This is a genomic window from Burkholderia sp. BE17 (assembly GCF_009362305.1).
Taxonomy (GTDB): domain Bacteria; phylum Pseudomonadota; class Gammaproteobacteria; order Burkholderiales; family Burkholderiaceae; genus Burkholderia; species Burkholderia pyrrocinia_C.
Genome location: NZ_WHNU01000021.1, coordinates 56,287 through 112,565, shown reverse-complemented (window position 1 = coordinate 112,565; position 56,279 = coordinate 56,287). Strand labels below are relative to the sequence as shown.

The following is a 56,279-nucleotide window of genomic DNA, read 5'->3' as shown; positions in this document are numbered from 1 at the left end:
GGCGGCAACCAGTCGCTCGCCGCGGAGTACCTCGGCATCAATCGCAATACGCTGCGCAAGAAGCTGCAGCAGCACGGCCTGCTGTAGTCGGCCGCCCCGTCCCCGTTTCCCTGGCTATTGGTGGTTCCATCATGATCAAGCAAGCGCTCATTTCCGTTTCCGACAAGACCGGCATCGTCGACTTCGCGAAGTCGCTGTCCGACCTCGGCGTCAAGCTGCTGTCGACGGGCGGCACCGCGAAACTGCTCGCCGACGCGGGCCTGCCCGTTACCGAAGTGGCCGACTACACGGGCTTTCCGGAAATGCTCGATGGGCGCGTGAAGACGCTCCACCCGAAGGTCCACGGCGGCATCCTCGCGCGCCGCGACCTGCCCGAGCACATGCAGGCGCTGGAACAGCACGGCATCCCGACGATCGACCTGCTCGTCGTGAACCTGTATCCGTTCGTCGCGACGATCGCGAAGGACGACTGCACGCTCGCCGACGCGATCGAGAACATCGACATCGGCGGCCCGACGATGCTGCGCTCGGCCGCGAAGAACCACCGCGACGTGACGGTCGTCGTCGATCCGGCCGACTACGCGGTCGTGCTCGATGAAATGAAGGCGAACGGCAACACGGTCGGCTACCCGACCAACTTCCGCCTCGCGACGAAGGTGTTCGCGCACACCGCCCAATACGACGGCGCGATCACGAACTACCTGACGAGCCTGACCGACGAGCTGAAGCACGCATCGCGCAATGCGTACCCGGCGACGCTGAACATGGCGTTCGACAAGGTGCAGGACCTGCGCTACGGCGAGAACCCGCACCAGAGCGCGGCGTTCTACCGCGACATCGCGACGCCGGCCGGCGCGCTCGCGAACTACCGCCAGCTGCAGGGCAAGGAACTGTCGTACAACAACATCGCGGATTCGGACGCGGCGTGGGAATGCGTGAAGACGTTCGACGCGCCGGCCTGCGTGATCATCAAGCATGCGAACCCGTGCGGCGTCGCGGTCGGCAACGACTCGGCCGACGCGTACGCGAAGGCGTTCCAGACCGACCCGACCTCCGCGTTCGGCGGCATCATCGCGTTCAACCGCGAAGTCGACGAAGCGGCCGCGCAGGCTGTCGCGAAGCAGTTCGTCGAAGTGCTGATCGCACCGTCGTTCTCCGACGCCGCGAAGCAGGTGTTCGCCGCGAAGCAGAACGTGCGCCTGCTCGAAATCGCACTGGGCGACGGCCATAACGCATTCGACCTGAAGCGCGTGGGCGGCGGCCTGCTCGTGCAGTCGCTCGATTCGAAGAACGTGCAGCCGCACGAGCTGCGCGTCGTCACGAAGCGCCACCCGACGCCGAAGGAAATGGACGACCTGCTGTTCGCCTGGCGCGTCGCGAAGTACGTGAAGTCGAACGCGATCGTGTTCTGCGGCAACGGCATGACGCTCGGCGTCGGCGCGGGCCAGATGAGCCGTGTCGATTCCGCGCGCATCGCGAGCATCAAGGCGCAGAACGCGGGCCTGACGCTGGCTGGCTCGGCCGTCGCGTCGGATGCGTTCTTCCCGTTCCGCGACGGCCTCGACGTTGTCGTGGCGGCCGGCGCGACCTGCGTGATCCAGCCGGGCGGCTCGGTGCGCGACGACGAAGTGATCGCGGCAGCGGACGAGCACAACATCGCGATGATCCTGACGGGCGTGCGCCACTTCCGTCACTGATCGCACGCGGCCCGCGCGGCCGTTGCACGACAACCCGGCGGCGTCGCACCCGCCGGGTTTTTTATTGCGCGGCGCCGTCGCGCGCGACCTTGCGGCCGGCTCGCCGCACCATTCGTTGTAGTATCGCTGCATCACGCATCTCTCCTCACTCATGCGAATTCTCGGCATCGACCCCGGCCTGCGCGTCACCGGCTTCGGCGTCATCGACGTCAGCGGCCACCGGCTCGCCTATGTGACGAGCGGCGTGATCCGCACGCCGACGGCCGATCTGGCCACCCGGCTCGGCACGATCTTCCAGGGCGTGTCGACGATCGTGCGCGAACATGCGCCCGACCAGGCCGCGATCGAAAAGGTGTTCGTCAACGTGAACCCGCAGTCGACGCTGCTGCTCGGCCAGGCGCGTGGCGCCGCGATCTGCGGCCTCGTCGCGGGCGGCCTGCCGGTCGCCGAATACACGGCGCTGCAGCTCAAGCAGGCCGTGGTCGGCTACGGCCGCGCGACCAAGACGCAGATGCAGGAAATGGTCACGCGGCTGCTCAACCTCTCCGGACAACCGGGTTCCGACGCGGCCGACGCGCTCGGCATGGCGATCTGCCATGCGCACGGCGGCAACACGCTCAGCACGCTCGGCGGCCTCGCGCCGGCGCTCGCGAAGAAAGGGCTGCGCGTGCGGCGCGGGCGGCTGGTCGGCTGATGCCGGCGCGCGCCGTCGCCCGGCACATCGGACTGACTGTTTTGCCCGCGCGCGGCGCACACGCGACACGCACCGCATCGGCCTGACGGCCAAGCCCATCGGCATTGCGCCGCGCGTGCGCTACACTCGCGCTTTCTTCCTCGCATCCCGCCATCCATGATCGGTCGCATCGCCGGCATCCTGCTCGAAAAGAACCCGCCTCACCTGCTCGTCGACTGCAACGGCGTCGGCTACGAAATCGACGTGCCGATGAGCACCTTCTACAACCTGCCGCAGACGGGCGAGCGCGTCGTGCTGCTCACGCAGCAGATCGTCCGCGAGGACGCGCACCTGCTGTACGGCTTCCTGACGCCGCAGGAGCGCACGACCTTCCGCGAGCTGCTGAAGATCACCGGCATCGGCGCGCGCATGGCGCTCGCCGTGCTGTCCGGCATGAGCGTGCAGGAGCTCGCGCAGGCCGTGACGATGCAGGACGCCGCGCGCCTCACGCGCCTGCCCGGCATCGGCAAGAAGACGGCCGAGCGCCTGCTGCTCGAGCTGAAGGGCAAGCTCGGCGCCGACCTCGGCGCGCTCGCCGGCGCCGCGTCGGCGTCCGACCACGCGACCGACATCCTCAACGCGCTGCTCGCACTCGGCTACTCCGAAAAGGAAGGCCTGGCCGCGATCAAGAACGTGCCGGCCGGCACCGGCGTGTCCGAAGGCATCAAGCTCGCGCTGAAGGCGCTGTCGAAGGCGTAACGCCCGCCAGAACCGACTGTCGGACGCAGTGTCGCGCCGCCGCGCGGCGCGCGCCAGTCGGCCGTCCGGCCAGTTCGGACCGCGAGCGGCGCGCGGTACAATGGCCGCATGATTGAAACCGACAAACTCGCCACCGAGCAGCGGATCATCGCCGCCACGCCCACCTCGTCGCACGAGGAGGTGTTCGAACGCGCGCTGCGGCCTCGCCAGCTCGACGACTACGTCGGCCAGGAAAAGGTGCGCGGCCAGCTCGAGATCTTCATCGAAGCCGCGAAGCGCCGCTCCGAGCCGCTCGACCACGTGCTGCTGTTCGGGCCGCCGGGTCTCGGCAAGACGACGCTCGCACACATCATCGCGCGCGAGATGGGCGTGAACCTGCGCCAGACGTCGGGCCCCGTGCTCGAGCGCGCGGGCGATCTCGCCGCGCTGCTGACGAACCTCGAAGCGAACGACGTGCTGTTCATCGACGAGATCCACCGGCTGTCGCCGGTCGTCGAGGAAATCCTGTATCCGGCACTCGAGGATTACCAGATCGACATCATGATCGGCGAAGGTCCGGCCGCGCGCAGCGTGAAGCTCGACCTGCAGCCGTTCACGCTCGTCGGCGCGACCACCCGCGCGGGGATGCTGACCAACCCGCTGCGCGACCGTTTCGGGATCGTCTCGCGCCTCGAGTTCTACGACGCCGATCAACTGTCGCGTATCGTGCGGCGCTCGGCGTCGCTGCTGAACGCGCAGATCGATCCGAACGGCGCGCTGGAAATCGCGAAGCGCTCGCGCGGCACGCCGCGGATCGCGAACCGGCTGCTGCGCCGCGTACGCGACTTCGCGGAAGTGAAGGCCGACGGCCAGATCACCGCGGCGGTGGCCGATGCCGCGCTCGCGATGCTCGACGTCGATCCGGTCGGCTTCGACCTGATGGACCGCAAGCTGCTCGAGGCGATCCTGTACAAGTTCGACGGCGGCCCGGTCGGCATCGACAACCTGGCAGCCGCGATCGGCGAGGAGCGCGACACGATCGAGGACGTGCTCGAACCATACCTGATCCAGCAGGGCTTCCTGCAGCGCACGCCGCGCGGGCGCGTCGCGACGCTGCTCACGTACCGCCACTTCGGGCTCTCCGCGCCCGACGCCGGCAGCGCCGAACGCGGCATGTGGGATACGCCCGCCGGGAAGTAACCGGCCGCCCGAGCCACGCCAGCCATGATGACGCCGCCTAGCCGCCACCCCGCCGCACCCGCACCGGGCCCGCGCTGGGCCGAGCCGATCCGCAAGCGCCTCGTGGCCGGCATCACGCACCTGACCGCGGGCGGCGGCGGCCCGTCGCTCGATCTCTCTTCGCCGCCCGGCGATCCCGGGCTGTTCGGCCCCGATGCCGTCTGCTGGCGCGTGCATGCCGACTTCACGTCGATGATGACAGGCGGCATCGCCGCGCTGCTGCTGCAGGCGCTCCATCCGCTCGCGCTCGCCGGCGTCTGGGATCACTCGTCGTTTCGCACCGACATCCTCGGCCGCTTGCGGCGCACCGCCACGTTCATCACGGGCACGACGTTCGGCAGTCGCGCGGACGCGCTCGCGCTGATCGAGCGCGTGAAAACGATCCACTCGCGCGTATCGGGTACCGCGCCCGACGGGCGGCCGTACCGTGCCGACGATCCGGCGTTGCTGACCTGGGTGCATATCGCGGAAGTATCGAGCTTCCTCGCCGCGCATCTGTGCTACGTGAATCCGGCGCTGTCGGGCGAATTGCAGGACCGCTATTACGCCGAAACGGCGCTGATCGCCGAACTGCTAGGCGCACAAGAGGTGCCGCGTTCGCGCGCCGAGGTAGCCGCGTATCTCGCGCGCATGCAGCCGGAACTCGAAGCCGGGCCGCATACCTTCGACGTGATGGCCATCCTGCTGAATGTGCCGGTCGCGAAGCCTGCGCTGCGGCCGGCCGCGTCGCTGATGGTGCATGCCGGGATCGACCTGCTGCCGCCGTGGGCGCAGCGCATGCTCGGCGTGTCGACGTTCGCACCGCTGCGGCGCGCGGTGGTCCGGCCTGGCGTACGTGCCGTCGCACCCGTACTGCGCTGGGCGCTCGTCAACGGCGCGTCGAAGCGTGCGCGCCGTCGCGCGAGCGCGCCCCCACCCGACGGCGCCCCACCCGCCTGACGATCAGCCTCTTCCAATTATTTCAATTTCATTTCAAATACCCGTGACACGCTGACGGGCCTGCACCTGCGCACGGTCGCACGTGCTGCACGTGCCGCACACCCCGCCCTTCCGTGACCCGCGCGGTGTCCCGCCACCCTACCGACATCCGATGCCCGCGATGCCACGCGTGCCGATCCGCTTCGTCCTTGCCGCCAGCCTGTCCGCCTGCTGAGGCGACGATGTTGCCGCCGTCGCGCGTACGGACACCCCAACGCCGTCCGGCGGCACCACGACGACGCCTGCGCCGCCCGCCACCGTCACGCCGCAACCGGGCAAATGGAAAAGCGCGTGCGGAGCACCGCCCCCGATCCGGCGAAGGCCGACACGGGCTACCTGAACGCGGTCTGGAATGCATCGACGCGCGTGGTCGCGGCCACGGACCCCGTGATCGACGGCAAGACAGGCGCCGACCTCGGGCGCGCCGATGCGATCGACGGCGGGAAGAAATACAACAACGGGGATTCAACAGGCTGCGCCAGCCGATCACGGCCGACCAGCCCGGCAAGATCGCATACGCGCTCGACTACAAGGTGCGCCACGCGCTGCCGCAGTAGGCGTCACGCAGGAGGAAGGGGAATGCCGGGCGGCCCGCGTGCTCAGAGCACCTTGCGATAGCCGTCGTCGTCGCTCTCGGCGTCCAGGTGCGACACGTCGGCCCACTGCACGACCTGCGCGCGGCCATCCACGTAATCGACGACGTTGATGCTCGTATTGAGCAGCTGGTAATTGCGCGGCGCCGACAGATCGAGACCGTTCGCAAAACGGTACACGCAATCGAGCACGCCGCCATGCGCGACGCACGCGATCCGGCCGCCCGGATGCGCGGCGACGATCGGCTCGAGCGCATGCAGCACGCGGTGATAGAACGCACGCTGCGACTCGCCGCCTTCCGGCGCGAAGCCCGGATCGCGCGTCTGCCAGGCCGCGTATGCGTCCGGAAACAGCGCCTCGATCTCGGTACTGTCATGCCCCTGGAATGCGCCGTACGAGCGTTCGCGCAACCCGTCCCGCAACTGCAGCGGCAGCCCGAGCGAATCGGCGAAGGGTAACGCCGTCTGCTGCGCGCGCACCAGGTCGCTCGAATAGACCGCGTCGATCCGTGCGCCCTCGCGCGCCTCTCGTTCGAGCCGCGCGGCCAACCGCTGCGCCTGCGCGAGACCCGTGTCGGCCAGCGGGATGTCGATATGACCCTGGATGCGCTTGATGCGGTTCCAGGCCGTCTCGCCATGGCGGATGAAAAGAATCTGCGTGGTGGCCATCGCGGCGCGTCTCCGGGGAAGAATCAGGGCCGCACTTGCAGCCAGAACGTCACGGGGCCGTCGTTGACGAGCGATACCTGCATGTCGGCGCCGAACTCGCCCGTCTCGACGACGGGATGGCGCGCCCGCGCGGCCGCGACGAAATAGTCGAACAGCCGCGCGCCTTCGTCGGGCGGTGCGGCCGGCGTGAAGCTCGGTCGCAGCCCGCTGTTGGTGTCGGCCGCCAGCGTGAACTGCGACACTAGCAGCAGGCCGCCCGCGCGGCCCGCGCCGTCGATATTCGACACCGGTAGGTTCATCTTGCCGGCCGCGTCGCTGAACACGCGGTAGCCGAGCATCTTCGCCAGCAGCTTGTCGGCCGCAGCGTCGGTGTCGCCGCGCTCAGCACAGACCAGCGCGAGCAGGCCCGCGCCGATCTCGCCCGTCGTGCGGTCGCCGACGCGCACGTCGGCGCGCTTCACGCGCTGGATCAGCGCGATCATGCGGTCAGCGTGACGCGCGCGAAGCGGCGCTTGCCGACCTGCACGACGAACTCGCCGACCTCGACCTTCAGGCCCTTGTCCGACACGGTCGCGCCGTCGATCTTCACACCGCCCTGCTCGATGTTGCGCAGTGCTTCGCTCGTCGACGGCACGAGGCCGGCCTGCTTCAGCAACTGGCCGATCGCCAGCGGCGCGCCGGCGAGCGTAACCGACGGAATGTCGTCCGGCACGCCGCCTTTCGCGCGGTGGTTGAAGTCCTCGAGCGCGCGCTCGGCGTCGGTCTGCGAATGGAACCGCGCGACGATTTCCTGCGCGAGCAGCACCTTGAAGTCGCGCGGGTTGCGGCCGCCTTCGGCCTCGCGCTTGAAGCCGGCGATCTCGTCGAGGCTGCGGAACGACAGCAGTTCGAAGTAACGCCACATCAGCGTGTCCGAAATGCTCATCAGCTTGCCGAACATGTCGGTCGGCTTCTCGCTGATGCCGACATAGTTGCCCTTCGACTTCGACATCTTCTCGACGCCGTCGAGACCTTCGAGCAGCGGCATCGTCAGGATGCACTGCTGTTCCTGGCCGTACTGCTTCTGCAATTCGCGGCCGACCAGCAGGTTGAACTTCTGGTCGGTGCCGCCGAGTTCGAGATCGGCGTTCAGCGCCACCGAATCGTAGCCCTGCATCAGCGGGTACAGGAATTCGTGGATCGAGATCGGCACGCCACCCTGGAAGCGCTTCGTGAAGTCCTCGCGCTCGAGGATCCGCGCGACCGTGTAGCGCGACGCGAGCTTGATCATCCCGTCCGCGCCGAGCGGCATCGACCATTCGCTGTTGTAGCGGATCTCGGTCTTTTCGCGATCGAGCACGAGAGCGGCCTGCTCGAAGTAGGTCTTCGCGTTCGACTCGATCTGCTCGCGCGTGAGCGGCGGGCGCGTCGCGTTGCGGCCCGACGGATCGCCGATCAGCGACGTGAAATCGCCGATCAGGAAGATCACCGTGTGGCCGAGGTCCTGCAGCTGACGCATCTTGTTCAGCACGACCGTATGGCCGATGTGGATGTCGGGCGCGGTCGGGTCGAGGCCGAGCTTGATGCGAAGCGGCGTGCCGGTGGCCGCGCTGCGCGCGAGCTTCTGCGCGAACTCTTCCTCGATCAGCAGCTCGTCGACGCCGCGCTTCGTGACGGCGAGCGCATGCCGGACTTCGTCGGTAATCGGGAAAACAGGCTTGGAACTGGGTTCGGTGCTCATCGGTGCCAGGAAGAAATGTCGCAAAAACAGGGATTTTCCCATAACTTGCGCGCGCATCGCTTAACGGCGCGTCACGTTGCGCGGATAATCGGGCGCAAGGCGCGCGGCACCGGCCCGCGCCGCAAGATCCAGGAGAACCCAACGTGCCGCAACGACAGCCGCAAAACGCCCATCCGGCCGACGGCATCTACTTCGGGCTGATGTCGGGAACCAGCATGGACGGCGTCGACGGCGTCGCCGTGCGTTTCGAGACCGGCAAGGCGCCGGCCGTGCTCGCGGAAGCGTTCGTCGGTTTCGCGCAATCGCTGCGCGACGCGCTGTTCGCACTGCAGCAGCCCGGCGACAACGAGATCGACCGCGAATCGCTCGCGGCGAACGCGCTCGTCACGCGCTACGCGGTGTGCTGCCACGAATTGCAGCGCACCGCCGGGCTGTCGCGCGACGAGATTCGCGCGATCGGCGTACACGGCCAGACGGTACGCCATCGCCCCGAGCGCGGTTATACGCGGCAACTCAACAACCCGGCGCTGCTCGCCGAGCTGACCCATGTCGACGTGATCGCCGATTTCCGCAGCCGCGACGTGGCCGCCAGCGGCCACGGCGCGCCGCTCGCGCCGGCGTTCCATGCGACGGTGTTCGGTGCGCCCGGCGAGACGCGTGTCGTCTGCAATCTCGGCGGGATCAGCAACATCACGATCCTGCCCGGCGAAAGCGGCGAAGTGCGCGGCTTCGACTGCGGCCCCGCGAATGCGCTGATCGACGCGTGGGCGACCCGCCATCTCGGCAAGCCGTACGACGACGGCGGCAAGTTCGCCGCGCGCGGCACCGTGCACGCGCCGCTGCTCGACGCGCTGCTCGACGAACCGTATTTCGCCGCGCCGCCGCCGAAAAGCACCGGACGCGACCTGTTCAATCCCGCGTGGCTCGACGCGAAGCTCGCCGCGTTCTCGCAGATCGCGCCGGAGGACGTGCAGGCGACCCTCACGGCGCTCACCGCCGCCTCGGTCGCCCGCGAGGTCGCGCAGCACGCACCCGGCTGCAAGGCCGTCTTCGTGTGCGGCGGCGGCGCGCGCAATCCGGTGCTGCTCGACGCGCTCCGGCACGCGCTGCGCGAGGCCGGCATGCAGGCCACGGTCGATACGACGGCCGTGCTCGGCGTGCCGCCGCAACAGGTCGAGGCGCTCGCGTTCGCGTGGCTCGCGTACCGCTTCACCGCACGCCAGCCCGGCAATCTCGCTACGGTCACCGGTGCGGCCGGCAACCGCGTGCTCGGCGCGCTCTATCCGGGCTGACGCCAAGCCTGCCGCACGGCGGGCGCCGCAAACGGACATAAAAAACGGGGCATGAAGCCCCGTTTTTCATTCCGGCGAACCGGTGCGGATCTGTCGTGCGCTCAGACCGAGAACGACGAACCGCACCCGCACGTGGTGGTCGCATTCGGGTTCTTGATCACGAACTGGGCGCCGTTGATGTCGTCCTTGTAGTCGATCTCGGCGCCGACCAGGTACTGGTAGCTCATCGAGTCGATCAGGAGCTGGACGCCGTTCTTGTCCATCACGGTGTCGTCCTCGTTGACTTCCTCGTCGAACGTGAAGCCATACTGGAAGCCCGAGCAGCCGCCACCCTGCACGAACACGCGCAGCTTCAGGTCGGGATTGCCCTCTTCGTCGATCAGTTGCTTGACCTTGTCGGCCGCTGCGTCGGTGAAGACGAACGGAAGCGGCATTTCGGCCGTCGTTGCTGCGGATTCGGTAACAGCGTTCATTGCGAACTCTCCAAGAAGCTTTAGCCGCTATTGTAGGGCCGATCAGAAGATCGTGCTGAAGTCCATGAAATCAATAGGTTCTTGTCGATTTCATCAAACCTGCCCGTGCGAGCCGCCGCAGCACGGGCCTGGAAGCGGACATAAAAAAACCGCCAGCGCGAAAGCTGGCGGTTTTTCCGGCGGACGCCGCCCGGAAGCGGCGCGGCCATGAAGCGGAATTAACGCTTCGAGAACTGCTTGGCGCGGCGTGCCTTGCGCAGACCGACCTTCTTACGCTCGACTTCACGCGCATCGCGCGTCACGAAGCCTGCGCTCGACAGCGACGGCTTCAGCGTCGCATCGTAGTCGATCAGTGCACGGGTGATGCCGTGGCGCACTGCGCCTGCCTGACCCGTTTCGCCGCCACCATTCACGTTCACCTTGATGTCGAACGTCTGGCCGTGGTTCGTGAGTTCCAGCGGTTGACGCACGATCATCAGCGACGTTTCGCGCGAGAAGTAGTCAGCGATGGGCTTGCCGTTGACGACGATGTCGCCCTTGCCAGCCTTGATGAAGACACGAGCGACTGCGCTCTTGCGGCGGCCCGTACCGTAGTTCCAGTTACCGATCATGTGGGTCCCCTTAGATCTCGAGCGCCTTCGGCTGTTGAGCCGAATGCGGATGCGTCGCTTCTGCGTAGACCTTCAGCTTCTTGATCATCGCGTAGCCGAGCGGGCCCTTCGGCAGCATGCCCTTGACCGCCTTCTCGAGCGCACGGCCCGGGAAGCGTTCCTGCATCTTGCCGAACGTCGTTTCATAGATACCGCCCGGGTAGCCCGAGTGACGGTAGTACTTCTTGTCCAGCGTCTTGTTGCCCGTGACCTTCAACTTGCTCGCGTTGATGATGATGATGAAATCACCAGTGTCGACGTGCGGGGTGAACTCAGGCTTGTGCTTGCCGCGCAGACGGCGTGCCACTTCGCTGGCAACACGGCCGAGAACCTTATCCGTCGCGTCAATCACGTACCATTCGCGCGTCACCTCATGGGCTTTTGCGGAAAACGTCTTCATGATCGATCCAAAAAAAATGCTTTGCCCGATGTGTTCTTCCTGCTTGTCTGTGTGCGCTTCGAGGCGCGGTGCAGGCTCTCCCTGTTCTTTTTCCGTGGGCATGAATGCGGAAAAGCCCTGAATTATAAAGGAAATACGACAACGCGGTCAAAGGGAATCCACGTCCCGTGTCCGCGGCGCCCAAAATGGGCCAAAATTCGGTCGTGCCCCGACAAGCCAGGCGATCCGAGCGCCCGGGGAGGCACCCATCGACGCGCGGCACATGACCTTGCCGCGCCAGACCGGCCGAATACGGAAAACAACAAACAAGCATGATGAAACAACGACTTACGCCCTTCTTCGCGGCCGCGCTGCTGGCCGCCGCAGCGCCTGCCGTCGCCGCCCGCGCCGGCTGCGAAGCCAAGCTCGACGCGCTCGACGCGCGCATTGCCGAAGCGCGGACCGCCCATGCCGAGGATCGCGTCGTCCGCCTGCGGGCGGTGCGCGAACGCGTCCGCCACTTCTGCACACGCGACCACGGCCATGCTTCGGCCGTGCCCGCGCCGGCACCCGACGCACGCTTAAACGGCACGCTGCCCGACGCGACATCGCAGCCGGCCGCACGGCAGCCTGCCTAACGGATGCAACGGATGCCGGGGCACGCAAGCCGCGCGCCGATGTTTGCACGGGACGAAAAAAAGCCCGAACGGCTGGTTCGGGCTTAATCCACCTCAGGAGGAGGGTGGAGGAGACATTCGGAGGTTGCCGCAGCGCGACAACCAATGAAGCTCATTATACGAACGTGCCGCCGGCTTCACAAGAAAATTTGCATTACGAAATCTAACCCCATAATGCGAAATTTCGGACGATCAGCCGGGAAAATTTATTTCCCCTTTAAAATCAATCACCTGCTCTCAGCCAGAGCAAGCAAAGATGGCCCGCGACTAGAGCGAAACCCCTAAAATCAGCACGGAAATTGCTGTTCGGCGCGCCGCCCACGCGGCTCCGGCATTGCACGTCGTGCACCGCATCAGCCGACCGTTGTGCTGCGGGCTACAATGCCGGATCGAATCCGAATCAGGCAACGCTGGAGTGCAAGCATGGAATGCAAAGTAAGCTGGATGGGTCAGGACGGCATGGCGTTTTCCGCCCAGACCGGAAGCGGGCATCTCGTCACGATGGACGGCGCGCCCGAAGGCGGCGGCCACAACCTCGCGCCGCGCCCGATGGAAATGGTGCTGCTGGGCACCGGCGGCTGCACGGCCTATGACGTCGTGCTGATCCTGAAGAAGAGCCGCCAGGAAGTCACCGGCTGCTCGGTCACGCTGAAGGCCGAGCGCGCGAGCGAAGACCCGAAGGTGTTCACGAAGGTGCACTTCCACTTCACCGTCATCGGCCGCAACCTGAATCCGGCCACGGTCGAACGCGCGATCAACCTGTCGCACGACAAGTACTGCTCCGCGTCGATCATGATCGCGAAGACGGCCGAACTCACGCATTCGTTCGACATCGTCGCCGCCTGAACGCACGGCGCTCGCGCATGAAAAAAGGGCCGGCGCTCCGCAAGGAGACGCCGGCCCTTTCGCATTCGAACGGCAAAGCAGGCCGATAAGCCGGATTCTGTGCACGCTGCGCGCCGAAGCGCACAGCGCGTGGCAGCCATTCCTCTAGGCGCGCCATTGCTGACGCGCTCAAGCTTCCTACCCGCAGACGAGACGGGGGCCCCATCCTGCATCCGAAGATGCGCGCCTGCCTACTTGGAATTGCTCCGGGTGGAGGTTACCGTGCCGGCGAACGTCGCCGTCGCCGCGGTGCGCTCTTACCGCACCGTTTCACCCTTACCTGATCCCGGCTTGCGCCGGGCCATCGGCGGTTTGCTTTCTGTTGCCCTGTTCCGCGTGTCGCCACGGATGGCCGTTAGCCATCACCCTGCCCTGTGGAGTCCGGACTTTCCTCGCCCCCGCGCGCCCGAAGGCGGCGAGGCCGCGACTGCCTGGCCTGCTTTGCGACGCGCATTCTAACACTGCGCGCCGCCGCCGGCTGTGCGCGTGCGGCGGCCGCTGCGGAATACGGCCGGATCGTCGTAGAACGCGGCGTCGGCATTCGCGTCGCACCAGCCCGGCACGCCGAGCACCGGCAGCGGCGAGAAATCGCGGCTCGTCAGCGCGCGCGTCGCGAGTTCGGCGGCGACACGCGCGTCGACATGCGCGACGCGTTGCGCATCGGGCCACGAAAAATAGTCGGTGCTCACTTCGACGATCCACGTGTGCGCGGTACAGGACTTGTAAGGCGCGACGAGCTTCTCGAGCAGCGCATGGCCGACGAGCCGCGCTTCGCAGCGCGTGCCCCACGCCTCGCGCGCGGCGACCAGCAGCCGCGGCCAGTCGAAGCCGCGCAGCGCATCGGCGAGCGCGCGGTCGGCTGTCACGAACAGCGCGGCGTTCTCGTCGAACAGCGTGAGCGCATCGCGCAGCGTGCCGCGCACGGGCCCGACGCCGCCCGCAGCGTCGATCGCCGCGGCCTGGCGCGCGTTCAACGCGGCCTTGATGCGCGGATACGCGAACCAGACGAGCGCATTGAAAAAGTCGTGAAGGTTGTGGCGGGTCGGCACGCCGCCGGTGTCGGCGATATGGGTCTCGTACGCGACACCGGGCGGCAGCTCGGCCTGCGGCACGAACCGCAGCGGCCTGCCGCGACCGCTGACGCGCCCGCCGTCGCGGTTCGTGCCGTTTAGCGCGCCGTTCAGCGCGTCGAGCAGCGCGGCATCGCCCTTCCGTGCGGCCGCCTGCGCGACGCGGCCCGGCTCCGCGTACTGCGCGAGCCACGGCGCGGACCAGTCGATCCGCGCGAAATCCGCCGCCCCGCTGCCGGCCGCGTGGCCGGCTCCGCGCGGCGGCGCGCCGGTCACACGAGTTTCCAGCCGATCGTCTCGCCGCCGCGCAGCGGCACGACCGGCGTGTCGCCCGCGAAGATCTCGCGCGGCAGTTCCCACGCCTCGCGACGCAGCGTGACCGTCTCGGCGCTGCGCGGCAGACCGTAGAAATCGGCGCCGAAGAAGCTCGCAAAGCCTTCCAGCTTGTCGAGCGCGCCGGCGTGGTCGAACGCTTCCGCATACAGTTCGAGCGCGTGCAGCGCCGTGTAGCAGCCTGCGCAGCCGCACGCGGTTTCCTTCGCGCCGCGCGCATGCGGCGCGCTGTCGGTACCGAGGAAGAAGCGCGGGTTGCCCGACGTCGCGGCCTCGACCAGCGCGACGCGATGCGTCTCGCGCTTCAGCACGGGCAGGCAGTAGTAGTGCGGGCGAATCCCGCCGACGAACAGCGCGTTGCGGTTGTACAGCAGGTGATGCGCGGTGATCGTCGCGCCGAGCAGGCCTGGCGCCGCGTCGGCGTCGCGCACGTAGTCGGCCGCGTCCTTCGTCGTGATGTGCTCGAACACGACCTTCAGGCCCGGGAAATCGCGGCGCAGCGGCGCCATCACGCGGTCGATGAAGACCTTCTCGCGGTCGAACAGGTCGATCGACGCATCGGTCACCTCGCCGTGCACGAGCAGCGGCATGCCCGTTTCCTGCATCGCCTCGAGCGTCTTCGCGCATTTCGCGAGATCGGTGACGCCGTGGTCGGAGTTCGTCGTAGCGCCTGCCGGATACAGCTTCACGCCGTGCACGAAGCCGCTTTCGCGCGCGCGGCGGATCTCGTCGGGCGGCGTGTTGTCGGTCAGGTACAGCGTCATCAGCGGTTCGAACGTCATCCCGGCCGGCAGCGCGGCGAGGATGCGCTCGCGATAGGCCTGCGCCTGTGCGGTGGTCGTCACCGGCGGCTTCAGGTTCGGCATGACGATCGCGCGGCCGAACTGGCGCGCGGTGTGCGGCAGCACGGCGGCCAGCATGTCGCCGTCTCGCAGGTGCAGGTGCCAGTCGTCGGGACGGGCGAGCGAAAGCGTCGCCGGGGAGGAAGCGTTCGAGGCAGTCATAGGAGGCGTCGTGAGGTACGGACTGGCCATCAGCGGGGCCGGAACGCGCGTGCGCGGGCCGACTGACGGCAAACCGCAACACGAGGCCTTTGGCCAGCGGAATCCGCTTTTTACCGCTCAGGGCTCGGTGATATGCTAGAAGCCGCATTGTACCGGGGTTCGCCCGGTTCGTTACCCCCGCTTCCGCCTGCCGCCCCAAGTAAAATGTGCCAACTCCTAGGAATGAACTGCGCCGCGCCGACGGACGTCACATTCTCCTTCACAGGTTTCGCGGCCCGGGGCGGGCTCACCGATCACCATGCCGACGGCTGGGGCATCGCGTTCTTCGAAGACAAGGCCTGCCGCCTGTTCATCGATCACCAGGCATCGGCTACCTCGCCGATCGCCGAGATGGTGAAGCGCTACCCGATCAAGTCCAAGAACACGATCGCGCACATCCGCAAGGCGACGCAAGGGCACATCCTGCTCGAGAACAGCCATCCGTTCATGCGCGAGCTGTGGGGCCGGCACTGGATCTTCGCGCATAACGGCGACCTGCAGGACTACGCGCCGAACATGGACGGCAGCGTCTACCACCCGGTCGGCACGACCGACAGCGAACAGGCGTTCTGCGTGCTGATGCAGGGGCTGCGCGAGGCATTTCCCGGCGCGCAGCCGCCGCTGCCCGAACTGTTCGAACGCGTCGGCGAGCTGACGCGCAGCATCACCGACCACGGCGTGTTCAACTTCCTGATGTCGAACGGCCAGGCGCTCTTCGCGCACTGCTCGACGCGGCTGCACTACCTGGTGCGGCGCTGGCCGTTCTCGACCGCGCATCTCGTCGACGAAGACCTGTCGATCGACTTTGCGAAATACACGACGCCCGAGGATCGCGTCGCGGTGATCGCGACGCAGCCGCTCACCGACAACGAGGTCTGGACCGCGTTCGAGCCGGGCGAGCTGATCATGTTCCAGTGCGGCGACGTCGCCGCGCGGATGCAGATCCCGGTGCCCGAACGCGTGCTCGAAAAGCTGCGCAATCCGGCGCTCGACGCGTCGGCCTCGGCGCCGCGCGACGCACGCGAAGCGCTCGCAACCGCCGCCGACGGCGACTCCGACGACGCGATCGACTTCTGAACGCGGCGCACCGGCACCCTTCCCGCTTTCCATTTCCCGTACGGCAAGTACCGTCGCCCGCAACGTTCGTTCGATCGTGCGGGCGATTTCGCGTGCACGCGATGTGGCGATTTTCAGCGCTGGAAAAAATCGCTTGCCGTGCGCCGGTTCCGTTTCACCCGGACCATATTCCCGCACATCGAATCAACACCATACAACATTCGCTTGAATTTATTAATTTCCAGGGGAAAATAGTTAAAACCCTAAAAATAATCCATAAAATCCGAAGCATATATAATCCGGGAACCGCATTCTAACGCACCGCCCCGATGCGAACCGTGCGCCATCGCACCGACCCGACAATCACGCACCCACGCCCGCAAAAATCACTCAAACCCTTACTCACAAAGGCTTTCAGTTCGACTCATCACACAATCAAAAAATACCGAATGAAATCATCATTATCGCCACATTCGTTATTTTTTTGAGAATCAGTCACCCTTCCGATCAGTAGACTCCATCCATCCTCGGTGTAACGAATCACGATTGGCGCAGAAGCGGCCACGGTCGCCGCACGTCCATTCAGGCCATTGCTCCACCGCGGATTGCGATTTCACTGCAGCGCGGTGAATACCACTTCAAAAAAAGAGAGAGGGGCTTGTCGTGAATCACTCATTTCGATCGATATGGAGCGAAACCGCCGGCTGCTGGGTCGCGGTTGCGGAAACGGCACGGGCGCGCGGCAAGCGTTCGGGCGGCGAATCCGGCGCCAGCCGCGGCGCCGCGCACACGGCAGCGCGCCGGTCGCCGCTTCGCGTCGCCGCGCTCGGCGCCGCGCTGGCCGCATTGTCGGCCGGCCCGGCGTATGCATCGACCTGCGGCAGCGGCGCGGCCGTCGCGAACGGCGGCACCTGCGCGCTCGGCGGTTTCAGCCCGACCGTCAACGACAACCTGGCCGGCGCAACCACCGTGTCGGGCGGCGACACGGTCGGCCTGACGGGCGCATGGACCGGCGTCGGCGGCGACCCCGGCTACACACTCACGCCGATCGGCAGTGCGACCATCGTCTCGGGCAACCCGAACCAGCCGCTGCTGTCGCTCGGCGGCAAGACGCAGAGCGTCAGCACGCCCGACTCGATCACCGGCAGCCGTACCTCGATCGCCACCTACGATTCGGCCAGGTTCGCCGCGTCGAGCGCGGGTTCGACCAACGTGCCCGTCTATCACGACGTGAACGGCAACCAGTACGTGAACACGCGGATCGGCACGGTCGAAAGCTCCGGCGGCACGCTCGACGTGTCGATCGGCAATCCGGCGGGCTCGCCCACGGTAGCCGGCAACGCGATCACGATGGCACCGAAGCAGACCGACCTGTTCGTCGCGGACGGCACGGGCTCCGCGAAAAGCGTCGTCAACTGGAATTCGCGCAACCAGATCTGGCTCGGCACCGGCGACTATCTCGCGAGCGGCGGCCCGGTCGGCCATGTCCTGCTCGACGTGCCGGCCTATGCGGGCACCTTCACCGCCTTCGACGGCAGCGCATGGACCGTCACCGATGCCGCGTCGCTCGCCGCGTACAACAACTTTCTCGTGCGGTCGGTCCAGAACGGCGCGCTCGCTTCGCAGGCCGCCTACGACAACGCGCTCGGCCAGGCCGTCACGCTCTCCACGCAATCCTTCGAGTATGCGAACAACGTGTCGCCGGGCGACAAGAATGCGCTGCCGATGAACTATCTGTCGGTGATGCACGGCACGGGCGCGAACGCGACGCTGCACATCGGCAAGGACGGCCAGATCGACTTCCGCGGCACCAATACGATCGACTCGAGCTCGGCCGTCCTCGCGGAACGCGGCGCGCATTTCGTCAACGACGGCCGCCTGTCGGGCGACTTCACGCTCGTGCGCCTGCTGACCGGCGCGAGCGGCGTCAACAACGGCGCGATCTCGTCCGGTTACGTGTCCGGCGACAACTTCAATACGGGCGGCACCTCACTGCCCTACAACTTCAGCCTCAACGCGTACACCGAGGGCAACGGCGTATACGCAAACGGCGCCGGCACGACGTTCGTCAACAATGGCGTGATGAACGTCGGCGCATGGACCTTCAACGGGACGCGCCCCGACCTGCAGAACTACGCGGTGGCCGCGACGGACGGCGCGAGCGCGTCGAACGCCGGCACGATCAACGTCGGCGTCAACGCGACGACGCTCGACAGCCAGGTGATCGGCGGCCTCGTCGCCGGCGGCAGCTTCACGAACGAAGCCGGCGGCACGATCTACGTCGGCCGCGCGGCGCAGTACGATGCCGCGGCGCCGGAGGCCGCGAACGACATCGCGCTGTCCGCGCACGCGTACGGCATCCTGCTCGGCGCATCGGGCACCGCGAGCAACCACGGCACGATCGTGATCGGCTCGCAGACGCAGAACGGCGCCGCGCTGGCGAGCATCGGCTCGTCGTCCGGCGTGCTGACCAACGCGGGCTCGATCGTCGTCAACGGCGCGGCGCCCGGCACGCCGCTCGCGAACGTCGGCATGCTCGCGGCCGATACCGCCGCGACCGTGACCAACACGGGCACCATCACGCTGAATGGCGTGAACGGCATCGGCATCATGGTCGTCGGGACCGGCACGAACGCGACGGCCGCGACGTCGACCGGCACGATCAACGTGGCCGGCGGCCTCGATCCGGCATCGGGCACGCGCAATTACGGCGTCTGGGCCGAGGGGCCGCTCGCGAAGGCCACGCTCGACGGCGCGCTCAACCTGACGGGCACCGGCGCGATCGGCGTGCATGCGCGCTCGGGCGCGACGATCGACGTCGGCGCCAACGCGGTGCCGGCCTTCAGGTCGGGCACGAACCAGATCGGCTTCTACGCGTATGGCGCGGGCTCGAAGATCAACGTCGCCGCGCAGCACCTCGGCGTCGACACCGACGATTCGACGCTGTTTCGCGTCGCGGGCGGCGCGGCCTACACCGGCACGTCGGCGGCCGGCACGCTGACGACCGACGTCAACGGCCAGCGGGCGCGCGGCGTGCTCGCGACCGACGCCGGCACCACGCTGTCGACCGGCAACGCGATCTACAACGTCAACGGCGCGAACGGCATCGCGATCGCGGTCGAAGGCGGCGCGAAAGGCACGATCGATGCGGGCGCGACGATCAACCTGAACGCGGCCGGCGCAATCGCGGGCGTCGTCGACGGCCAGGCGCACGACCTCGCCGGCGCGAACGCCGGCGCGCCGGTTGCGACGACGCTGACCAACGACGCCGCCGTCACGTCGTCGACCGCCGGCGTGACGGGCTTCGTCGCGCAAAACCTCGGCACGCTCGAGAACCGCGACACGGTGCTGCTGACGGGCGCCGGCTCGACGGGCGTCGTGGCCGGCACGCTCGGCACGGTGAACAACGCATCGACGATCCGCGTATCCGACGGCACCGGCGCGCTCGTGCAGGGTGCGTCGGCGACGCTCGCCAACACGGGTTCGATCGAAGCCGACGGCGGCGTCGCGGGTGTGCGCCTGACGGGCGCCGGTGCGTCGGTCGCGCTGTCGGGCGCGGGCACCGTCATCGCGAACGGCAGCGCCGACGGCGTGCTGATCGACTCGACCGTATCGGGCGGCGGGCTCGCGGCCGGCGCGACGTCGATCGCGGTCGGCGGCTCCGGCAGCGGGATCCGCAACCTCGGCGCGAACGCAACGATCGCGTTGTCCGGCACGCAGGTCACGACCACCGGCAACGGCGCCGACGGCCTCGCATCGACGGGCGCGGGCGCGCGCATCGCGACCGATGCGGCAACGGTCGTCCGCACCGCCGGCGCCAACGCGCTCGGGCTGTTCGTATCGGGCGCGGATTCGACGCTCGCGGCCAACGGCACGACCGTCGCGACGACGGGCGACGGCGCGCACGCGCTCGTCGTCGACGGCGGCGCGACGGCCTTGCTGTCGGGCGCGAAAGTCACCGCATCGGGTGCCGCGGCCGACGGCGTCGTCGCGCGCAACGGCGGCCGCATCGGCGATACGGGTTCGTCGATCGCCAACGCGGCCGGCAACGGCGCGACCGCGGACGGCGGCGGCGTGCTCGCGTTGACCGGCACGACGCTCAAGGGTGCGACGGCCGGCGTGCTGACATCCGACACGCTCGCGAACGGCGCGACGAGCTCGGTGCTCGTCGACGGCGGCAGCGTGACGGCCGCCGCCGGGCCGGCATTCGCCGCGCGCGGCGGCACGGCCGACATCGCGGTGCGCAATGGAACGGTCGTGACGGCCGGCAACGGCACGCTGCTGAACCTCGCGAACGGCAGCAACGCGACGTTCAGCGCGTCGGCGGTGAACCTCGCAGGCGACATCGTCTCCGACGCGTCGAGCACCGGCAACGTGTTCCTCGCGAACGGCACGACGCTGACCGGCAGGATCGATCCGGTCTCGCTGACGATCGACGGCAGCAGCACGTGGCGCATGACGGGCAACTCGGTGCTGAGCAGCCTGAACAACGCGGGCCTCGTCGCGTTCTCCGCACCGGCCGGCTCGCCGACGCTCACGGGCAGCTACAAGACGCTGACGACCGGCAGCTACGTCGGCAACGGCGGCACGATCGCGCTCAACACGTATCTCGGCGCCGATGCTTCGCCGACCGACCGGCTGATCGTGAACGGCGGTGCCGCGAGCGGCACGACCGGCCTGAAGATCGCCAATACGGCCGGCACCGGCGCAAGGACGACCGGCGACGGGATTCCCGTGGTCGTCACGGCCAACGGCGGCACGACCACCGCGTCGGCGTTCCATCTCGCGGGCCCGGTACAGGCCGGCGCATACGAATACCGGCTCTATCGCGGCGGGCAAAGCGACGCGAACGGCTGGTACCTGCGTTCGCAGCTCGATCCGACGGACCCCGGCGACCCGACGATCCACCCGTCCGGCGGCGGCAACGGCAATGGCAGCGGCGGCACGCTCGCGTATCGTCCGGGCGTCGCCGGTTATGCACTGACGCCGCTGCTGAACGCCGACTACGGCTTCTCGACGCTCGGCAAGCTGCACGAACGCGTCGGCGACATCTACAACCTCGGCAAGCAGCAACCCGGCAACCGCGACGGCGTGTGGGGGCGCATCGGCGGCCAGAGCCTCGATGCGGACGCGGGCCGCTTCGCGGCGGACGAGCGCACGTTTTTCGCGCAGTTCGGCAAGGACTGGACGCTCGACCAGGCGCCCGGCGGCAGCAGCACGCATGCGGGCGTGACGGCCAGCATCGGCGTGTCGAACGCGAGCTTCAGCGACATGGCGCGCGCCGACTCGCAGAACCTGTCGACGTCGACGGGCTCGGTCGAGATGCACGCGCAGAGCATCGGCGGCTACTGGACGCGCTACCTGCCCGACGGCACGTACTTCGACAGCGTCGGGCAGGTCACGCACTACGGCAACCGCTATCGCGACAGCTACGGCAACGAGGCATCGCAGAACGGCTTCGGCTTCGCGCTGTCGCAGGAGATCGGCAAGCCGTTCGGCATCGGCGGCACGCCGATCGCGATCGAGCCGCAGGCGCAACTGATGTACCAGTACCTGAAGCTCAACGGGTTCAACGACAACGTGTCGGCCGTGTCGGGCACGACGGCGAACGCGCTGCGCGGCCGCGTCGGCGTGCGCATCTTCCGGCCGAACCTCGAAGCGGACTCGGGCAGCGGCGCCGCGACGCCGTACTTCACGGCCGACGTGCTGCACGACTTCCTGTCGCCGGGGCAGACCGTCGTCGGCGGCACACCGTTCGCGACGCATCTCGGCCGCACGTGGTACGAGCTCGGCGTCGGCGTCACCGCGGGCTTCGGCAAGTCGGGCGAGCTGTACGCGAACGCGAAGATCGCGCGCAACCTCGGCGGCGCGTACCGGCGCGGCATCGTCGGCCAGGTCGGCTACCGGTATAGCTGGTAACGGCAGACGAAAAAAAAACCGCCCGGCGCTCGGGCCGGGCGGTTTCGCATTGACGCGCACGAAGTGTGCGAACGCTCAGTGCAGGATCTTCGCGAGGAAGTCCTTCGCGCGTTCCGACTTCGGATTCGAGAAGAAATCGTCCTTGCGGTCATCCTCGACGATCGCGCCCTTGTCCATGAAGATCACGCGATGCGCGACCTTCTTCGCGAAGCCCATCTCGTGCGTGACGACCATCATCGTCATCCCTTCCTGCGCGAGTTCGACCATCACGTCGAGCACTTCGTTGATCATCTCCGGATCGAGCGCGGACGTCGGTTCGTCGAACAGCATCGCGATCGGGTCCATCGACAGCGCGCGCGCGATCGCGACACGCTGCTGCTGGCCGCCCGACAGCTGGCCCGGAAACTTGTGCGCATGCGCCTTCAGGCCGACGCGATCGAGCAGCTTCATGCCCTTCTCGGCCGCTTCGTCCTTGCCGCGGCCGAGCACCTTGATCTGCGCGAGCGTCAGGTTCTCGGTGATCGACAGGTGCGGGAACAGCTCGAAATGCTGGAACACCATCCCGACCTTCGAGCGCAGCTTCGACAGGTTCGTCTTCCTGTCGCCGACCGACTGGCCGTTCACGAGGATCTCGCCCTGCTGGAACGGCTCGAGGCCGTTCACCGTCTTGATCAGCGTCGACTTGCCGGAGCCCGACGGGCCGCACACGACGACCACTTCGCCCTTCTTGACCTCGGTCGTGCAGTCGGTGAGAACCTGAAACTGACCGTACCACTTGGAAACGTTCTTGATGGAAATCATCGTGTGACCTTTTTCTGGAGACTCTTGACGAGAACAGACGCCAACGAGCAAATCACGAAATAGCATGCGCCGGCGAACAGGACCATCTCGACGGTCGTGCCGTCGCGATCGCCGACGTTGGCGGCCGTGCGGAAGAAGTCCGCGAGACTGATCACGTACACGAGCGACGTATCCTGGAACAGGACGATCGCCTGCGTGAGCAGCAGCGGCACCATCGCGCGGAACGCCTGCGGCAGGATCACGAGGCGCATTGCGTGCGAGTAGTTCATGCCGAGCGCGAACGCGGCGTTCACCTGCCCGCGCGGCACCGACTGGATGCCGGCGCGGATGATCTCGGAATAATACGCGGCTTCGAACAGCGAGAACGCGACCATCGCCGACGCGAGGCGGATGTCGATCGTCGGCGACAACCCGAGCACGCCCTGCAGCAGCTGCGGCACGATCAGGAAGAACCACAGCAGCACCATCACGAGCGGGATCGAGCGGAACACCGTCACGTAGCCCTGCGCGAACCACGCGAGCGGCTTGACGCCCGACAGCCGCATCAGCGCCAGCAGCGTGCCCCACACGATCCCGATGACGATCGCGATCAGCGTGATCTGCAGCGTGACGATCGCACCCGTCCACAGCGTCGGCAGCGCGCCGGGAATACTACTCCAGTCGAACTGATGCATCACTTGCCTCCGATATAGCCGGGCAGCCGCGTACGGCCTTCGATCCAGCGCATGAGCGACATCACGACGAGGTTGATCAGCACGTACGCGAGCGTGACCGCGATGAACGACTCATAGGTCTGCGCCGTGTAGTCGACGAGCTGGCGCGCCTGCGCGGACAGGTCGAGCAGGCCGATCGTCGACGCGACGGCGGAGTTCTTGAAGATGTTCAGGAATTCCGACGTGAGCGGCGGCACGATGATCCGGTACGCAACGGGCAGCAGCACGTAGCGGTACGTCTGCCATTGCGTGAGGCCCATCGCGAGGCCGGCGGCGCGCTGGCCCTTCGGCAGCGCGTTGATCCCCGAGCGCACCTGTTCGCACACGCGCGCGCCCGTGAACAGGCCGAGACAGACGATCGACGCGGTAAAGAACTGCGTGCCGGGCGGCAACTGCTTGATCCAGGTGCCGATCGATGCGGGCAGCAGCTCGGGTATCACGAGATACCAGATGAAGAACTGCACGATCAACGGAATGTTCCGGAAGATCGACACGTAGAAGGTGCCGAGCGCGGACAGCCATTTGTTCGGCACCGTGCGCAGCACGCCGAACAGCGAACCGACGATCAGCGCGATGACCCAGGCGGAGAGCGACACTTCGATCGTCACCCGGAAGCCGGACATCAGCCATCCGAAATAAGTCGTCGGCTCGCCGGTCGAGACGGGGCTCAGGAAGATGCCCCAGTTCCAGTGGTAAGACATGGGCAAGACTCCAGCAAAAAGAGACGGAAGAAGCGTGGCCTCTTCCGTCTCATTAGCGTCATTTCTGCATCAACGGCCGTGCGGTCAGTCGAGTGCCTTGTCGTTCGGGTTCGCGTACAGCTTCTTCATCGAATCGGACAGCGGGAAGTTCAGGTTCAGCCCCTTCGGCGGAATCGGGTTCTCGAACCACTTCGCGTAGATCTTCGCGGCCTCGCCCGACTTCTCGACTTGCGAGATCGCGTCGTCGACGACCTTCTTGAAGTCCGCGTCGCCCTTGCGCATCATGCAGCCGTACGCTTCTTCCGATTGCGGCGTGCCGACGATCACCCACTCGCCCGGCTGCTTCGCCTTCGCGCGCTCGCCCGCGAGCAGCGCGTCATCCATCATGAACGCGACCGCGCGGCCCGATTCCAGCGTGTTGAACGAATCGCCGTGATCCTTCGCGCTGATGATGTTCATGCCGAGCTGCTTGTCGTTGTTCATCTTGCGCAGCAGGCGCTCCGACGTCGTGCCGGCGGTGGTCACGACCGTCTTGCCCTTCAGGTCCGCGAAATCCTTGACGCCCGAATCCTTCTTCGTCATCAGGCGCGTGCCGATCACGAAGATCGTGTCGGAGAACGCAGCTTGCTGCTGACGCTCGGTGTTGTTGGTCGTCGAGCCGCACTCGATGTCGACCGTGCCGTTCTGCACCAGCGGAATGCGGTTCTGCGACGTGACCGGGATGTTCTTCACCTGCAGGTTCGGCAGGCTCAGCTTCTTCTTCACCGCGTCGACCACCTTCAGCTGGAATTCGCGGGAATAGCCGACTACCTGCTGGTTCTGGTCGTAGTAGGAGAACGGGATCGACGATTCGCGGTGGCCCAGCGAGATCACGCCCGTGTCCTTGATCTTCTTCAGCGTGCCCGTCTCCTGAGCATGCGCGCCGCTTGCGAACGCGCAGAGCGCCGCGAACGTCAGGACTGCCTTGTGGTATTTCATTTTGGTCATCTCCTTGGCTAAAACCCGCGCCAGTGTATCAAAGTAATATTTTTGAAAGTACTGGTTGTTTACCGAACTACGAATCGCGCCGTCCGGCGCCTTCCTCCCGGCTCCGGGCACCCTTTGCACGCCCCAATGCACGCGCGGGCGGCACCGGATTCGGCACCGCCCGCGAGGGTTCATGTACGCAACCGGATGGATTGCGTCATGGCTTGATCATAGTCGACGATCAGGGGTACAGGCCGCGCATTTCGCGCGCCATCAGGATGCGCTTGCACGCGACGATGAACGCCGCGGTACGCACCGTCACCTTGTGCTCTTCCGCGACCGCCCACACGCCGGCGAACGCTTCGCGCATCACGCGCTCGAGGCGGTGGTTGATCTCGTCTTCCGTCCAGAAGAAGCTCGAGAAATCCTGCACCCACTCGAAGTACGACACGGTCACGCCGCCCGCGTTCGCGATCACGTCGGGGATCACGAGCACGCCGTTCGCGCTCAGGATGTCGTCCGCCGCCGTCGTCGTCGGGCCGTTCGCGCCTTCGACGATGATCTTCGTGCGGATCTTCGCTGCGTTCTTCTCGGTGATCTGGTTTTCCAGCGCCGCCGGGATCAGGATGTCGGTCTCGACCGTCCAGAACTCGTCGTTCGGCATCGGCTCCGCGCCTTCGAAGCCCGCGACGCCGCCCGTGCGTGCGACGTGGTCGAGCAGCTTGTTCGAATCGAGGCCGGCCGGCCGGTAGATCGTGCCGGTGTGATCCTGCACCGCGATCACCTTCGCGCCCGCTTCCTGGAACAGCTTCGCCGCGATGCCGCCGACGTTGCCGAAACCCTGCACCGCGATGCGCGCGCCTTCGATCTCGAGGCCCTTCTTCTTCGCCGCTTCGCAACCGACGACGAACACGCCGCGGCCCGTCGCTTCCTTGCGGCCGAGCGAACCGCCGAGCGCGATCGGCTTGCCGGTCACGACGCCGGTCGACGTCTGGCCCTGGTTCATCGAGAACGTGTCCATCATCCACGCCATCACCTGTTCGTTGGTGTTGACGTCCGGCGCCGGAATGTCGGTGTTCGGGCCGATGATGATGCCGATTTCGCTGGTGTAGCGGCGCGTCACGCGCTCGAGCTCACCGCGCGACAGCTTGCGCGGGTCGACGCGGATGCCGCCCTTCGCGCCGCCGTACGGCACGTTCACGGCCGCATTCTTCACCGACATCCATGCGGACAACGCCATCACTTCCGACAGCGTCACGTCCTGGTGGTAGCGCACCCCGCCCTTGCCCGGGCCGCGCGACACGTTGTGCTGCACGCGATAGCCTTCGAAGTGCGCGACGGTACCGTTGTCGAGCTCGATGGGCACATCGACGATCAGGATGCGCTTCGGGCGCTTCAGCGTTTCGAGCCAGCGCGACAGCGAGCCGAGGTACGGCGCGACGCGATCGACTTGCTGAAGATAGTTGCCCCACGGGCCGAGATCGTCGGCGTGCAGGTAGGACGGGATGGACTGCAATTGCGAAGACATGGATGCTCCAACGGTCAACAGGTGCGCACATTGTCGAAAAACCCGTTTTTTTTATCCAATGCCGTTTGCTTATTCGATTATGCGTTTCTTGCATGATCGCGATTTTTCGCAAATCCGCGGTCGATTTGCGCAAGAACGCACGCGATCGGCCGTGCATCGCGTCCGCGAAAAATCGTGTTGCCCGCGCGCCGGCCGGCCGCCGGACAGCTGTCCGACAGGCGCGGCAAGCTTGCCGTCAGCCGGCCACGGTCGATCGTGCGCAGTCAGCCGTCCGTATCGCGCAGTTCGTCGCGCACGACCTCCCACAGCGCGCGCACGAGCTTCTGCCGCGGATCGTCGCCCTGCAGCGCGAGCTTGTCGCAATACAGCCGGATCTCCATCGTCAGCGTGAACGGATGCGCGCCGCCGCGCACCGAACGGTCGAGCCGGATCAGCCGGCCGCTTGCGACCGCGTCCTCGACCGCGCTGTGCGGCAGGAACGCAACGCCGTGCCCCGCGAGCGCCATCGCCTTCAGCCCTTCGGCCATGTCGGTCTCGTAGACGCGATCGAGGAACAGCCGCGTCGGCGCGTTCGCGATGATGACTTCCGTCATCCGGCCGAGATACGCGTTCGGCGTATACGACAGGTACGGCACGCGCGCGTCGGCCGTGCCGGGCAGCGTATAGCGCGGCCGGCCCGCGCGGCCGGGGGCCGAGAACGGGCTGATCGGCTCGCTGCCGAGGATCAGCATGTCGTAGCGCGCCGGATCGAGCGCGACCGGATGGCTCGGGTGGTGGTAGCCCATCACGAGATCGCAGCCGCCCTCGACCAGCGACAGCACGGCGTCGTGCACATTCAGCGCGCGCAGCCGCGTGTGGACCTGGCCCATCTTCGCCTCGATCCGCTGCAGCCAGCGCGGAAAATAGGTGAGCGACAGCGTGTGCGGCACCGCGAACTCGATCGTCGGCACCGGCGCGCCGACGTGGCCGCGCAGGAGCGTGCGCGCCTCATGCGCCTGCGACAGCATCGTCAGCGCCTGCTCGTAGAAGATCTGCCCGGCCTGCGTGAGCCGCGTCGGATAGACCGAACGATCGATCAGTTCGGTCGCGAGCCACGCTTCGAGCGCCTGGATGCGCCGCGAAAACGCGGGCTGCGATACGTGTCGCAGTTCGGCGGACCGGCTAAAGCTGCGCGTTTCCGCGAGCGAAACGAAGTCTTCGAGCCATTTCAGTTCCATGCAGGCGGGCGCGGCGGGCGGCGGTCGGGAGGAAGCCTGCATTCTACCGGCGGGCGGGCCCGGCCGGCGGCGGCGCGCTCGGCCCGGCGGCCCGCTGCACACCCGCGCCGGCGCGGCGTCGGCACGCGGCGGCGCCCGCCGGCCGCACGCGGCCGGGATCGTCGCGCGCCGATGGTAAAATGTCGAATTCTCCCTCCCCTCGCTCGACCCGGCCCCAAGGCCCGCCCGATCATGTCCGACACTCGTCCCGATACGCTTTTCGCCCTCACCGCGCTCTCGCCCATCGACGGCCGCTACGCCAGCAAGACCGAAGCGCTGCGCGACTGGCTCTCCGAAGCCGCCTTCATGCGCCACCGCGTCACCGTCGAGGTGCACTGGCTGATCGCGCTGTCGCGCGCCGGCTTCACGGAAGTCCCGCGCTTCTCCGATGCATCCGAGCAGTTCCTGCTGCAGCTCGCCGAGCGCTTCACCGCGCACGACGCCGCGCGCATCAAGGAAATCGAGCGCGTGACGAACCACGACGTGAAGGCCGTCGAATACTGGCTGAAGGAATCGGTGAAGGGCCAGGCCGAACTCGAGAAGGCCAGCGAATTCATCCACTTCGCGTGCACGTCCGAGGACATCAACAACACGTCGCACGGGATGATGCTCGCCGGCGCGCGCGAACACGTGATCCTGCCGGCGCTGCGCACGGTCTATCAGCGCCTCGTCGCGCTCGCACACGCGCATGCGGAACAGCCGATGCTGTCGCGCACGCACGGCCAGCCGGCCAGCCCGACGACGCTCGGCAAGGAGCTCGCGAACGTCGCCGCGCGTCTCGCGCGTGCGATCGCACGCATCGAGAAGGTCGAGATCCTCGGCAAGATGAACGGCGCGGTCGGCAACTTCAACGCGCACCTGTCCGCGTATCCGGAATTCGACTGGGAAGCGTTCTCGCGTGACGTGATCGAAAACCGCTTGAAGCTCACGTTCAACCCGTACACGATCCAGATCGAGCCGCACGACTACATGGCCGAGCTGTTCGACGCGGTCGCACGCGCGAACACGATCCTGCTCGACCTCGACCGCGACGTGTGGGGCTACATCTCGGTCGGCTACTTCAAGCAGAAGACGAAGGCCGGCGAGATCGGCTCGTCGACGATGCCGCACAAGGTCAACCCGATCGACTTCGAAAACTCGGAAGGCAACCTCGGCCTCGCGAACGCGACGCTGCGCCACCTCGCCGACAAGCTGCCGGTGTCGCGCTGGCAGCGCGACCTGACCGACTCGACGGTGCTGCGCAACATGGGCGTCGCGCTCGGCTACTCGCTGCTCGCGTACGACTCGCTGATCCGCGGCCTCGACAAGCTCGAGGTGAACCCGCAGCGCCTGAACGAAGATCTCGACAACTGCTGGGAAGTGCTCGCCGAGCCGGTGCAGACGGTGATGCGCCGCTACGGCATCGAGAACCCGTACGAGCAGCTGAAGGAACTGACGCGCGGCAAGGGCATCACGCGCGAAGCGCTGCAGCAGTTCGTCGGCACGCTCGCGATCCCGCAGGACGCGAAGGACCGCCTGCTCGCGATGACGCCCGCGTCGTACATCGGCAAGGCCGTCGAACTCGCGAAGCGGATCGCGTAAGCGCCGCCGTCGCCGGACGAACAAAAGCCCGATGCGAGCGATCGCATCGGGCTTTTTCCTTTTCAGACGCTCAGAACGAAATCATCCGGCCCGGGTTGAGCGCGCTCATCACGCTCATCGCCGCTTTCGCAGCCGGGATCGCGATCGGCGACAACTGCCGGCCGAGCGGAATCTCGCGATGGTCGATGCCGGTCAGCATCGAGAAATCGTCGTTGCGGCCGACGAAATCGTCGCAGATCGCCTTGCCGATCCGCACCGTCTGCGCGACGCCGTGGCCGCTCCAGCCCTGCACCATGTACATCGGCACGCGGCCGTCGGTCTTGCGGCTGTCGGTGGCGCCGTTCAGCGTGAAGTCGCTGACGCCGCTCCAGCAGTAGTCGAGCGCAAAGCTGCCGCCGGCCTGCGGAAACACCGTGTTCAGCCGCGTCAGCAGATACGCGTTGACGTCGGGCTGCGCCCAGCAGCTGCCGGTGCCCTGCCCGCCGAACAGCAACCGGTTGCCGCGCACCGGCCGGTAATAGTCGATCTGGAACTGCGTGTCGTACACGGGCATGCCGGCCGGCATCAGCGTCGCGACATCGACGTCGAGCGGCGCCGTCACGCTCACGTACGTGAAGAACGGCACCGTTGTGGCCGCGCCGTCGTCGAGCAGCCGGAACGTCGTGTTGTGCAGCGCGAGCACGACGCCGCGGCGCGCGGTGATCGTGCCGCCCGGCGTCGTCGCGACGACGCCTGCGGGCGTCTCGTCGAGCTCGAGCACCTCGGTGCCCTCGAACAACGCACCGCCGTTCAGCCGGAAGCCGTGCACCAGGCCGCGCACGAGCGCGAGCGGATGGATCTGGCCGCCGATCGCGTCGATCGCCGCGCCGTGGTACAGCCCCGAACGCACGTATTCGTCGTGCAGCTGATGGCGGCCGACGAGCGTCACGCCCGCGTCGCCGAGATGGCGGCGCGCATCCGCGCCGTCGAGCAGCGCGCTCATGTGGCCGGGGTGGACCGCCGCCGTGATGTGGCCGCGCTTGCGGTCGAGTTCGAGCGCGTAACGCGCGCCGATCGCATCGATCAGGTCCATCGATTCGGTCGACGCAAAGCGCCACAGCCGCTTCGCATCGTCGTGCGACAGGTAATCGATCATGTCGGCCGCTTCCCAGCGCGCGAGGCCGGGCGTCAATTGCCCGCCGTTGCGGCCCGATGCGGCCGAGCCGACGTGATGCTTGTCGACGAGGATCGTGTCGACGCCCGCTTCCGCGAGATGCAGCGCCGCCGACGCGCCGAGCAGGCCCGCGCCGATCACGAGCACGTCGCACACGGCGTCGTGCGCGAGCGGCGCGCCGTTCGCGTGGCGCGACAGCGACGCCTCGTACCAGTTGGCCGGGCGCTCGCCGTCGTAGCGGGCCGGGTCGCACCAGTTCCAGTTGTCTTTTTCGATGTTCAGTTGCGTTTGCTCGAAACGCGATTCGCCCTGGATCAGGGGTTTGTGATTGGAAGTCATGATTGCACTTGCATGGTAGGGCCGCCTGTCGAAGCCTTCTGGCTTTGCGTGTGGGGCAGCCGGTTCCACATGGGTGTCAACGAGAAAAGAGGCGCAATGGCCCGTGTTGACGGCGGACACGCTCGTGCCGCCTGGATCCCGGACTGTGCGAAAGCACGTATTGAAAGGTGCCGGGACACCCAATTTCTACATCGCAGAAATAATTCTGCAGTGTAGAATACGCTTTCGTCAAGTTTACGGCCGGATCCGCTCCGGCCGCCAGCCCGCATCGATGAAAGACAAACCCGCCCAGGGCCCGCGCGGCCTCGACAAGGACGCGATCGTCGCGGCCGCGCTCGCGCTGCTCGAAGACGTCGGCGAAGCCGCATTCAGCGTACGCAAGCTCGCGCAGTCGGTCGGCTGCGACCCGATGAGCGTGCTGTATCACTTCAAGTCGAAGGACGGCCTGAGCCGCGCGATCGCGAACGCGCTGTCGCGCTCGCTCGTGCCGGTCGACGACGCGCTGCCGTGGCGCGAGCGGCTGCGCGATCTCGCGCGCCAGTACCGCGCGCTCGCGCTGCGCCACCCGGCCGCGTTCGCGCTGCTGCAGCGCCACATGAGCACGGGGCCGGCCGATCTCGCGCACATCGAGGCCGTGCACCGCGCGCTCGCCGACGCCGGCATCCCGCGCGCGGCGCTGCCGTCGGTGTGCGTCGGCTGGTATGCGAGCGTGATCGGGCTTGCCGCCGCCGAGGCCGGCGGCCTCACGCGGCCCGCGAACGACGTGGAGCTGGAGGAAATGAACGCGCTGTCGGACACCGAGTATCCGCTCGTCAGGTCGGCCGCCCCACTCTACGCGCAGCTCGATCCGGAGATCGTGCATGACACGATGCTCGACGTGCTGCTCGACGGCATCGCGAAACGCGCGCACGCAGCCTGACCGGCTGGCGCGCCGCCAATGAAAAAGGCGCCCCGAAGGGCGCCTTTTTCATCATGATTGCCGCGAACCGCGCTCAGTTCTGCTGCGCGAGGCCGATCTTCACCATCACCTGATCGACGATCTGTTCGGGCGTCAGCTCGATGCTGACCACGATCGCTTCGTCCGGGCCCGGCTCCTCGAGCGTGTCGAGCTGACTCTTCAGCAGCGACGGATCGAAGAAATGGCCGGTGCGGGTCTTCAGGCGCTCGCGCAATACGTCGAACGAGCCCTGCAGGTACACGAACCGCACGTCGGTGTCGGTGCCGCGCAGCACGTCGCGGTACGCACGCTTCAGCGACGAGCACGTGAACACGGCCGTCTCGCCCGCGCGCTGCTTTTCCTCGATGGACTCGCGGATCGAGCGCAGCCACGGCCAGCGGTCGTCGTCGGTCAGCGGAATGCCGTGGTGCATCTTTTCCTTGTTCGCCGCGCTGTGAAACGCGTCGCCGTCGGTATAGCTGCACGACAGGCGTTCCGCCAGCATTTCGCCGATTCGCGACTTGCCCGCGCCCGACACGCCCATTGCGATCAGAATCATTGCCTACCCCTTGTTACAAAACCATGCTCAGCAGCAGCGTGAAGCTCAGGCCGAGCACCGAGATGATCGTTTCGAGCAGCGTCCACGTCTTGAACGTCTGGCCGACCGTCATCCCGAAATATTCCTTGATCAGCCAGAAGCCGCCGTCGTTCACGTGCGAGAAGATCAGCGAGCCCGAGCCCGTCGCGAGCACCAGCAGTTCCGGACGGACCGCCGCGCCCGATGCCGCCGCGATCGGCGCGACGATGCCGCAGGCAGTCGTCATTGCGACCGTCGCCGAGCCCGTGGCCAGACGAATCAGCGCTGCGACGAACCAGCCGAGCAGCAGCGGCGACAGGTGCGCCTGCGTGGCCGTTGCGACGATCTGCTGCGAGATCCCGCTGTCACGCAGGATACCGCCAAAGCCGCCGCCCGCGCCGACGATCAGCGTGATCCCGGCGATCGGTGCCAGGCACTCGCCGCAGAACTTCTGGATCTGGTCGCGGTTGAAGCCCTGCAGCTTGCCGAACGTGAAGAAGCTCACGAGCACGGCGATCAGCAGCGCGACGTCCGAGTTGCCGGCGAAGCGCAGCAGGTTGTTCGGCAGCGTCTTCGGCGCGAACAGCAGGTCGGCCCAGCTGCCGACCAGCATCAGGATCACCGGCAGCAGGATCGTGAACAGCGTGATGCCGAAGCCCGGCAGTTCGCGCTTCTTGCCTTCGGTGTGCGTGTCGACGAATTGCGCGGCGAGCGGGTTGTTCTCCGGCAGCTTCACGAACTTCGAGATCGTCAGCGCGAACAGCGGGCCCGCGACGATCGCGGTCGGCACGCCGACGATCAGGCCGAATGCGATCGTCTTGCCGATATCGGCGCCGTACTGCTGGACCGCGAGCAGCGCGGCCGGGTGCGGCGGGATCAGCCCGTGCACGACCGACAGGCCGGCCACCATCGGCAGGCCGACGACGAGCAGCGACTTGCCGGTGCGCTTCGCGACGTTGAACGCGATCGGGATCAGCAGCACGAAGCCGACTTCGAAGAACACCGGCAGGCCGACGATGATCGCGACGAACATCATCGCCCAGTGGATGTTCTTTTCACCGAACCAGTCGATCAGCGTGGTCGCGATCCGTTCGGCGCCGCCCGATTCGGCCATCATCTTGCCGAGCATCGTGCCGAGGCCGACGACGATCGCGATGTGGCCGAGCGTATTGCCGTTGCCCGTCTCGAACGACTTGACGATCTTGTCCATCGGCATCCCGACCACCAGGCCGAGGCCGAGCGACACGATGATGAGCACCAGGAACGGATAGATCTTGAACCGCGCGATCATCACGATCAACGCCACGATCGCGATCACGGTATAGATGAGCAGCATGCTGCCTTGGACAGCCCCCATGTGGACTCCTCCTTGGGATTATTCGAACCGGGCGGATCGTTGCGAGTATGCCCGGCTGTGCAGGTCTCCGAAACAGCGGGGAGACCCCCACCGTCAGGACGCTGAATTTTACTTATCTTTACGGTCCGCGGATAGAACCGGTTCCATCAGCAAAAACCCTCGGCAAAACAAGCACTAAGCGCTTGCCTTCCGAGGGTCAAATCATCATTCCGTACGAGTTTTAGCGGGAAAGCTGGCTCGCGGCTTGCGCGAGGCGCGTGACTTCGGCCCAGTCCTGCGCGGCGAGCGCGGCCTTCGGCGTGAGCCACGAGCCGCCGACGCACACGACGTTCGGCAGCTTCAGGAAATTCGGCGCGGTGTCGACCGTGATGCCGCCCGTCGGGCAGAACTTCAGCGCCGGGAACGGGCCGTGGAACGCCTGCAGCATCGGCACGCCGCCCGCCTGCTGCGCGGGGAAGAACTTCACGATCTCGTAGCCGAATTCGAGCGCCTGGATGATGTCGCTCGGCGTCATCACGCCCGGCAGCAGCGGCAGACCCGCGTCGAGCGACGCGAGGTGCAGGTCCTTCGTCAGGCCCGGCGATACGCCAAACTTCGCGCCGGCCTTCTTCGCCTGTGCGCAGTGCTCGGGCTTCGTGATCGTGCCGACGCCGACGACGATGTCGTCCGCGAGCTGGCTCGCGCGCTGGATCGCCTCCAGGCCGGCCGGCGTGCGCAGCGTGATCTCGAGCACCTTCACGCCGCCCGCGTGCAACGCGCGCGACACGTGCTCGCCCTGCTCGACCGAGTCGAATGCGAGCACCGGAATGACCGGGCCCAGCTTCACGATTTCAGCAATCGTCTTCATCAAATTCGCTCCTTGAAATTCATGCGTCGACGCGGACGGCCGTTTCGCCGACCAGCGTCCCGAAAACCGATGCGCCCTGCTCGGCCGGCGCCGCGGCCGCGCGGAACACGCCGAACAGTTCGCGCCCGAAACCGACCTCGTTCTCGGCCTGGTGCAGCGGCTGCGCGACCGGGCGCGACTGCCACTCGGCGTCGTCGACCTCGATGTCGAGCACGCCGGCTTCCGCGTCGATCACGAGCGTGTCGCCCGTCTTCACCTTGCCGAGCGGGCCGGCCAGCAGCGCTTCCGGCGACACGTGGATCACCGCCGGCACCTTGCCCGACGCGCCCGACATACGGCCGTCGGTGACGAGCGCGACGTGGAAGCCCTGATCCTGCAGCACGCCGAGCAGCGGCGTCAAACGGTGCAGCTCGGGCATCCCGTTCGCGCGCGCGCCCTGGAAGCGCACGACCGCGACGAAATCGCGCTTCAGCTCGCCGCGATCGAACGCTTCCTGCACGGCTTCCTGCGAATCGAACACGATCGCGGGCGCCGTCACCTTGCGGTGCTCGGGCGCGACCGCCGAAATCTTGATCACGCCGCGGCCGAGCCGGCCCTGCATCAGGCGCAGGCCGCCGTCCGGCTGGAACGGGTCGCCGATGCCGCGCAGCACCTTCGTGTCGTGGCTCTCGGCCGCGCCGTCGACCCACGCGAGCTTGCCGTCGATCAGCTTCGGCTCCTTCGTGTAGTGCGACAGCCCGCGGCCGGCGACCGTCGTCACATCCTCGTGCAGCAGCCCGCCTTCGAGCAGGTTGCGCACCAGGAACGCAACGCCGCCCGCCGCGTGGAAATGGTTCACGTCGGCCTTGCCGTTCGGGTAGATCTTCGCGAGCAGCGGCACGACGGCCGACAGCTCGTCGAAATCGTCCCAGTCGATCAGGATGCCGGCCGCGCGCGCGATCGCGACGAGGTGCAGCGTATGGTTGGTCGAGCCGCCCGTCGCGAGCAGCGCGACGATCCCGTTGACGATCGCCTTCTCGTCGATCACATGGCCGATCGGCGTGTAGTGGCCGCGCTCGACGGTCAGGTCGAGCACGCGGCGCGCGGCCTCGGCCGTCAGCGCGGTGCGCAGCGGCGTGTGCGGATGGACGAACGCCGAACCCGGCAGGTGCAGACCCATCAGCTCCATCAGCATCTGGTTGCTGTTCGCGGTGCCGTAGAACGTGCAGGTGCCGTGGCCGTGATACGCGGCCGATTCGGCTTCGAGCAGCGCGTCGCGGCCCACCTGGCCGGTCGCGAACTGCTGGCGGATCTTCGCCTTGTCGTCGTTCGACAGGCCGCTCGTCATCGGGCCGGCCGGCACGAAGATGGTCGGCAGGTGGCCGAACTGCAGCGCGCCGATCAAGAGGCCCGGCACGATCTTGTCGCAGATGCCGAGGCAGAGCGCCGCGTCGAACATGTTGTGCGTGAGCGCGATCGCCGTGCCCATCGCGATCGCCTCGCGCGAGAACAGCGACAGCTCCATCCCCGGGTTGCCCTGCGTGACGCCGTCGCACATCGCCGGCACGCCGCCCGCGAACTGCGCGACCCCGCCGTTCTCGCGCGCGGCGGCCTTGATGATGTCGGGGAAATCCTTGTACGGCGCGTGCGCGGACAGCATCTCGTTGTACGAGGACACGATGCCGATGTTCGGCTCACGGATCGTCTTGATCGCGAACTTGTCGCTGCCCTCGAGGCCCGCGAAGCCGTGCGCGAGGTTCGCGCAGGACAGCGCGCCGCGCGCCGGGAACTTGCCCTGCGCGCCGTCGATGCGGTGCAGATAGGCGGAACGGGTCGATTGGCTGCGGGCGATCACGCGTTCGGTGACCTTCGCCAGAGTGGGGTGCAGCGACGTCATGCTGGGCGCTCCTGTATGCCGGCCGACACCGGCGGTTGGAATCGTGGGGACGGTCGAATGCATCGACTGAACGAAGCCAGTCTAGTAGAAAAACTACAAGCATGCAATGCGGATCGATTCACGCGCAACCCTCATTCCCGCCACCAGCAAGGCCATGACTAGTGAAAACCCTAATTACCCTCACCGCCATCACGCCAAAGGCATTGCAATAACGCTAGTATTTTCATGTAGATTTTCTACAATTCGATTGCGATACACTCGCTCATCCGAACCCGATTTCCATCTGCCGTCCCATGCTGCCTCGCATTGAAGCGATCCGCGCCGAGTTGCGCCCGTCCGAGCGCAAGCTCGCCGACTACATCCTCGCCGCGCCGCGCGAGGTGCTCGACCTCGCGATGACCGAGCTGTCGACGCGCGCGGGCGTCAGCCAGCCGACGATCGCGCGCTTCTGCCAGGCGCTCGGCTGCAGCGGCTTCCGCGAATTCAAGATCCGGCTCGCACAGAGCGTCGCGCCGGGCGTGTCGTCGGTGTATCGCGACGTCGAGCCCGACGAACCGGCACCCGGCATCATCGGCAAGGTGTTCGACCGCACGATCGGCGCGCTGATCGAGGTGCGCAACAGCCTGTCCGCGGGCAGCGTCGCCGATGCGATCGCGCTGCTGTCGAACGCGTCGCGCATCGAGTTCTACGGCGCCGGCGGCTCGGGCATCGCCGCGCAGGACATCCAGCACAAGTTCTTCCGGCTCGGCGTGCCGAGCGTCGCGTATTCGGATCCGCACACGTTCTCGATGTCGTCGGCGCTGCTCGGGCCGCACGACGTCGTCGTCGCGATCTCGAACACCGGGCGCACGCGCGACATCGTCGACGCCGCGCGCTCCGCGCTCGCATGCGGCGCGAAAGTCGTCGCGATCACGCAGAGCCATTCGCCGCTCGCGAAGCTCGCGACGGTGAGCCTCGCGTCGAACGTCGCCGAGGAGACGGACGTGTTCTCGCCGATGACGTCGCGGATGTCGCATCTCGCGATCGGCGACATCCTCGCGGTCGGCGTCGCGCTGTCGCGCGGCCCCGCGCTGATGGAACGGGTCGGCCGCGCGAAGGAAGCGATCACGCGCCGGCGGATCGACGACGCGAAAGATTGAAAAGCGCCGCGCAAAACCGCGCGTAAACGAACAACGGCGCCCCGCAGGGCGCCGTTGCGCATGGATCGATGCCGGCAGCCTCGCCGGCCGCACCGCTCAGAACGGCTTGATCACGACCAGCGCGACCGCCGCGAGCATGCCGAGCACCGGCAGCTCGTTGAACACGCGATACCACTTGTCGGTGCGGCGGTTCTCGCCGCGCTCGAACACCCGCAGCAGGTGCCCGCAATACGCGTGATAGACGATGAGCAGCAGCACGACCGTCACCTTCGCATGGATCCAGCCCTGCCTCTGGCCGATGCCGATCGCGAGCCAGAGCCACAGCCCGCAGGCCAGCGCCGGCACGGCGATCATCGTCATGAAGCGGAACAGCTTGCGCGCCATCAGCAGCAGGCGTCGCACGGCGGCCGGATCGGTTTCCATGGCCAGGTTCACGTAGATGCGCGGCAGGTAGAACAGCCCCGCGAACCACGCGGCGATCAGAACGATATGGAACGTCTTGACCCAGAGCATTGCCATCGGTTGTGCGCCTCGCTTTACTGGCGGCCTTCGCCGTGTCCGAGCACGACGTACTTCAGCGACGTCAGCCCTTCCAGGCCCACGGGGCCGCGTGCGTGCAGCTTGTCGTTCGAGATGCCGATTTCCGCGCCGAGGCCGAATTCGAAGCCGTCCGCGAAGCGCGTCGACGCGTTGACCATCACGCTCGCCGAATCGACCTCGCGCAGGAAACGCATCGCGCGGTCGTGATCCTCGGTGACGATCGCATCCGTGTGATGCGAGCCGTATTGGTTGATGTGCTCGATCGCGGCGTCGAGGCCGTCGACGACCTTGATCGCGAGCACCGGCGCGAGATATTCGGTGTGCCAGTCTTCCTCGGTCGCATCGACGAGCGGACCGACGCCCGCCTCGGCGAGCACCGCGCGCGCGGCCGCATCGACGCGCAACTCGACCTGCTTGTCGCGATACAGCTTGCCGAGCGGCGGCAGCAGCTTCGCCGCGATGCCGCTCGCGACGAGCAAGGTCTCCATCGTGTTGCAGGTGCCGTAGCGGTGCGTCTTCGCGTTGTCGCAGACGGTCAGCGCCTTGTCGAGATCGGCGCGATCGTCGACATACACGTGGCAGATGCCGTCGAGGTGCTTGATCATCGGCACGCGTGCCTCGTTGATCAGGCGTTCGATCAGGCTCTTGCCGCCGCGCGGCACGATCACGTCGACGTATTCGGTCATCGTGATCAGCTTGCCGACCGCCGCGCGATCGGCGGTCGCGACGACCTGCACCGCGTCCTGCGGCAAGCCGGCCGCCTCGAGACCTTCGCCGATCAGCTTCGCGAGCGCCGTGTTCGATTCGAGCGCTTCGGAGCCGCCGCGCAGGATCGTCGCGTTGCCCGACTTCAGGCACAGCGCGGCCGCGTCGATCGTCACGTTCGGGCGCGACTCGTAGATGATGCCGATCACGCCGAGCGGCACGCGCATCTGACCAACCTGGATCCCGCTCGGGCGGTACTTGAGGTTGCCGATCTCGCCGATCGGATCGGCCAGCGACGCAACCTGGCGCAGGCCTTCGACCATCGTCGTCAGCGCCTTGTCGGATAGCGTCAGGCGGTCGACGAACGCCGCATCGAACCCTTTTTCACGGGCGCGGGCGACGTCGCGCGCATTCGCGTCCTTCAGCGCCTGCGCGTCGCGTTCGATCGCGCGGGCTACGGCGTCGAGCGCCGCGTTCTTCGCGGCCGTGCTGGCGCGCGCCATCGCGCGGGAAGCGTGCCGGGCGCGACGGCCCAGGTCGGTCATGTACTGATCGATATCCATCGTGTGACTCGAGAAGCGAGCCGCGCTGGGCGGCATGAATTCGTGGGGAAGCGTGGGACGGCCATCCGCGGGACGGCCATCCGCGGGGCGCGGCGGCCGGAAAGCCGCGCCGCGGATGGCTGCCCCGCGGATGGCCGCCCCGGCTTTCGAAGCATTGTAAGCGGGTTGCGCAGCGCGCGCTGAAGGCCCGAACGGGGCTTAACGCCGCACGCGACCCGCGGTCGGCGGTCGCTCGCCGCGCGCGCCCGCGACCGTCATCGCAAGCTGGAACAGGCCGTCCCACGGATCGGGCGGCGGCTGGTCCTGCGTCCGGCGGCCCGGCACGACGGCCGTGAGCCCCTTGACCTGCCGGTCGAGCTGCGCGGCGAACGCGAGCGCCTTCTCGAGCGCGGGTTCCGACACGCGGTTCAGCGCGGGGCCGATCAGCCGCTCGCGCGGGCCCCACACGCGGTTCTCGCGCAGCAGCGTCGCCAGCGGCTTGCCGGCCGTCGCGCCGCGCTTGATCCGCAGCAGCGTGCGCAGCTCCTCGACGACGGCCCACATCACGAGCACGATCGCCTCGCCCTCGCCCTTCAGCCCGTCGATCATCCGCGCGAGCCGCGCGGCGTCGCCGGCGAGCATCGCCTCGTTCAGCTTGAACACGTCGTAGCGTGCGACGTTCAGCACCGCATCGTGCACCTGCTCGAACGACAGCGCGCCTTGCGGATACAGCAGCCCGAGCTTCTGGATTTCCTGGTGCGCGGCGAGCAGGTTGCCTTCGACGCGCTCCGCGATGAACTGCAGCGCGCGCCGCCCGTCGTCGCCGGCCGCGACGCGCTGACCCTGCATCGACAGACGCTGGCCGATCCAGTTCGGCAGTTGCGCGCGGTCGACCGGATCGATCTTCAGCGCGACGCCGCCGTTCTGCAGCGCGGTAAACCACGCGGATTTCTGCGTGGCCGCATCGAGACGCGGCAGCGTGACGAGCATCAGCGCATCGGGATTGGGCGTGGCCGCGAGCGTCTTCAGCGCGTCGGCGCCTTCCTTGCCGGGCTTGCCCGACGGAATGCGCAGCTCGATCAGTTGGCGCTCGCCGAACAGCGACATCGCCTGGGTCGCGCCGAGCAGCACGCTCCAGTCGAAGCCGCGCTCGACCGTATGCACCGACCGCTCGGTGAATCCGGCAGCACGCGCGGCCGCACGAATGCGGTCGCACGCTTCCTGCGCGAGCAGCGGCTCGTCGCCGTAGACGGTATAGAGCCCGGCCAGCCCCTTCGCGAGGTGCGGCTCCAGCGCATCAAGTCGCAATTGCATCGGTGCGTGCGCCGTCGATCAGAGCGGCGGCGGCGGCAGCGGCGCGCGCGGCGCGACGCCCGGCACCACGTCCTCCGGCGCCGGCGTCAGCGAGTGGACGATCGCGAGACGCCGCATCAGCTGGTCGACCGCATCGTTCTGCATGTCGCCGTACAGGATGTCGGCTTCCTGCGCCTTCGCATTCGTGTACTGGTCGCTGTACGTCATCGCGCGGTTCAGCGCGATCGCGCTCTGCGGGATCAGCACGGTGCCGTCCTTGCTCGTGAGCGTGTAGTTCAGCGTATAGAACAGCGCGTATTCCTGCGCCGACCCGAACTTGTTGAGCGTCAGCGTGTTCTGGCCACGCGACTCCCACATGCGCAGCACGGCGTCGGCGTCGTCCGCCGACTTGACGATCTTCGTGTCGCTGCCGGCCTCGACGAGGCGCGTCAGCCGCGCCTCGACGGCCGCCGGCGCGCCGGCCACCAGCAGGTGCTTGAACGCATAGTCCTGCTGGCCGCGCAACTGGAAGCCGCATGCCGACAGCGCCACCGCGCTGCCGACGAGCATCAAAAACGATCTGCGGATCACCTTCGCTCCTTCTGGGTACGTCCGACGGCCGGCGGCCGTCAGACGACGATGTTCACGAGGCGGCCCGGCACGACGACGATCTTCTTCGCCGGCTTGCCGTCGCTGAACTTCGCGAACGCGTCGTCGGCCACCGCCGCGGCTTCGATCGCCTCGCGGCTCGCGTCCTTCGCGACCTTCACCGCGCCGCGCACCTTGCCGTTCACCTGCAGCACGAGTTCGATCTCGGCCTGCTCGAGCGCCGCCTCGTCGACCTTCGGCCACGGTGCATCGAGCAGCGTGCCGAATTCGTCTGCGTAGCCGAGCGCCTTCCACAGCTCGAACGTGAGGTGCGGCACGACCGGGTACAGCACGCGCAGCAGCACGCCGTACGTTTCGCGCAGCACGCCGGGCGTTGCGCCCTTCGCGCCGTCGACCGCATTCAGCATCTTCATCGCGGCCGATACGACCGTGTTGTACTGCAGGCGCTGGTAGTCGAAATCGGCCTGCTTCAGCACGCTGTAGATCTCGCGGCGCAGCGCCTTGTCGGTTTCGCCGAGCGCGGCCGCATCGAAGCCCGCGCGCGCGGCGAGCGCTTCGCGGTTCGCATGGCCGAAGCTCCACACGCGGCGCAGGAAGCGGCTCGCGCCCTCGACGCCCGCGCCCGACCACTCGAGCTGCTGCTCGGGCGGTGCGGCGAACATCGTGAACAGGCGCGCGGTGTCGGCGCCGTACAGGTCGATCAGCACCTGCGGATCGACGCCGTTGTTCTTCGACTTCGACATCTTCTCGATGCCGCCGAGCACGACCGGCTGGCCGTCCGCGTTCAGCGTCGCGCCGACCGGGCGGCCCTTGTCGTCGTGCGTGACCGTCACGTCGGCCGGGTTGTACCAGGTCTTCTTGCCCGATGCGTCTTCGCGGTAGAACGTCTCGTTCAGCACCATCCCCTGCGTGAGCAGGTTCTTCGCCGGTTCGCCGAACTTCACGAGGCCGAGGTCGCGCATCACCTTGGTCCAGAAGCGCGAATACAGCAGGTGCAGGATCGCGTGCTCGATACCGCCGATGTATTGGTCCATCGGCATCCAGTAGTCGGTGCGCGCGTCGACCATCGTCTCGGCATCCGGCGCCGTGTAGCGCGAGAAGTACCACGACGAATCGACGAAGGTATCCATCGTGTCGGTTTCGCGCTTCGCGGCCGCGCCGCACGTCGGGCACGTGCAGTTCAGGAACGCTTCCGACTTCGCGAGCGGGTTGCCCGAGCCGTCCGGCACGAGGTCTTCCGGCAGCACGACCGGCAGATCTTTCTCAGGCACCGGCACGTCGCCGCACGACGGGCAGTGGATGATCGGGATCGGCGTGCCCCAGTAGCGCTGGCGCGATACGCCCCAGTCGCGCAGGCGCCACGTGACCTGCTTGTCGCCGAAGCCGCCGGCCTTCAGGTCGGCCGCGATCGCGTCGACCGCCGCGCCGTAAGCGAGGCCGTCGTACTTGCCGCTGTTCACGCAGGCCGCGACTTCCTTGTCGCCGTACCACTCCTGCCACGCGTCGAGCGAGTACGTCTGGCCTTCGGCCGCGATCACCTGCTTGATCGGCAGGTCGTATTTCTTCGCGAACGCGAAGTCGCGCTCGTCGTGCGCGGGCACGCCCATCACCGCGCCTTCGCCATAGCTCATCAGCACGTAGTTGCCGATCCACACCTCGACGGGCTCGCCCGTCAGCGGATGCGTGACCGAGAAGCCCGTCGCGACGCCCTTCTTCTCCATCGTCGCGACGTCGGCCTCGGCGACGCCGCCGCGCTTGCATTCGTCGATGAACGCCAGCAGCTCGGGCTTGTCCTGTGCGAGGCGCGTGGCGAGCGGATGCTCGGCCGCGACCGCGCAGAACGTGACGCCCATGATCGTGTCGGCGCGCGTCGTGAACACGCGCAGCAGCTTCTTCTCGCCGTCGAGTTCGTACGGGAAGCCGAAGTTCACGCCGAAGCTCTTGCCGATCCAGTTCTGCTGCATGATCTTCACGCGCTCGGGCCAGCCGAGGCCGTCGAGATCGTTCAGCAGCTCATCCGCGTACTGCGTGATACGCAGGTAGTACATCGGGATCTCGCGCTTTTCGACCAGCGCGCCCGAACGCCAGCCGCGGCCGTCGATCACCTGCTCGTTCGCGAGCACGGTCTGGTCGACCGGATCCCAGTTCACGGTGCCCGTCTTCTTGTACGCGATGCCCTTCTCGAGCATCTTCAGGAACAGCCACTGGTTCCACTTGTAGTAGTCGGGCTTGCACGTCGCGATCTCGCGCGACCAGTCGATCGCGAGACCCATCGACTGCATCTGGCCCTTCATGTAGTCGATGTTGTCGTAGGTCCACTTCGCGGGCGGCACGCCGTTCGCCATCGCGGCGTTCTCGGCCGGCATCCCGAACGCATCCCAGCCCATCGGCATCAGCGTGTTGTAGCCGTTCATCCGCAGATAGCGGTACATCACGTCGTTGATCGTGTAGTTGCGCACGTGACCCATGTGCAGCTTGCCGGACGGGTACGGCAGCATCGACACGCAGTAGAACTTCGGCTTCTGCGAATCTTCCTTCGTCTTGTAGGCATCGGCTGCGCGCCAGTCGCCCTGGGCGGCGGCTTCGACGTCGGCGGGTACGTATCTCTCGTGCATGGTGTGGTTCGGACTAGGCTTTAAGCGGCGCGACGGCTCGCGCGCAGGTGTGGATCGAAAATCGTGCTTGCCCGGCGGACCTGCAGGTTCGCTGTTGCCGAACCTGTTCACGGTTTCCGGGTATTTTCCGGGTAACCCGCAGCATGCCCGGGTAACCTGGAAAATTCCGGGTTACCTTGAAAAAGCCTGCCAACCGGGAAAAACGTTGATTATACCGCCCGCGTCGGCCCATTCGGCCGGTCTTGCGGCGCGCGGCCGATCCCGCGGCGGGCGCGGACCGGCCGGAAGATCCGCTCAGCGGTTCGCCGGCACCGCGGACGGCACGACGGAACCGCCCGCCTGCTGCGGCACGTCGGTCACGAAGCCGATCCGCGCGAGGCCCGCGGCCTGCGCGGCGCCCATCACCTGCGCGATCACGTCGTAGCGCGTCGCGCGCGACGCACGCAGCCGCAGCTCGGGCGGTGCGCCGGCCGCGGCGGCGGCCCGGAAGCGCGCGGGCAGCGCGTCGAGCGCCACGGGCGCGTCGTCCCAGTACAGCTTGCCCGCATCGTCGATCGACAGCGTGACCGATTGCGGCGTGTCGCGTGCGACGCCGGCCGCGACCTTCGGCAGGTCGAGCCGGATCGCGTGCGTCATCAGCGGCGCGGTAATGATGAAGATGACGAGCAGCACGAGCATCACGTCGATCAGCGGCGTCATGTTGATCTCCGCCATCGGCGCGGAGGTCTTGTGGTGCTCGAGTCCGCCGAATGCCATGGTTGCTCCTCCCGGATGGGCGCGTCAGGATTCCTGCGCGCACACGAACACGTGCAGGTCGCGCGCGAAGCCGTCGAGCTCCTCGGCGAGCTGCCGCACGAGCCGCCCGAGGATGTTATAGGCCAGCACGGCCGGAATCGCGACGACGAGCCCGAACGCGGTCATGATCAGCGCCTCGCCGACCGGCCCCGCGACGTTCTCGATTTGCGCCTGCCCGCTCGCGGCGATGCTGCCGAGCGCGTGGTAGATGCCCCACACGGTGCCGAGCAGCCCGACGAACGGCGCGGTGCTGCCGATCGACGCGAGCAGCACCTGGCCGAATTCGAGACGCCGCTGCGAGCGCAGCATCGCGTGACGCAGCGCGCGCAGCACGCGTTCGCTGCGCTCGACGCGTGCGGCCAGCGTGGCCGGATCGTGATCGTCGGCCGCGTCGCGCGCGGCTTCGGCGAGCGGCGCGAATACGCGCTCGCGATCGGCGCCGGCAAGCGCGGCGATGCCCGCGTCGAGCGACGGCGCACACCAGAACGCGGCGAGCGCGCGCGGCCCCTGCCGCTTCGCGCGGACCAGCAGCCAGGCTTTCATGAAGAGGAAGCACCAACTGGCGACGGACATCGCTAGCAGCACATAGGCAACGGCGTGCGTGATCGCATCGCCGCTTTCGAGGTAGTGGACAACGCCGGTGGGAATCGCCATCGGAGTTTCCCCGTTGCGTGTCAGCGCAGGCCGAGCACGTCCTGCATGTCGAACAGGCCGGCGCCGCGCGCCGACAGGAAGCGGACCGCGCGCAGCGCGCCCTGCGCGTACGACACGCGGCTCGACGACTTGTGCGTGATCTCGATGCGCTCGCCGATCCCGGCGAACAGCACGGTGTGATCGCCGACGATGTCGCCACCGCGCACCGCGGCAAAGCCGATCGACGACGGATCGCGCTCGCCCGTCACGCCGTGGCGGCCGTACACCGCGCAATCGTCGAGCGAGCGGCCGAGCGCGCCGGCGACGGCTTCGCCCATCATCAGCGCGGTGCCCGACGGCGCATCGACCTTGTGGCGGTGATGCGCCTCGATGATCTCGATGTCGTAGCCGAGCGAGAAATGCTTGGCCGCGAATTCGAGCAGCTTCAGCGTGACGTTCACGCCGACGCTCATGTTCGCCGCGAACACGATGCCGATCTTGCCCGCAGCGGCCTGCAGCTCGGCCTTCTGCTCGGCGGTGAAGCCGGTCGTGCCGATCACGAGCTTCACGTCGTGGCGCAGCGCGACCTCGACGTGCGCGATCGTGCCTTCCGGGCGCGTGAAATCGATCAGGTAGTCGGCCTGCGCGAACACGGCGTCGAGGTCGTCGGTCAGCTTGATCCCGGTTTCCTTGCCGAGGAACGCGCCGGCGTCCTGGCCGAGGAACGGCGAATCGGCGCGGTCGAGCGCGCCGACGAGCTGTGCGTCGGGATCGTTGAGAACGGCTTCGATCAGCATCCGGCCCATTCGGCCCGATGCGCCGGCAATCGCAATCTTCATGGCTTTCTACACGACAGGTCTAAAGGCGGGCGGCGCAAGCCGCCCCGTTTCCGCAAGCCGGCCGCTTACTGCGACTGGGCCGGCGTGGTGAGCTGCTGGTTCTGCAGCGTGTCCGAGCCTTGCGGGCCGACCGGCGGCGACGCCTCGCTCGACGCGTTCGGCTGCGGCGGACGATGGAACTGGAACTGCGGCTGGATCGCCGGCACCGCGCCCGGTGGCTGGCCGCCCGGCACCGGCGCACCGCCGGCAGCCTGCGTGGACGGCGTGAAGCGGCGCGCGTTCGAGCCCTGGCCCGACACCTGGTTGGTCGCGCGGTTCGCCGCGCGTGCGGCCTGCGCGTTCGCATCCTGGTCGACCACCGCACCGGACGCCGGCACGGCGGAAGGGCTGGCGACAGCCTCCGCCGCAGGCGCGCTCGCCGCTTGCGCAGCGCGCGCGGCAGCCGCCTCGGAAGCGGCCCTCGCCGCCGCGGCCGCCTTCGCCTTCTTGCCGCCGCGATCGCCGTCGATATCGGCCAGCAGGTCGAGCTCGGACGGCAGGTTCTCGGCGCCGGTCCAGCCCGCGAGGCGATCGCCCGAGAAGGTCACGACGAGATCGCGCTGCTGGACGATCGCCGTCGAGCCGCGCTTGAAGTAGAAGAGGTAATCCCAGCGGTCCGCGTGGAACATGTCCGCCAGCAGCGGCGTGCCGAGCAATGCGCGCACCTGCTCGCGCGTCATGCCGACCTGCAGTTGTGCGGCCTTCTCCTGCGACACGAAGTTGCCCTGCACGACGGTGATCCGATAGGGCGTGATGCTCTGCGCGATGCGCTGCGTCACGCTGTCGTACGACGAACAACCAGCCAGCGCCGCAACGGCGGCGGCAGCGATGATGGCACTCCGCATGCGACTCCTCTGAAAGTGCGAAAGCGTTTCTGGGATCATTTCCTTCACCGTGCTGGCCCGCGTCGCAGGCCGCGCGTGTATCTGGAACGGCGAAAAGCCGGTAACATTGAAGCCCTGCATTGTACTCTAGGGATGCCTAGCCATGACCAATCCGACGGATCTCAAGAATATCGGGCTAAAGGCCACCCTACCGCGCCTCAAGATTCTCGAGATCTTCCAGCAGAGCCCGGTGCGCCACCTGACGGCCGAAGACGTCTACCGGAACCTGCTCAACGAGCAGCTCGACATCGGGCTCGCCACCGTCTACCGCGTGCTGACGCAGTTCGAGCAGGCCGGCCTGCTCACGCGCAGCAACTTCGAATCCGGCAAGGCCGTGTTCGAACTGAACGAAGGCTCGCACCACGACCACCTCGTGTGCCTCGATTGCGGCCGCGTCGAGGAATTCTTCGACGCCGAGATCGAAGGCCGCCAGCAGGCGATCGCGAAGGAGCGCGGCTTCCGGCTCCAGGAGCACTCGCTCGCGATGTACGGTTCCTGCACGACCGAGAACTGCCCGCACCGCAAGCACTGAATCGCGCGCCGCGCGCACGAAGCACGGCCCGGCCGGCATCTCGCCGCCCGGGCCGTGTTCTTTTCGGGATCGTGCCGCGCATCGCGCGTGGGCCGGTTCGGAACGCTTACGAAATCCCTTCGACATTCGCACGAAACCGGTGCCCGATGCCGGACGCCGGGCACCTGCCGTGCGCCGCGTCAGGCCGTGCTCGCGCAGGCCGGCTCGAACTCGAGCGCCCACGCACGGTCGAGCGGGATCTCGTCGCAGTTCGGCTGCGGGCCGCCGCGATCGACGATCACGAAATCGCTGACCGCATCGAGCGCGAGCAGCGGATGGTGCCAGACACCCTTCGCATAATTCACGCCCTGCCAGCCTTCGGCCAGGAACGCGCGCATCGCGTCGGGCCGGAATTCGCCGGCCGGCGCGACGACGATCGCATAGCGCGACACGGCCGCGAGCGGGATGAACGCCTGGCTGCCGTGCGGATGGCGCTCCATCAGCGTGATTGCGACCGGCAACGCGCGCGGCTGCGCGCGAAACACGCTGACGAGCGGCCGGCCGCCGTCCGCGCAGACGTCGATCGTCGCGAGATCGTGGAAGCGCTCGGTCGTGCCCCCGTTGATCGGGAAATGCCGCGCGCCTTCGAGCGCGATCACGTCGCCGAACGGCGCGAACGCTTCGCGGGTCAGGCGCTCGACGCGCAGGATGTGTGCTCCGCTCATGCCGCTGCCCTCCTTCAAGCCGGCTCGCCCCACAGACGCAGGCGCGACACGCCGCCGTCCGGGAAGATGTTGAAACGCACGTGCGTGACGGGGCCGAGCGCCGCGAGCTGGTCGAACGTATGCACGTGGTCCATCGACAGCTTCTGCTCGCCAAGCAATTCGGCCCAGAACATCGCCTGCGTGACCAGCGAATCGTCGGTACCGCCCGCGACCCGCGCGGCCTGCAGCGAGCAGCGGTCGGGGAAGTTGCCCTTGAAGAACGCCGTATCGACCTCGACGCGCCGGATGATGCCCGGCCGCGCGAGCGCGACGATCGCCCAGTCGTTGCCGGGCTCGCGGCGGCGCCGCGTTTCCCAGCCGTCGCCCATGTTCGCGCCGCGCCCCGGCATCAGCATCTGCGATGCCGGACCGAAGTGCTGGTTGTTCGCGGCCACCAGATAACCGCCGTTCTCGACCGCCGCGAGATCGACGAGTTCGCCGGCCGGCACATGACGCCAGTCGCGCTGCGGCTGGCCGTACACGCGCAGCCGCGCGAGCCCGCCGTCCGGATACAGGTTCACGCGCAGGTGCGTGACCGGCTGCGCGTCGTCGACGCTCACGTAGTGATGGGAATTGCCCTGCAGCGTCGTCGCGGGGACGATCGTGCGCCATTCGGCGTCGTCGGGCGGCGTGTCGCCTTCGGCGACGCATGCCTCGATCGACGCGGCCGGCGGGAAGTTGCCGGTGAAATGGCTCGTATCGAGATCGACGCCGAAAATCACGCCCGGCCGCGCGAGCCGCACCACGCAGAAGTCGTGGCCGGTCGTGCGCTTGCGGCGCGTTTCCCAGCCGTCCATCCACTTGCCGTGGTCGTCGTACTTGCCGGGAATGAACACGGCCGGCTCGGGATTCAGCATGCGCTCTTTCGGCGCGAAGAATTCGTCGCTCGCAAACAATGCCTGCGCACCGAGGCGCGGGTCGGCGAGGTTCATGTAGCGCCGCGTGAAGGCCGGCGCGTTCGGATCGAGGATGGGGGCTGCCATGTTGTCTCCTGTCGATGAGAGTTGGCGCTTCAGCGCTTACTCCCATCCCATGCTTCGCGGTCGATGAGAGTAGCGCTTCAGCGCCTGCTCCCATTCCATGCAAAGCAATTTCTGATTAAGTTCCGGCGCATCGAGGCGCCGGCCGCATGTAAATCGATCGCGCGGGACTACCGGGGGCGAAGCCGCCCCGCGCGACAAGCCGCGCTCAGAGCGCGTGGGCCTGGTCGCCGGCGACCGGCGCCGCGCGGCCTTCCTCTTCGGCCGGCACGTAGCGCAGCTCGCGGTTCAGCACGCGCTTCGCGCGGACCTTGTCGATATCGTTCTCCCACACCGCGACGACGACCGTCGCGACGCAGTTGCCGATCAGGTTGGTCAGCGCGCGGGCGATGCCGACGAACCAGTCGACCGGCAGGATCAGCACGAGGCCGAGCACCGGAATCGCGGGAATCGCCGACAGCGTCGCCGCGAGGATCACGATTGCCGAACCCGGGATTCCGTGCGCGCCCTTCGACGTGACGAGCGACACGAGCAGCACGACGATCAGGTCATGCGTCGACAGCGGCGTGTTGGTGGCCTGCGCGATGAACAGCACGGCGAGCGTCAGGTAGATCGAGAAGCCGTCGAGGTTGAACGAATAGCCGGTCGGGATCACGAGGCCGACCGTCGAATCCTTGACGCCCATGTATTCGAGCTTGCGCATCACCTGCGGCAGCACCGCATCCGACGATGCCGTGCCGAGCACGATCGACAGTTCCTCGCGCAGGTAGCGGATCAGCTTGAACACCGAGAAGCCCGCGAGCCGCATCACGATGCCGAGCACGACCGTGACGAACACGATGCAGCTCAGGTAGAACACCGCGACCAGGTAGCCGAGCTGCTTGAGCGACGAGACGCCGTACTTGCCGGTCGTGAACGCGATCGCGCCGAGCACGCCGAGCGGCGCGAGCTTGATGATGAAGCCGATGATCCGGAAGAACACGTGCGACAGTTCCTCGATCAGCGAGTTGACGCGCTGCGCCTTGTCGCCGAGCAGCGACAGCGCGGAGCCGAACAGCACCGCGAACACGAGGATCTGCAGGATGTCGCCCTTCGCGAACGCGTCGATCGCGGTCTCGGGGATGATCTTCATCAGGTAGCCGGCCGTGTCCTTCAGGCTTTCGGCGTTCTTCGCATACGACGCGAGCGACGACGCGTCGAGCGAATGCAGGTCGATGTTCATCCCGACGCCCGGGCGCGTGAGCCACGCGAGCACGAGGCCGATGCCGAGCGCGAGCGTCGTCATGATCTCGAAGTAGATGACGGCCTTCAGGCCGACCCGGCCGACCTTCTTCAGGTCGCCGGCGTTGGCCATCCCGCTGACCACCACGCAGAACACGATCGGGCCGATGACCATCTTGATGAGCTTCAGGAAGCCGTCGCCGAGCGGTCGCAACGACTCGGCGAAATGCGGGAAGAACGCGCCGAGCGCGACCCCCAGGATCAATGCGACGACTACCCGGCCAAACAGCGAATTGAGGAATTTCGACACGGCGCTCTCCCGATCCAACGGTTGCAGTTTCGTCTGTTCATACTGGTAAGACCAGTGATGTTATGGTGGATAGTAGGAAGCCGATATAGTGGCGTCAAGGACGAACAAAATAGGGATTTCCCGCCCCTCCGCGCGCGTCCGGCGCGACCCCGAAAGCGGGCCTGATCGTGGCTTTCCCGTAGTGCGGTCATGCGCCGTGCATGCGCGGATTACAATGCCGGTCAGACCGGCCATCGTTCACATCATGAAAAATGTTCCGCACACCGTGACCGACGCCGCCATCGCGACGATCCGCGACCGGATCGAGGCAGGCGTTTATCCGGTCGGCAGCCTGCTGCCGGCCCAGCGTCAGCTCTCCGAGGAGCTGGAGATCAGCCGTGCGTCGCTGCGCGAGGCGCTGTCGACGCTCGAGGCGCTCGGGATGCTGCGCATCCGCGCGGGCAAGGGCGTGTACGTCGAAAGCGCGCAGGCGACGGCCGCGCACGCCTGGCGGTTCGCCGAGCAGTCGTCACCGCCCGACACGTACCAGATGCGCTACGCGCTCGAAGGGTTCGCCGCGCGAATGGCCGCGCGCGTCGTCAGCGACGACGACATCGCGTGGTTCGAGGACAACCTCGCCGACCTGCACGTCGCGCTGACCGAAAACGCGCTCGACGAGGCGTCGCAGCTCGACTTCGACTTCCACATGCGGATCGTCCATCTCGCCGGCAACGCGGCGATCGAATCGATCCTGCGCAACAGCGCGGACATCATGAAGGAAAGCCAGCGCATGCCGTTCTACCGGCGCGAACTGCTGCTGTCGACGTGGCACGAGCACCGCGCGATCGTCGATGCGCTGATCGCGCGCGACGCGGCCGCCGCGGGCAGCGCGATCGAAACGCACATCGCGAACGCCGCGCAGCGCGCGGGCATCTTCTTCCCGACGCCGGGCGCCTGACGGCCGTGCGGCGCGCGCCGCACGAGCATCACACCGTAGCGATCGGATTCGCGTCGATCGCGAAAAACGCACGCGCTGGCGCCTGACGATCACGCGGCCTCGTCCGCGAAATCGATCAGCACCTTCATCGCGCGCTGCCGGTCTCCGGCCAGTTCGAACGCGAGGTTCGCGTCGCGCATCGGGAACACGCGCGTGATGGCCGGCTGCAGGTCGACGCGCCCCGCATTGATCAGTTGCACCGCGAGCGCGAATTCCGCATGGAAGCGGAACGATCCGCAGATCGACAACTCCTTCGCGACCACGACATTCTGCGGCAGGCTGACATCGCCACCGAGCCCGAGCTGCACGACGACCCCGCGCGGACGCATCGCGTCCAGCCCGTCGCGCAGCGCGCGCGCATTGCCCGAACACTCGATCATCACGTCGAACGTGCCCTTGTCGGCGCCGTAGCGCGCAACCCATCCGGCATCGGCCGCCGCATTGATCGTATGGTCCGCGCCGAGCGCGCGGGCCACTTCCAGCGGCGCTTCGACGACGTCGGTCGCGACGATCTCCGCCGCGCCGTGCACGCGCGCCGCCGCGACCGCCAGCACGCCGATCGGCCCGCAGCCCGACACGAGCACGCGCTTGCCGATCAGCGGGCCCGCGCGCGACACCGCATGCAGCCCGACCGCGAACGGCTCGGCAAGTGCCGCGAGCGACAGCGGCACGTGATCGGCGACCTTCACGCACTGCGCCGCGTCGCACACGAGCGCGTTGCGAAACGCGCCCTGCACGTGCGGCATCCGCATCGCGCTGCCGTAGAAGCGCATGTCCAGACACTGGTTCGGCAAGCCTTCGAGGCAATAGCGGCACGCACCGCACGGCCGGCTCGGATTGACCGCGACGCGATCGCCGACCTTCACCGACGTCACGTCCGGTGCTACCGCCGCGACCGTGCCGGCAACCTCGTGGCCGAGCACCATCGGCTGCTGCAGCCGGATCGCGCCGAAGCCGCCGTGCCGGAAATAATGCAGGTCGGACCCGCAGATGCCGCCCATCGCGACATCGACGCGCACCTGGCCCGGGCCGATCTCGCCCGCATCCTGTTCCTCGACCCGCAGGTCGTTCGGCCCGTGGATCACGACACACATGCAACGCATACGCATCACCTTCCTCCCTATACGGCGCTCGTCAGGCCGCCGTCGACGAACAGCGTCTGGCCGTTGACGAAATCGGATGCGGCCGACGCAAGGAAAATCGCCGCGCCGCACAGCTCGTCGACGCGCCCCCAGCGGCCGGCCGGGGTGCGCTTGCACAGCCAGTCGGAGAACGCCGCGTCGTCGACCAGCGCGCGATTCAGCTCGGTCTCGAAATAACCTGGCGCGAGGCCGTTGGCCTGGATGCCGTGGCGCGCCCAGTCGGCGCACATCCCTTTCGTCAGCATCCGCACCGCGCCCTTCGACGCCGCGTACGGCGCGATCGTCGGCCGCGCGAGCTCGCTCTGCACCGAGCAGATGTTGATGATCTTCCCATGGCCGCGCGCGATCATGTGACGCGCGACGGCCTGCGCGACGTTGAACACGCCGTCGAGATTCACGCGCATCAGCGCATGCCAGTCGTCAGGCTCGAATGCGTCGAGCGGCGCGCGGCGCTGGATGCCCGCGTTGTTCACGAGGATGTCGATCGCACCGACGCGCGCCTCGAAGTCGTCGATCGCCGCGCGCACCTGCGCATGCTCGGCGACGTCGAACACCGCATGGTCGGCCGCGAAGCCTTCGTCGCGAAAATGGCGCGCGAGCGTCGCAGCCTTCTCTTCATTACGATCGTTGATGACGATCGCCGCGCCGGCTTCCGCGAGCCCGCGGGCGAGCGTCAGCCCGATCCCGCGTCCGGAACCCGTGATCAGTGCGCGGCGGCCGTCGAGGCGGAACCGTTCAAGCGCGTTGGTCATGCATGTCTCCTCGTGCCAGTGGAGCCGGCTGCCCGTCGCGGCCGGTCTCGCGTCGACGGTATCTTCGGCTGCCGGCCGGAGGCCGCGCCAATGGTCTTTTTTGATCCGGTTATCATGAAATCTGATTACCGCCCTCTCCTGCCCGCCGCCCATGGAACTCAAGCAATTGCGCGCCTTCGTCACGCTCGCGGAAGAGCTGCATTTCGGGCGCGCGGCGCAGCGCCTGTTCATCGTGCAGCCCGCGCTGAGCATGCAGATCAAGGCGCTCGAGGAAGAGCTCGGCGCGCGGCTGTTCGAGCGCGATCGGCACAAGGTCGAACTGAGCGACACGGGGCGCGTGTTCCTGCCGGAAGCGCGCGCGACGCTGCAGCAGGCCGCGCGCGCGGAACAGATGGCGCGGCTGTCGAGCCGCGGCGAGATCGGCACGCTGCGGATCGCGTTCGTGTCGTCGGTGCTGCCCGCGCTGCTGCCGGCCGTGCTGCGCACGATGCGCGAGCGCTATCCGCTGATCGCGCTCGAACTGAAGGACATGCCGACGCCCGACCAGATCGCCGCGCTGCGCGACCGGCGGATCGATTTCGGGATGATCCGGCTGCCGGCGGCGTATGCGGGCATCGACACGCGCGTGGTGCTGGAAGAAGGCTTCGTCGTCGCGCTGCCGCTCGACCATCCGCTCGCCGCACACGACACGATCCCGCCGGCCGCGCTGCGCGGCCAGCCCGCGTTCGTGCTCGCGCGCCGCTACGCGCCCGGCTTTCACGACGACATGCTGCTCGCGCTGAGCCGCGCGGGCACGACGCTCGAAATCGCACAGGAGTTCGGGGAATTCACGACGATGCTCGCGCTCGTCGCGGCGGGGATGGGCATCGGGCTGATCCCGGCGGAAGCCGCCAGCGCGCTGCCGCCGAACGTGCTCGCGCGACCGCTCGACCTGGCCGGCTACCGCACCGGCATCGGCCTCGCGTGGACCGACCTCGACAGCCCGCTGAAGCGGGCTTTCGTCGATGCCGTCGAGCAGGTCGTGCCGAACGCGGAACGCTGACGGCGACGCGCCGGGTATCGGTGCGGGCGCACCGCCCGCCCGAATGAAAAAAGGCCCGGCCGGCGAGAAGCCGAACCGGGCCCGAGCGTCACGCGGGCCGCCTTGCGGCGGCCGTGCGCGTGCGGGATTACTTCGCGTTCGCGAACGCGACAGCCGTATCCAGCATGCGGTTCGAGAAACCCCACTCGTTGTCGTACCAGCTCGACACCTTGACGAGGCGGCCCGACACCTTGGTCAGCGTCGCGTCGAACGTCGACGAAGCCGGGTTGTGGTTGAAGTCGATCGACACCAGCGGTGCATCGTTGTAGCCCAGGATGCCCTTCAGCGAGCCTTCCGACGCTTCCTTCATGATCGCGTTGACTTCCTCGACCGTCGTGTCGCGCTTGGCGATGAACGACAGGTCGACGATCGACACGTTGATCGTCGGGACGCGGATCGCGTAACCGTCGAGCTTGCCGTTCAGTTCCGGCAGCACGAGGCCGACAGCCGAAGCAGCGCCCGTCTTCGTCGGGATCTGGCTGTGCGTGGCCGAACGCGCGCGGCGCAGGTCTTCGTGATAGACGTCCGTCAGCACCTGGTCGTTCGTGTACGCGTGGATCGTCGTCATCAGGCCGGTTTCGAGGCCGATCTTGTCGTTCAGCGGCTTGACGAGCGGCGCGAGGCAGTTCGTCGTGCACGATGCGTTCGAGATGACGGTGTGCTCGGCCTTCAGCACGTTATGGTTCACGCCGTAGACGATCGTCGCGTCGACGTCCTTGCCGCCCGGCGCCGAGATGATCACCTTCTTCGCGCCGCCCTTCAGGTGCGCGCTTGCCTTTTCCTTGGTCGTGAAGAAGCCCGTGCACTCCATCACGACGTCGACGCCCAGCTCGCCCCACGGCAGTTCGGCCGGGTTGCGGTTCGCCAGCACGCGGATCTTGTCGCCGTTCACGACGAGGTAGTCGCCGTCGACCGACACTTCGCCCGGGAACTTGCCGTGCGCGGTGTCGTACTGGGTCAGGTGCGCGTTGGTCTTCGCATCGCCCAGGTCGTTGATCGCGACGATCTCGAGATCGTGCTTCTTGCCGTTTTCATAAAACGCGCGCAGCGTGTTGCGGCCGATACGGCCGTAGCCGTTGATTGCGACGCGAATCGTCATGGTCTATCTCCTGATGGCTGAAAAAATTCGTTTCGTGCAGCTTCACGGTGCGACGCGCGCAACGGGTGGCGCGCGTCGCGAATGCTTTTAGGCC

At 67.2% G+C, this 56,279-nt stretch carries 52 protein-coding genes, 1 other RNA gene and 1 pseudogene (2 of these 54 only partly in view); 18 read left to right on the top strand and 36 right to left on the bottom strand.

Annotation, left to right across the window (positions count from 1 at the left end; translation table 11 throughout):
- The 7 genes and pseudogenes from GD429_RS19515 to GD429_RS41145 all read left to right on the top strand — a co-directional run.
- Window positions 1–87, top strand: partial view of a Fis family transcriptional regulator gene (locus GD429_RS19515; RefSeq protein WP_006476892.1) — the 3' end only. It extends 147 nt beyond the left edge of the window; the window shows 87 of its 234 coding nt (coding positions 148–234); the start codon falls outside the window, past its left edge; it ends in the stop codon at window positions 85–87.
- 44 nt (window positions 88–131) lie between these two features.
- Entirely contained in the window at window positions 132–1,697 is a 1,566-nt protein-coding gene (gene purH, locus GD429_RS19510; RefSeq protein ID WP_152859077.1) for a bifunctional phosphoribosylaminoimidazolecarboxamide formyltransferase/IMP cyclohydrolase, read from the top strand.
- Between the two features lie 151 nt (window positions 1,698–1,848).
- Complete coding sequence (gene ruvC, locus GD429_RS19505) at window positions 1,849–2,391, top strand: crossover junction endodeoxyribonuclease RuvC (RefSeq protein ID WP_034182746.1); 543 nt, start codon at window positions 1,849–1,851, stop codon at window positions 2,389–2,391.
- A gap of 156 nt (window positions 2,392–2,547) precedes the next feature.
- Window positions 2,548–3,129 carry a Holliday junction branch migration protein RuvA gene (gene ruvA / locus GD429_RS19500; protein ID WP_006401679.1) on the top strand — a complete coding sequence of 194 codons (582 nt, stop codon included), beginning with the start codon at window positions 2,548–2,550 and terminating at the stop codon, window positions 3,127–3,129.
- 108 nt (window positions 3,130–3,237) lie between these two features.
- Window positions 3,238–4,308: a Holliday junction branch migration DNA helicase RuvB gene (gene ruvB, locus GD429_RS19495; protein WP_111015292.1), complete on the top strand. Its 1,071-nt coding sequence runs from the start codon at window positions 3,238–3,240 to the stop codon at window positions 4,306–4,308.
- Window positions 4,309–4,332: 24 nt separating this feature from the next.
- Window positions 4,333–5,286 (top strand): oxygenase MpaB family protein, encoded by a 954-nt coding sequence (locus GD429_RS19490; protein ID WP_152859075.1) that lies wholly within the window; start codon window positions 4,333–4,335, stop codon window positions 5,284–5,286.
- A gap of 327 nt (window positions 5,287–5,613) precedes the next feature.
- Window positions 5,614–5,882, top strand: a pseudogene (locus GD429_RS41145) (chromosome partitioning protein ParB); the annotation flags it as partial.
- A 42-nt stretch (window positions 5,883–5,924) separates the two neighbouring features.
- Here GD429_RS41145 and GD429_RS19480 read toward each other — a convergent pair.
- From GD429_RS19480 to tyrS, 3 genes are read right to left on the bottom strand one after another with little or no spacing between them, the layout of a single operon-like run.
- Window positions 5,925–6,587 carry a histidine phosphatase family protein gene (locus GD429_RS19480; RefSeq protein ID WP_152859073.1) on the bottom strand — a complete coding sequence of 221 codons (663 nt, stop codon included), beginning with the start codon at window positions 6,585–6,587 and terminating at the stop codon, window positions 5,925–5,927.
- A gap of 23 nt (window positions 6,588–6,610) precedes the next feature.
- Window positions 6,611–7,069, bottom strand: a complete 459-nt coding sequence (gene dtd / locus GD429_RS19475; RefSeq protein ID WP_034182741.1) for a D-aminoacyl-tRNA deacylase — start codon at window positions 7,067–7,069, stop codon at window positions 6,611–6,613.
- The gene (tyrS, locus tag GD429_RS19470; RefSeq protein ID WP_152859071.1) at window positions 7,066–8,307 is read right to left on the bottom strand and encodes a tyrosine--tRNA ligase; all 1,242 of its coding nucleotides are present in this window, start codon (window positions 8,305–8,307) and stop codon (window positions 7,066–7,068) included. Before tyrS ends, dtd begins: the two co-directional genes overlap by 4 nt.
- Window positions 8,308–8,450: 143 nt before the next feature.
- On the opposite strand from tyrS, the gene GD429_RS19465 reads away from it, so the two are divergent.
- The gene (locus tag GD429_RS19465) at window positions 8,451–9,599 is read left to right on the top strand and encodes an anhydro-N-acetylmuramic acid kinase (RefSeq protein WP_321574728.1); all 1,149 of its coding nucleotides are present in this window, start codon (window positions 8,451–8,453) and stop codon (window positions 9,597–9,599) included.
- Between the two features lie 101 nt (window positions 9,600–9,700).
- On the opposite strand, the gene erpA is transcribed toward GD429_RS19465, so the two are convergent.
- The 3 genes from erpA to rplM form a co-directional block, all read right to left on the bottom strand.
- Window positions 9,701–10,072 (bottom strand): iron-sulfur cluster insertion protein ErpA, encoded by a 372-nt coding sequence (erpA, locus tag GD429_RS19460; protein ID WP_152859069.1) that lies wholly within the window; start codon window positions 10,070–10,072, stop codon window positions 9,701–9,703.
- Window positions 10,073–10,290: 218 nt separating this feature from the next.
- Entirely contained in the window at window positions 10,291–10,683 is a 393-nt protein-coding gene (gene rpsI, locus GD429_RS19455) for a 30S ribosomal protein S9 (RefSeq protein WP_048251223.1), read from the bottom strand.
- Window positions 10,684–10,693: 10 nt separating this feature from the next.
- Window positions 10,694–11,122, bottom strand: coding sequence for a 50S ribosomal protein L13 (rplM, locus tag GD429_RS19450; protein WP_009687896.1), 429 nt, complete (start codon window positions 11,120–11,122; stop codon window positions 10,694–10,696).
- A gap of 311 nt (window positions 11,123–11,433) precedes the next feature.
- On the opposite strand from rplM, the gene GD429_RS19445 reads away from it, so the two are divergent.
- Complete coding sequence (locus GD429_RS19445) at window positions 11,434–11,739, top strand: DUF1090 family protein (RefSeq protein WP_152859067.1); 306 nt, start codon at window positions 11,434–11,436, stop codon at window positions 11,737–11,739.
- A gap of 420 nt (window positions 11,740–12,159) precedes the next feature.
- Window positions 12,160–12,624, top strand: a complete 465-nt coding sequence (locus tag GD429_RS19440; RefSeq protein ID WP_152859065.1) for an OsmC family protein — start codon at window positions 12,160–12,162, stop codon at window positions 12,622–12,624.
- A gap of 70 nt (window positions 12,625–12,694) precedes the next feature.
- Here the strand turns inward: GD429_RS19440 and rnpB are convergent.
- The 3 genes from rnpB to pyrC all read right to left on the bottom strand — a co-directional run bounded on the left by rnpB (window position 12,695) and on the right by pyrC (window position 15,070).
- Window positions 12,695–13,106: RNase P RNA component class A (gene rnpB / locus GD429_RS19435), an RNA gene on the bottom strand.
- A gap of 12 nt (window positions 13,107–13,118) precedes the next feature.
- Window positions 13,119–14,009, bottom strand: coding sequence for a DUF3025 domain-containing protein (locus GD429_RS19430; protein ID WP_321574725.1), 891 nt, complete (start codon window positions 14,007–14,009; stop codon window positions 13,119–13,121).
- Window positions 14,006–15,070 (bottom strand): dihydroorotase, encoded by a 1,065-nt coding sequence (gene pyrC, locus GD429_RS19425; protein ID WP_152859063.1) that lies wholly within the window; start codon window positions 15,068–15,070, stop codon window positions 14,006–14,008. The genes GD429_RS19430 and pyrC overlap by 4 nt, the downstream gene beginning before the upstream one ends.
- A 204-nt stretch (window positions 15,071–15,274) precedes the next feature.
- Here pyrC and GD429_RS19420 point away from each other — a divergent pair, with 204 nt between their 5' ends.
- The gene (locus GD429_RS19420) at window positions 15,275–16,186 is read left to right on the top strand and encodes a class II glutamine amidotransferase (protein ID WP_193727144.1); all 912 of its coding nucleotides are present in this window, start codon (window positions 15,275–15,277) and stop codon (window positions 16,184–16,186) included.
- A 642-nt stretch (window positions 16,187–16,828) separates the two neighbouring features.
- Window positions 16,829–22,084 (top strand): autotransporter outer membrane beta-barrel domain-containing protein, encoded by a 5,256-nt coding sequence (locus GD429_RS19415; RefSeq protein ID WP_321574723.1) that lies wholly within the window; start codon window positions 16,829–16,831, stop codon window positions 22,082–22,084.
- A gap of 75 nt (window positions 22,085–22,159) precedes the next feature.
- Here the strand turns inward: GD429_RS19415 and GD429_RS19410 are convergent, their stop codons facing one another.
- The 6 genes from GD429_RS19410 to GD429_RS19385 form a co-directional block, all read right to left on the bottom strand.
- Window positions 22,160–22,885, bottom strand: coding sequence for an amino acid ABC transporter ATP-binding protein (locus GD429_RS19410; protein WP_152859059.1), 726 nt, complete (start codon window positions 22,883–22,885; stop codon window positions 22,160–22,162).
- Window positions 22,882–23,559: a glutamate/aspartate ABC transporter permease GltK gene (gltK, locus tag GD429_RS19405; protein ID WP_111015304.1), complete on the bottom strand. Its 678-nt coding sequence runs from the start codon at window positions 23,557–23,559 to the stop codon at window positions 22,882–22,884. The genes GD429_RS19410 and gltK overlap by 4 nt, the downstream gene beginning before the upstream one ends.
- Entirely contained in the window at window positions 23,559–24,299 is a 741-nt protein-coding gene (locus GD429_RS19400) for an amino acid ABC transporter permease (protein WP_152859057.1), read from the bottom strand. The genes gltK and GD429_RS19400 overlap by 1 nt, the downstream gene beginning before the upstream one ends.
- Window positions 24,300–24,383: 84 nt before the next feature.
- The gene (locus tag GD429_RS19395; protein WP_193727143.1) at window positions 24,384–25,277 is read right to left on the bottom strand and encodes a glutamate/aspartate ABC transporter substrate-binding protein; all 894 of its coding nucleotides are present in this window, start codon (window positions 25,275–25,277) and stop codon (window positions 24,384–24,386) included.
- Between the two features lie 229 nt (window positions 25,278–25,506).
- The gene (locus GD429_RS19390) at window positions 25,507–26,793 is read right to left on the bottom strand and encodes a Glu/Leu/Phe/Val family dehydrogenase (protein ID WP_152859053.1); all 1,287 of its coding nucleotides are present in this window, start codon (window positions 26,791–26,793) and stop codon (window positions 25,507–25,509) included.
- A 263-nt stretch (window positions 26,794–27,056) separates the two neighbouring features.
- Window positions 27,057–28,010, bottom strand: a complete 954-nt coding sequence (locus tag GD429_RS19385) for a LysR substrate-binding domain-containing protein (protein ID WP_152859051.1) — start codon at window positions 28,008–28,010, stop codon at window positions 27,057–27,059.
- 231 nt (window positions 28,011–28,241) lie between these two features.
- On the opposite strand from GD429_RS19385, the gene purB reads away from it, so the two are divergent.
- Entirely contained in the window at window positions 28,242–29,630 is a 1,389-nt protein-coding gene (gene purB, locus GD429_RS19380) for an adenylosuccinate lyase (RefSeq protein ID WP_152859049.1), read from the top strand.
- Between the two features lie 70 nt (window positions 29,631–29,700).
- Here purB and GD429_RS19375 read toward each other — a convergent pair whose 3' ends face one another.
- Window positions 29,701–31,122, bottom strand: coding sequence for an NAD(P)/FAD-dependent oxidoreductase (locus tag GD429_RS19375; RefSeq protein ID WP_152859047.1), 1,422 nt, complete (start codon window positions 31,120–31,122; stop codon window positions 29,701–29,703).
- Between the two features lie 271 nt (window positions 31,123–31,393).
- On the opposite strand from GD429_RS19375, the gene GD429_RS19370 reads away from it, so the two are divergent.
- On the top strand, window positions 31,394–32,041 hold the full coding sequence (locus GD429_RS19370) for a TetR/AcrR family transcriptional regulator (RefSeq protein ID WP_152859045.1): 648 nt from the start codon (window positions 31,394–31,396) through the stop codon (window positions 32,039–32,041).
- A 73-nt stretch (window positions 32,042–32,114) separates the two neighbouring features.
- Here the strand turns inward: GD429_RS19370 and GD429_RS19365 are convergent, their stop codons facing one another.
- The 4 genes from GD429_RS19365 to edd all read right to left on the bottom strand — a co-directional run bounded on the left by GD429_RS19365 (window position 32,115) and on the right by edd (window position 36,716).
- A complete protein-coding gene (locus GD429_RS19365; RefSeq protein WP_152859043.1) occupies window positions 32,115–32,618 on the bottom strand; it encodes a gluconokinase in 504 nt (167 codons plus the stop codon).
- 13 nt (window positions 32,619–32,631) lie between these two features.
- On the bottom strand, window positions 32,632–33,993 hold the full coding sequence (locus GD429_RS19360) for a GntP family permease (protein ID WP_059687156.1): 1,362 nt from the start codon (window positions 33,991–33,993) through the stop codon (window positions 32,632–32,634).
- A gap of 220 nt (window positions 33,994–34,213) precedes the next feature.
- Complete coding sequence (gene eda, locus GD429_RS19350; RefSeq protein WP_152859041.1) at window positions 34,214–34,840, bottom strand: bifunctional 4-hydroxy-2-oxoglutarate aldolase/2-dehydro-3-deoxy-phosphogluconate aldolase; 627 nt, start codon at window positions 34,838–34,840, stop codon at window positions 34,214–34,216.
- 19 nt (window positions 34,841–34,859) lie between these two features.
- Window positions 34,860–36,716: a phosphogluconate dehydratase gene (edd, locus tag GD429_RS19345; RefSeq protein ID WP_152859039.1), complete on the bottom strand. Its 1,857-nt coding sequence runs from the start codon at window positions 36,714–36,716 to the stop codon at window positions 34,860–34,862.
- Window positions 36,717–37,009: 293 nt separating this feature from the next.
- On the opposite strand from edd, the gene GD429_RS19340 reads away from it, so the two are divergent.
- On the top strand, window positions 37,010–37,855 hold the full coding sequence (locus GD429_RS19340; RefSeq protein WP_034206404.1) for a MurR/RpiR family transcriptional regulator: 846 nt from the start codon (window positions 37,010–37,012) through the stop codon (window positions 37,853–37,855).
- A gap of 96 nt (window positions 37,856–37,951) precedes the next feature.
- Here the strand turns inward: GD429_RS19340 and GD429_RS19335 are convergent, their stop codons facing one another.
- The 9 genes from GD429_RS19335 to GD429_RS19290 form a co-directional block, all read right to left on the bottom strand.
- Window positions 37,952–38,374, bottom strand: coding sequence for a CopD family protein (locus GD429_RS19335; RefSeq protein ID WP_152859037.1), 423 nt, complete (start codon window positions 38,372–38,374; stop codon window positions 37,952–37,954).
- 17 nt (window positions 38,375–38,391) lie between these two features.
- Window positions 38,392–39,663, bottom strand: a complete 1,272-nt coding sequence (locus tag GD429_RS19330) for a glutamate-5-semialdehyde dehydrogenase (protein WP_152859035.1) — start codon at window positions 39,661–39,663, stop codon at window positions 38,392–38,394.
- 198 nt (window positions 39,664–39,861) lie between these two features.
- Complete coding sequence (gene holA / locus GD429_RS19320; protein ID WP_152859030.1) at window positions 39,862–40,956, bottom strand: DNA polymerase III subunit delta; 1,095 nt, start codon at window positions 40,954–40,956, stop codon at window positions 39,862–39,864.
- 18 nt (window positions 40,957–40,974) lie between these two features.
- Window positions 40,975–41,526 carry an LPS assembly lipoprotein LptE gene (gene lptE, locus GD429_RS19315; RefSeq protein WP_321574721.1) on the bottom strand — a complete coding sequence of 184 codons (552 nt, stop codon included), beginning with the start codon at window positions 41,524–41,526 and terminating at the stop codon, window positions 40,975–40,977.
- Between the two features lie 38 nt (window positions 41,527–41,564).
- Window positions 41,565–44,159, bottom strand: a complete 2,595-nt coding sequence (gene leuS / locus GD429_RS19310) for a leucine--tRNA ligase (protein WP_152859028.1) — start codon at window positions 44,157–44,159, stop codon at window positions 41,565–41,567.
- 294 nt (window positions 44,160–44,453) lie between these two features.
- Window positions 44,454–44,915 carry an ExbD/TolR family protein gene (locus GD429_RS19305; RefSeq protein ID WP_152859026.1) on the bottom strand — a complete coding sequence of 154 codons (462 nt, stop codon included), beginning with the start codon at window positions 44,913–44,915 and terminating at the stop codon, window positions 44,454–44,456.
- A 24-nt stretch (window positions 44,916–44,939) separates the two neighbouring features.
- Window positions 44,940–45,608 carry a MotA/TolQ/ExbB proton channel family protein gene (locus tag GD429_RS19300; RefSeq protein WP_152859024.1) on the bottom strand — a complete coding sequence of 223 codons (669 nt, stop codon included), beginning with the start codon at window positions 45,606–45,608 and terminating at the stop codon, window positions 44,940–44,942.
- A 20-nt stretch (window positions 45,609–45,628) separates the two neighbouring features.
- Window positions 45,629–46,426, bottom strand: coding sequence for a 4-hydroxy-tetrahydrodipicolinate reductase (dapB, locus tag GD429_RS19295; protein WP_152859022.1), 798 nt, complete (start codon window positions 46,424–46,426; stop codon window positions 45,629–45,631).
- Between the two features lie 65 nt (window positions 46,427–46,491).
- Window positions 46,492–47,310: an outer membrane protein assembly factor BamE gene (locus GD429_RS19290; protein WP_152859020.1), complete on the bottom strand. Its 819-nt coding sequence runs from the start codon at window positions 47,308–47,310 to the stop codon at window positions 46,492–46,494.
- 142 nt (window positions 47,311–47,452) lie between these two features.
- On the opposite strand from GD429_RS19290, the gene fur reads away from it, so the two are divergent.
- Window positions 47,453–47,881 (top strand): ferric iron uptake transcriptional regulator, encoded by a 429-nt coding sequence (gene fur, locus GD429_RS19285; protein ID WP_011350926.1) that lies wholly within the window; start codon window positions 47,453–47,455, stop codon window positions 47,879–47,881.
- A gap of 179 nt (window positions 47,882–48,060) precedes the next feature.
- On the opposite strand, the gene GD429_RS19280 is transcribed toward fur, so the two are convergent.
- The 3 genes from GD429_RS19280 to GD429_RS19270 all read right to left on the bottom strand — a co-directional run bounded on the left by GD429_RS19280 (window position 48,061) and on the right by GD429_RS19270 (window position 51,135).
- On the bottom strand, window positions 48,061–48,585 hold the full coding sequence (locus GD429_RS19280; RefSeq protein WP_152859018.1) for an ureidoglycolate lyase: 525 nt from the start codon (window positions 48,583–48,585) through the stop codon (window positions 48,061–48,063).
- A 14-nt stretch (window positions 48,586–48,599) separates the two neighbouring features.
- The gene (gene alc / locus GD429_RS19275) at window positions 48,600–49,607 is read right to left on the bottom strand and encodes an allantoicase (protein ID WP_152859016.1); all 1,008 of its coding nucleotides are present in this window, start codon (window positions 49,605–49,607) and stop codon (window positions 48,600–48,602) included.
- Between the two features lie 205 nt (window positions 49,608–49,812).
- A complete protein-coding gene (locus tag GD429_RS19270) occupies window positions 49,813–51,135 on the bottom strand; it encodes a C4-dicarboxylate transporter DctA (RefSeq protein ID WP_258282477.1) in 1,323 nt (440 codons plus the stop codon).
- Window positions 51,136–51,349: 214 nt separating this feature from the next.
- Between GD429_RS19270 and GD429_RS19265 the strand changes: the two genes are divergently transcribed.
- Window positions 51,350–52,072, top strand: coding sequence for a FadR/GntR family transcriptional regulator (locus GD429_RS19265; protein WP_152859012.1), 723 nt, complete (start codon window positions 51,350–51,352; stop codon window positions 52,070–52,072).
- 89 nt (window positions 52,073–52,161) lie between these two features.
- Here the strand turns inward: GD429_RS19265 and GD429_RS19260 are convergent, their stop codons facing one another.
- Together GD429_RS19260 and GD429_RS19255 are read right to left on the bottom strand one after the other, a co-directional pair.
- Window positions 52,162–53,220 carry an L-idonate 5-dehydrogenase gene (locus GD429_RS19260; protein WP_152859010.1) on the bottom strand — a complete coding sequence of 353 codons (1,059 nt, stop codon included), beginning with the start codon at window positions 53,218–53,220 and terminating at the stop codon, window positions 52,162–52,164.
- An 11-nt stretch (window positions 53,221–53,231) separates the two neighbouring features.
- Entirely contained in the window at window positions 53,232–54,005 is a 774-nt protein-coding gene (locus GD429_RS19255; RefSeq protein ID WP_034182706.1) for an SDR family NAD(P)-dependent oxidoreductase, read from the bottom strand.
- 151 nt (window positions 54,006–54,156) lie between these two features.
- On the opposite strand from GD429_RS19255, the gene GD429_RS19250 reads away from it, so the two are divergent.
- Window positions 54,157–55,047, top strand: coding sequence for a LysR family transcriptional regulator (locus GD429_RS19250; RefSeq protein ID WP_152859008.1), 891 nt, complete (start codon window positions 54,157–54,159; stop codon window positions 55,045–55,047).
- 127 nt (window positions 55,048–55,174) lie between these two features.
- Here the strand turns inward: GD429_RS19250 and gap are convergent, their stop codons facing one another.
- Both gap and tkt read right to left on the bottom strand, forming a co-directional pair.
- Complete coding sequence (gap, locus tag GD429_RS19245) at window positions 55,175–56,185, bottom strand: type I glyceraldehyde-3-phosphate dehydrogenase (protein ID WP_107314676.1); 1,011 nt, start codon at window positions 56,183–56,185, stop codon at window positions 55,175–55,177.
- A gap of 87 nt (window positions 56,186–56,272) precedes the next feature.
- Window positions 56,273–56,279 carry the final stretch of a transketolase gene (gene tkt, locus GD429_RS19240; protein ID WP_152859006.1) on the bottom strand. It continues 2,066 nt past the right edge of the window, so the window shows 7 of its 2,073 coding nt (coding positions 2,067–2,073); the start codon falls outside the window, past its right edge; the stop codon is at window positions 56,273–56,275.

Bases quoted from the DNA above. Each gene is read 5' to 3' on its own strand.
- purH (WP_152859077.1), top strand. From the start codon at position 132: ATGATCAAGCAAGCGCTCATTTCCGTTTCCGACAAGACCGGCATCGTC.
- ruvC (WP_034182746.1), top strand. From the start codon at position 1,849: ATGCGAATTCTCGGCATCGACCCCGGCCTGCGCGTCACCGGCTTCGGC.
- ruvA (WP_006401679.1), top strand. From the start codon at position 2,548: ATGATCGGTCGCATCGCCGGCATCCTGCTCGAAAAGAACCCGCCTCAC.
- ruvB (WP_111015292.1), top strand. From the start codon at position 3,238: ATGATTGAAACCGACAAACTCGCCACCGAGCAGCGGATCATCGCCGCC.
- GD429_RS19490 (WP_152859075.1), top strand. From the start codon at position 4,333: ATGATGACGCCGCCTAGCCGCCACCCCGCCGCACCCGCACCGGGCCCG.
- GD429_RS19480 (WP_152859073.1), bottom strand. From the start codon at position 6,587: ATGGCCACCACGCAGATTCTTTTCATCCGCCATGGCGAGACGGCCTGG.
- dtd (WP_034182741.1), bottom strand. From the start codon at position 7,069: ATGATCGCGCTGATCCAGCGCGTGAAGCGCGCCGACGTGCGCGTCGGC.
- tyrS (WP_152859071.1), bottom strand. From the start codon at position 8,307: ATGAGCACCGAACCCAGTTCCAAGCCTGTTTTCCCGATTACCGACGAA.
- erpA (WP_152859069.1), bottom strand. From the start codon at position 10,072: ATGAACGCTGTTACCGAATCCGCAGCAACGACGGCCGAAATGCCGCTT.
- rpsI (WP_048251223.1), bottom strand. From the start codon at position 10,683: ATGATCGGTAACTGGAACTACGGTACGGGCCGCCGCAAGAGCGCAGTC.
- rplM (WP_009687896.1), bottom strand. From the start codon at position 11,122: ATGAAGACGTTTTCCGCAAAAGCCCATGAGGTGACGCGCGAATGGTAC.
- GD429_RS19445 (WP_152859067.1), top strand. From the start codon at position 11,434: ATGATGAAACAACGACTTACGCCCTTCTTCGCGGCCGCGCTGCTGGCC.
- GD429_RS19440 (WP_152859065.1), top strand. From the start codon at position 12,160: ATGCCGGATCGAATCCGAATCAGGCAACGCTGGAGTGCAAGCATGGAA.
- pyrC (WP_152859063.1), bottom strand. From the start codon at position 15,070: ATGACTGCCTCGAACGCTTCCTCCCCGGCGACGCTTTCGCTCGCCCGT.
- GD429_RS19420 (WP_193727144.1), top strand. From the start codon at position 15,275: ATGTGCCAACTCCTAGGAATGAACTGCGCCGCGCCGACGGACGTCACA.
- GD429_RS19410 (WP_152859059.1), bottom strand. From the start codon at position 22,885: ATGATTTCCATCAAGAACGTTTCCAAGTGGTACGGTCAGTTTCAGGTT.
- gltK (WP_111015304.1), bottom strand. From the start codon at position 23,559: ATGCATCAGTTCGACTGGAGTAGTATTCCCGGCGCGCTGCCGACGCTG.
- GD429_RS19400 (WP_152859057.1), bottom strand. From the start codon at position 24,299: ATGTCTTACCACTGGAACTGGGGCATCTTCCTGAGCCCCGTCTCGACC.
- GD429_RS19395 (WP_193727143.1), bottom strand. From the start codon at position 25,277: ATGAAATACCACAAGGCAGTCCTGACGTTCGCGGCGCTCTGCGCGTTC.
- GD429_RS19390 (WP_152859053.1), bottom strand. From the start codon at position 26,793: ATGTCTTCGCAATTGCAGTCCATCCCGTCCTACCTGCACGCCGACGAT.
- GD429_RS19385 (WP_152859051.1), bottom strand. From the start codon at position 28,010: ATGGAACTGAAATGGCTCGAAGACTTCGTTTCGCTCGCGGAAACGCGC.
- purB (WP_152859049.1), top strand. From the start codon at position 28,242: ATGTCCGACACTCGTCCCGATACGCTTTTCGCCCTCACCGCGCTCTCG.
- GD429_RS19375 (WP_152859047.1), bottom strand. From the start codon at position 31,122: ATGACTTCCAATCACAAACCCCTGATCCAGGGCGAATCGCGTTTCGAG.
- GD429_RS19370 (WP_152859045.1), top strand. From the start codon at position 31,394: ATGAAAGACAAACCCGCCCAGGGCCCGCGCGGCCTCGACAAGGACGCG.
- GD429_RS19365 (WP_152859043.1), bottom strand. From the start codon at position 32,618: ATGATTCTGATCGCAATGGGCGTGTCGGGCGCGGGCAAGTCGCGAATC.
- GD429_RS19360 (WP_059687156.1), bottom strand. From the start codon at position 33,993: ATGGGGGCTGTCCAAGGCAGCATGCTGCTCATCTATACCGTGATCGCG.
- eda (WP_152859041.1), bottom strand. From the start codon at position 34,840: ATGAAGACGATTGCTGAAATCGTGAAGCTGGGCCCGGTCATTCCGGTG.
- edd (WP_152859039.1), bottom strand. From the start codon at position 36,716: ATGACGTCGCTGCACCCCACTCTGGCGAAGGTCACCGAACGCGTGATC.
- GD429_RS19340 (WP_034206404.1), top strand. From the start codon at position 37,010: ATGCTGCCTCGCATTGAAGCGATCCGCGCCGAGTTGCGCCCGTCCGAG.
- GD429_RS19335 (WP_152859037.1), bottom strand. From the start codon at position 38,374: ATGGCAATGCTCTGGGTCAAGACGTTCCATATCGTTCTGATCGCCGCG.
- GD429_RS19330 (WP_152859035.1), bottom strand. From the start codon at position 39,663: ATGGATATCGATCAGTACATGACCGACCTGGGCCGTCGCGCCCGGCAC.
- holA (WP_152859030.1), bottom strand. From the start codon at position 40,956: ATGCAATTGCGACTTGATGCGCTGGAGCCGCACCTCGCGAAGGGGCTG.
- leuS (WP_152859028.1), bottom strand. From the start codon at position 44,159: ATGCACGAGAGATACGTACCCGCCGACGTCGAAGCCGCCGCCCAGGGC.
- GD429_RS19305 (WP_152859026.1), bottom strand. From the start codon at position 44,915: ATGGCATTCGGCGGACTCGAGCACCACAAGACCTCCGCGCCGATGGCG.
- GD429_RS19300 (WP_152859024.1), bottom strand. From the start codon at position 45,608: ATGGCGATTCCCACCGGCGTTGTCCACTACCTCGAAAGCGGCGATGCG.
- dapB (WP_152859022.1), bottom strand. From the start codon at position 46,426: ATGAAGATTGCGATTGCCGGCGCATCGGGCCGAATGGGCCGGATGCTG.
- GD429_RS19290 (WP_152859020.1), bottom strand. From the start codon at position 47,310: ATGCGGAGTGCCATCATCGCTGCCGCCGCCGTTGCGGCGCTGGCTGGT.
- fur (WP_011350926.1), top strand. From the start codon at position 47,453: ATGACCAATCCGACGGATCTCAAGAATATCGGGCTAAAGGCCACCCTA.
- GD429_RS19280 (WP_152859018.1), bottom strand. From the start codon at position 48,585: ATGAGCGGAGCACACATCCTGCGCGTCGAGCGCCTGACCCGCGAAGCG.
- alc (WP_152859016.1), bottom strand. From the start codon at position 49,607: ATGGCAGCCCCCATCCTCGATCCGAACGCGCCGGCCTTCACGCGGCGC.
- GD429_RS19265 (WP_152859012.1), top strand. From the start codon at position 51,350: ATGCCGGTCAGACCGGCCATCGTTCACATCATGAAAAATGTTCCGCAC.
- GD429_RS19260 (WP_152859010.1), bottom strand. From the start codon at position 53,220: ATGCGTATGCGTTGCATGTGTGTCGTGATCCACGGGCCGAACGACCTG.
- GD429_RS19255 (WP_034182706.1), bottom strand. From the start codon at position 54,005: ATGACCAACGCGCTTGAACGGTTCCGCCTCGACGGCCGCCGCGCACTG.
- GD429_RS19250 (WP_152859008.1), top strand. From the start codon at position 54,157: ATGGAACTCAAGCAATTGCGCGCCTTCGTCACGCTCGCGGAAGAGCTG.
- gap (WP_107314676.1), bottom strand. From the start codon at position 56,185: ATGACGATTCGCGTCGCAATCAACGGCTACGGCCGTATCGGCCGCAAC.